This is a genomic window from Chryseobacterium sp. AG363, assembly GCF_003610675.1.
In the GTDB taxonomy this organism is placed as follows: Bacteria; Bacteroidota; Bacteroidia; order Flavobacteriales; family Weeksellaceae; genus Chryseobacterium; species Chryseobacterium cucumeris.
The window spans coordinates 1954972-1998458 of sequence record NZ_RAQF01000002.1 but is presented as its reverse complement, the minus strand read 5'-3'; the positions used below and the strand labels follow the sequence as shown (position 1 = coordinate 1998458).

The window sequence follows — 43487 nt, the reverse complement described above, 5'->3', positions numbered from 1 at the left end:
ACAGGAAGCATAAAATCAATTAAATAACAATTAAAATTAAAAATAAATTATGAGTACATATCCATTAGTAAAGTTTGCCTTTGAAGTAGATTGGGGTGGAACAAAAGTAGGATTTCAGGAAGTCAGCGGTTTAAATGTTGAAGCAGCTTTAATTGAATACAGACATGGCGCAAGTCCTGATTTCAGTAAGATTAAGATGCCTGGAATGAAAACTTTCAGTAACATCACTTTAAAAAGAGGAACTTTTAAAACTGATAACGAATATTTCGATTGGTTCCAAAGTATTCAGCTAAGTACAGTAGAGCGTAGATCTATCACGATCTCCCTTCTGGATGAAACAGGAGCTCCTGCAGTAACGTGGAAAGTGAAAAATGCATTCCCGCTTAAATTGCAATCAACAGATCTGAAAGCTGAAGGGAATGAGGTGGCTATCGAAACCTTAGAAATTGCACACGAAGGATTAACTATTGAAAATAACTAATCATGGCAGTTTTATATCCTCCAACCAGTTTCTCTTTTATTGTTAACGGGATTTCAACAACAGAGGGTATTGACTCCAGATTTCAATCTATATCTGGTTTATCAACAGAAATTGGAACTGAAGAATATGCCGAAGGAGGCGAAAACAGGTTTACACACCAGCTTCCTTTGAGACCCAAATATCCTAATTTAGTTCTTAAGCGTGGGTTAATCGTAAGTTCCGGATTGATAAGCTGGTGTAGAAATGCGATGGAAAACTTCCAGTTTGAACCCAGAGACCTGATCATTACTCTTTCAGGCGGGATTCAGTCTACAGCACCCCTAATGGTTTGGAATGTAGTGGGAGCATACCCCGTAAGATGGGAAGTATCCGAATTCAACGCAGAAGAAAGCAAACTTGCTATTGAAACAATAGAACTGAAATATAGATATTTCACAATACCCTCATCGTTAGCAAGCTTAGGCTTGTAATTTCTAAATCAAATCTAAGCACTTGAACGTGTGTTAGTTTAAAGATAAATTTTACCCAAATCTTTTTTCATAAAAAAACAACAGATTGGTCTATAACAGAGACTGAACACACCCTTCATGTGCTTGGATTTTTTTAAATAAACATGTTAAATCATTGGTTATTAGTGTTTTGAATATTAATGATCATTAAAAAACAAACGAAATGCCAATAGAAATAAAAGAGCTTCACATTAAAATAAATGTGGACGAAAAAGCAGAAGCAGCTACAACTGCCACCTCGGTAGATGAAGCACAGCTCATGCGCGCCATCAGCGAAAGTGTAGAACAGGCAGCAAAGATAGAACACCGTAAAAAAGAAAGATAATGAGAGGAGCAATTCAAAAACTGACAATCGGAACCTACGAAAACTCTGATTATGATAAAAGAATTCAGAGCGGTGCTTTTAAAGCTTTTATCAATCCGACAGGGTATTCTGTAACTTATAAAACAGAACTTGAACCCGGTCAGGCACCAGGAACAGCTAAAACTGATTTAAAATATGTAGCATCACCTTCCACTGATCTGCAATTAGAATTTCTATTTGATGGGACAGGAGTTACAGAAGCAAATTCCGGTATTAAACTGATCAATAAAATTAAGGGAAAGGCTTTTAAAAAGACATCTGTAAAAGATCAGGTTGATGCTTTTTATAAGGCTACAGGCCAGGTTTCCGGTCCCATACATAAACCTTATAACGTTATTCTTAATTGGGGAGACTTTGAGTTTAAAGGAGTACTGGCAGAATTTACTGTAGAATATAAATTGTTTGACAATGAAGGACAGCCTTTGAGAGCTATAGGAAAAGCTAAGTTTAGCGAATCTATCAGCCCTAAGCTGGAAGCTGCAGAGAAAAAAAATGAGTCTCCGGACGTTACCCACAAAAGAACAGTACAAGCCGGGGATACATTGCCCTTAATGACCGAAAGAATTTACGGAGATTCCAAATACTATCTGGAGGTAGCTAAAATAAACAATCTTGTCAATTTCAGACAGCTAAAACCAGGGCAGGAATTATTCTTTCCGCCGTTAGAAAAAGTTTCATAATATGAATAATAGCGGATACATACAAACAGCAAAAAATCCGGATTTAGTTACCTATAAGGTGATGTCTGGAGGCACAGAACTGCCGGGGAAGTACGGAGTGAAAAACATTATCGTGGAAAAAGAATTCAACAGAATTCCTTATGCCCGCATTGTTATTTTAGACGGAAGTGTACCGGAGCAGGATTTCAAGCTCAGTAATGAAGATCTGTTAATTCCCGGAAAAGAAATCGAGATCACCGCTGGATACCATTCTGAAGAAGAAACCATTTTTAAAGGAGTTGTCGTAAAGCACAATATCAAAATCAGAAACGGTTCTTCTTATCTGATTGTAGAATGCAGAGATAAGGCTGTAAAAATGACCTTAGGAAGAAAAAGCAAATATTTCTACGAAAGTACAGACAGTGATGTTATTGAAGAATTGGTTGGTAATAACGGACTTACTGCCGATGTTGAAACGACTTCGAATTCACATAAGGAATTGGTTCAGTACCAGGCTTCCGATTGGGATTTTATGCTCACCAGAGCACAGGTCAACGGTAAACTTTGCTCCGTTGAAGACGGAACCATCAAAATCGCTAAACCTGATTTTAGTGGTGAAGCCGTAGAAACAGTGGTTTATGGATCATCTGTACATGAATTTGACGGAGAAATTGATGCCAGAGACCAGTTCAACAAGATTACAGCCAAAACATGGAGCTATACCGATCAGGAACTGACTGAAGTGGAAGCTCAGGATCCTGCTGTCAACCTCAACGGAAATCTTTCATCAGGTGATTTAGCGGATGTTTTCGGAATCGAAGACCTGCAGCTTAAACATGGTGGAAACCTCACTCAGGGAGAACTGCAGGAATGGGGTGATGCCAAAGCAACCTTCCAGCAATTAGCCAAAACAAGAGGAAGAGTAAAATTCCAGGGAATTCCATCTGTGAAACCGGGAGTTACTTTGACACTGCAAGGCGTTGGAAACCGATTCAACGGAAAAATATACGTAACCGGTGTCCGTCATGAAATTGCTGAAGGAAACTGGTTGGTGGACGCTCAGTTCGGACTTTCTCCAACATGGTTCTCAGAAACCTATGATGTAAGTGAAATGCCAGGTTCAGGAATTATTCCTGCCATAAGCGGATTGCATGTAGGAGTAGTGTCTCAATTGGAATCAGATCCGGACGGAGAAGATAGAATTTTAGTACAGATTCCTATCATTAATAACGAAGAAGAAGGGATTTGGGCAAGAATAGCCACCCTTGATGCAGGAGAAAACAGAGGATCATTCTTCAGACCGGAAATCGGAGACGAAGTCATTATCGGATTTATTAATGATGATCCCAATGATGCTGTGGTACTTGGAATGCTGAACAGTAGTGCAAAACCTGCTCCCATTGTAGCTTCTGATGATAACCATGAAAAAGGATTTGTGACCCGAAGCAAAATGAAAATGATCTTTAATGATGACAAAATTTCATATACGCTCGAAACCCCAAAAGGCAAAAAAGTGATTGTAGATGAAGATGCAGATGTTATTAAAATAGAAGACGAACATTCTAATATTCTTACCCTTAACAAAGATGGTATTAGTATGGAAAGCGGGAAAGACATCAAGATCAAAGCAAAGGGTGATATCAATATGGAAGGAACGAATATCAATGTAAAAGCAAGCGCTCAGTTCAAAGCAGAAGGAAGTTCTGGTTCAGAGCTTAAATCAGGAGCAGTAACCGTAGTAAAAGGATCTCAAGTTAAAATTAATTAATAATCATGAAACCGGCAGCAAGAATTACAGATATGCATACCTGTCCTATGGTAACAGGAACAGTTCCCCATGTAGGAGGTCCTATTATTCCGGCAGGAGAACCCACGGTACTTATCGGCGGAATGCCTGCAGCAAGACAAGGAGATAAAGCAGTATGTACAGGGCCACCGGACACCATTGCGTCAGGATCTTCAAGCGTATTGATAGGTGGGAAACCTGCCGCCAGAATGGGAGATTCTACCGCTCATGGAGGGGTAATAACCGCAGGTGACGCTACTGTTTTAATAGGCGGATAATAGGGAAGACAGCTTTAATGCCATCATAAGCTCCCATATACATAGAATCCGACTCAACATAAAAATGTAAAACATCAATAATAAAACGGTTAGAATAACCAAAAACTCTATGCACAGATGCAGGATGTGAACATTCAATATAACAAATAACGTATGAAAATAAATACAGATTTTTTAGGAACAGGCTGGAGTTTTCCGCCTGAGTTTAACGAGACTGAAGGAAAACTGGTCATGACCACAGATGTAGAAGACATCAATAACAGCCTTAAGATTTTATTGTCAACACGCCCTGGTGAACGTGTCATGTTCCCAAATTATGGGTGTGACTTGCAGGAAATGCTCTTTAAACCTCTGGACTTAACGCTGATTACCCAAATGAAAGGAATCGTTGAGCGTGCTATTTTATATCATGAGCCCAGAATCAATATTCTAAGTATTGAAATTGATACTCAGGAAGAACTTCAGGGTGAAGTTTTAATACAAGTTGACTACGAAGTAAGAAATACTAATACAAGAAGCAATATGGTTTTCCCTTTTTACAAAGGAGAAGCTACCGAAATATAATGAATTACGGGATGTCTGTAGCCATTTTGAATACTACCAAACACTACAATAAGTATTGCATCTGACCATAGAAAGATAAATATAAACAAATGAAAAAAACAGATACATTTTCACATTATCGTGAAGGAAAATCACAAATGCAGCGCTTTTTAGCAGAACTAGATCCTGGGAATCTTGAGTTACACGATTTCGATTTGTTTGACTGGCTATTATTCGCAAACAATTTTGCTCAACATGTAAACTATTTTGACAAAGATGATAATACAAAACCCAAAGGAAAGTGGGGAAACTTCTTCTTGGGTGATGATGCCGATCCTATCCCGCGTAGAGAAAGCGTTGAGTATAAAAGTATGAAAAAACAGGTTACAGATCTTATGTCCCAGTTTGAACAGGATAGCAGCCTGACACCTCACCTGACTTTATTTGTTTGCTTTTTAAAATTATTGGATTTCTCAAAAAAAGCCTTCAATAATCTGACGAAAAGGCACCTGGATTTCTATTATAATGAAATTCTTCAAATTGAGAAAAATGATGCCAAATCAGACAAAGTTTATGTGATTTTTGAACTCGCCAAAAAAGCGATTCAGGAAAAAATTCCAGCCGGTACATTACTGGATGGGAATAAAGATGCTAATGGCAAAAAACGAATTTACAAAACAGGTGATGAACTTATAGCCAATCAGGCAAAAGTAGTTGAGATCAAAAGTTTTTTAAATGACGTGGAAAACAGAGAACTGAAAATGGCTCCCGTAGCCAACTCTGCTGACGGATTGGGTGATAAATTGCCGGAAAACAACAATTATTGGTGGCCGTTTGGATATAATTCTGATGAAACCGTTTCCAATAAATCTATTTATAAGGAACTTCCAAAAGCCAAACTGGGTTTTTCCATAGCATCCTCATTACTTGATTTAAAAGAAGGAGAGCGTACCATTACTCTTAAGATTGATTTTAATAAGAACTCAACCCAGAAATTACAAAGTCTTTCAAAAACAGAGATTAAAAATAATATCAAAGTGCTTTGCAGCGGAGAGAAAGAATGGTTATCAGGTGCTGATTTAACATGTATTAAAAACGAAGAAGAAAGATTAGAACTTTCTATTACATTACAAAAAGAGTTCCCGGCTGTTGTTAAATACAATAAAGAAGTGCTGGCAGAAACATTTCAAACCAGCTTTCCTGTAGTAAGATTGATGATTGAAGGAGAAAAATACTATGATGTGTATGAAGCTCTTTCAGAAAAATCAATAAAGAACATCGAAATAGCAGTTGATGTAAAGGGAGTAAAATCTATTCAGCTAGAAAATGACAATGGGGCGTTAAATTCAGAAAAGCCTTATTATCCTTTCACCGCACAACCTGTTAAAGGATCTAATTTCTATATCAAATGTCCTGAACTGTTTTCCAAAAAATGGCAAAATGCAGACATCACGATCAATTGGAAGAATGCTCCGGACTCTATAAAAGATTTATACAGCGGATATGTTATTCAGCCAAATCAAAATATCAGCTTAACTGATTTTGAGGCCTTAAAAAGCTCCTCAATCGTAGGTTCTGACGCTTATTTTAAAGCAGATGTTGCCTTGCTGGATAAGGAAATCTGGTATGAAAAGGCTAACGATATTGATGTATTCACGAAAGTAAAAGACGCTTATAAAATCCAGTTTTCCGTAAATAATGCAAGTAATAAAGCCGGAACAAGTGAGACGATCAGAGTAACGCTGAACCAGTCGTCATTACAGGATGTATACCCTAAACTGTATACATTGGCATTATCAAGTAATCCGAGCTTTAAAAAACTTATTCCTAACGAGCCATATATTCCTTTTGCTGAAGATATAGAGCTGAATTACAGCGCGAAAGAAAATGTGTATTCGTATCTGGAAAAAGAATCTGCCGGAGAAGCTTCAAAAAATAAAGAAGTACAGCTGTATCACGAAGACGTGTTCGGTCAATACGAAAAGGAAGTCGAAACCAAAAGCATTGTACCGGTACACCAAAACGGAGGTGAATTGTACATCGGTCTGGAAGCAATGCCTCAGACTACCGTGTCTCTATTAATTCAAATGCTGGAAGGAAGTGAAAACCCTCTGGTGGATACTTTCCTTGAAAAAGAATTTATAGAATGGAATATCCTTTCAAACAATACATGGAAAAGTTTGTCGGATTATATGCTGCAAAACGAGCCCAGAAAGTTCCTGGAATCAGGGATTGTCAAGTTTAAAGTACCTAAAGATATCGATAAAAGCCATACAAGATTTACCGATGGATTAGTCTGGATCAGAGCCAGATCACAAAGAAGTTATGATGCCGTATGCAAAATCCAGGGAATCTACACTCAGGCTGCTTTAGCAACCTTCGAGAATCAGGATAATGACCTGTCTCATCTCAATAACGGACTGGAAGCGAAAACCATTACTAAGCTTATCACCAGAGTTCCTCAGGTAAAATCTGTCAGCCAGCCTTATAACTCGTTTGATGGTAAATACAAGGAAACAGATACGGAGTTTTACAGACGGGTAAGTGAACGATTAAGACATAAGCACAGAGCCATTACCCAATGGGATTACGAACATTTGGTATTGCAGGAATTCCCGGAAGTCTTTAAGGTAAAATGTTTAAATCATACTTCCGAAGATTCATATATGGCGCCGGGCCATGTGACCCTGATGGTGGTTCCGAATATTAAAAATAAAAATGCTTTTGATGTCTATCAGCCGAGAGTAAGCCGTGCTTCATTGAATAAAATTCAAAATTATGTAAATGAATTAAATACAATGCACGTGAAAGCTCAGGTCATTAATCCCAATTATAAAGAAGCAAAAGTAGAAACAAAGGTCAGGTTCTTTGAGCAGTATGATGAAGCATTTTACATCAAACAGCTGGACGAAGATATTAAAAAATATATATCGCCATGGGCTTTTACAGACTCTGAAAATATTGATTTTAATGTAGAACTGAATATTAATCAGTTGGTTAATTATCTGGAGCAGTTGTATTATGTGGATTACATTGATGAGATTAAAATATTTGTGAATAATGTCCTGCAAAGACAATCTTTAATTGAAGTAGATCCGAAATCAATTCTGGTATCTGCCAAGCAGCACAATGTCACTATTACAGAACAGGTATGTATTTAATAATAAACAAGAAGAAACATAATCATGTCAGAAAATAAACATATTAGTATATCAAAAAATATAGAAACCGGGGATCAGACAGATTTTCATTTTCTACGCAAAACAGGAATTGAATACATAGAAAAGTTAGGAGGAAAACTCTGGACCGATTATAACTCTCATGATCCTGGTATCACCACTCTGGAAGTTTTAAGTTATGCCATAACGGATCTTGGGATGAGGATGAACCTGAACATGGAAGATATCTTAGCATCTGATGATGCAAATAAAGACATTCATACCCAGTTTTTAAAGGCTGCAGAAATTTTACCTTCAAGACCTTTAAACGAACTGGACTACAGAAAGTTGTTTATCGATATCAGCACGGCTGGAAGTCTTAAAAGACCAATCCGTAACTGTTGGCTGGTTCCTAAAAATGAAAAATTATATGTCGATTGTAAAACCGGGGATTTAGACTTTAAACCTATCGGAGAAAAGACAAAAAGTTTTAACATAAAAGGATTGTACGACCTTTATGTAGATTACGCTGAAGATATTGATGCGGATGGTATCGGATGTGAAAAATCCAATGTCAATATCAAAATATTAGACAGCTATCATGCTAATAGAGGGCTTTGTGAAGACCTGGCAGAAATTAAAGAAGTTGAAATACAGAAAGTTGCAGTGTGTGCCCGTATCGGACTTGTCAGCAAAGCAGATGAAGAACTGGTGCATGCTAAAGTCATCAGAACAATCAATAATTATCTGTCTCCGGAGGTTCATTTTTATTCGCTGAAACAAATGCTGGACAAAGGTCTGACTACAGATCAGATTTTTGAAGGTCCGCTTCTTGAGAATGGCTTTATCGATACGGAAGAGCTTAAAAACAGCCAGTTAAGAACAGAAGTTCGTCTTTCCGATATCATCAGTGAAATCATGAAAATTGATGGGGTTAAAGAAATTCATGACGTGTCTATTGCAGGTTGTGACAATGTGATCAAACAAAATAATGATTGGCTGATCTGTATTGAAAAAGGCAGAAAACCGGAACTGTGTGAACTGAGTTCATTCAGTTACAGCAAAGGATCTCTTCCGTTAAATATCAATGACAAAAAAGTTCAGGATTACTTAGAAACCCTTAAAAGAGAAGAAGAAGTACTTAGAGAAGATGCAAGGCAGAATAAAGAATTGATATTGCCACAAGGAACTTCATATGATATTGCGAACTACGCTACTATTCTGAATGAATTCCCGGATACCTATGGAGTAGGAGAATCTGGAATTATTGGAAATCCATCCCCGGAGAGAGAAGCCCTGGCCAAACAAATGAAAGGGTATTTGTTATTTTTTGATCAGATCCTTGCCGGCTATTTCAAACACCTGGAAAAAGTAAAAGAAGTGTTAAGCATTAATGGTAAGTTAAAAAGAACCTTTTTTACCCAGGCTCTTAAGAATATTAAAGGCTTTGATGAACTGGTTTCTGACTATGATACTGAGAGTGATGATCAACTTACAGATTTGTTATATGAAGAGCTGGATAACAGCGTGGAACGCCGTAACGAAGTTTTGGATCATCTGATCTCCCGTTTTGCTGAAACATTCAGCGACTATACTTTCTTAATGAAATCATTGTATGGGAAATCTACCGATGAAATTGTCTTAAACAACAAAGAAAATTTCCTGAAAGAATATTCATCATTAAGTAAATACAGAGGGTTGGGATATAATTATACCTTAATTGGAGATTCAGATCTTTGGAATACCAGTAATATTTCAGGTGTTCAGAAAAGAATTGCCCGCTTGCTGGGGATTAAAGATTATACTCAGAGAAACTTATCTCAAACGCCGGTATCCATTATTGAAACAACAGATAATGCTGGTAAAAATACTTATACATGGAAAATAAAAGATGCCGGCAGTAATATTATCTTATCATCTGTAAATAGCTATACGACTGAGCATATTGCTATAAAAAACCTGAATGATGCCATTTATCAAACCATTCAGATTGATGAGGAAGATCTTCAGAATGCATTAGACATCTTAGATGAGAAACATCCTGAAGTTACATTGGAAAAATTAAAAGCATGTGAAAAGGGATACTGTTTCATTGAAAATATAAAAATCCGTGTTTCATCGGGAGGTAACTATTATTTTGAAATTGTAGATGATACTGATGAACAAAATGTAATTGCTGTCCACAAAAAAACCAACCCTTATTCAGATTTGAAAGAATTGAAAGACGGAATTAAGGCAACGGTGAAGTATTTCAAGTATGAATTTACAGAAGAGGGTATTTTCCTTGTTGAGCACTTGTTATTAAAGCCAACCACTAAGGATTATAAACTCATGGGAGGTATTGGCTGTATGTCTATCGGAGGTACTTTCAGAATCATGTATGATCTGGAGGAAGAAAACCCTGCAACAGATCCGATAGAATATTCGGAAGCCTTTATGTCTTCTTGTGAAGGTTGTGAAACAGATGTGGATGTGTTTGATCCTTATTCTTACAGGGTAAGTGTTGTCCTTCCGGGGTTTGCTTACCGTTTCCAGGATCCGGATTTCAGACGTTATGCGGAAACCGTGATCAGGCAGGAGATCCCTGCTCATGTTTTAGCAAAAATCTGCTGGGTGGGAGACCGTTTGAGTGAAAAACAAACAGCTCAGAACGATTTGGCCGAATTTGAAGTAGCATTTAAAAAATACCTCTCAGATAAATCGAGAAATAATATTACGAATCTTGGAAACAGCATTACGGATTTACTGAATGCTCTCAGCCATTTAAACAATATTTATCGACCAGGAAGACTTTTAGACTGTGATGCCAATGATAACGACACGCTGGACGGAAAGATCATATTAGGACAATCGAACTTATCAAAAAAAATGAAAAATAATGAACACTAAATTAGACAATGTAACAACCCAATATAGAAAGTTCAACGACAATCAGGCGTTAACAGAAGGGCAATTAAATGAATTTATAGACTATTTTGAAGATCAGGACAGATTATCAAGAACCCGACTGAGCGGCGTAGGAGTGGTATGCGGTTTTCAATCAAAATATGTGGAACTTGAAATCTTACCTACTTTAACAGAAAAAACATCCAGACCCGGAGATATGGATCTTGAGATTCCTCTTGATACTATTATGATTACACAGGGAGCCGGGGTTACTACTGACGGAGACTTGATAACACTGCGTCAGGCAGCAAGCAAAAAATCAGAGGCTGTTATAGATTTCGATGCTAAAAATTACAGATACTATAGAAATTATGTTGATGTTCTGGGGTATGAGCATTTTCGTATCGGAGGACAGCAAATTCCTCTTTTAGAATTGTTTACCACACAAGAGTATACACAGTTAGTGAACGAAGGAGCTAATGCTGCAGATTTTAAACAGGTAAGAGAGATTTACAGTTCATTAAATGATAAAATTGTAATTCTGTATCTGGAAAGTTATTCTAATGATGAAACCCCATGTCAGGATGCAGATTGTGACAACAATGGAGCAGAGCAGGTTGCTAATCTTAAAGTGCTTCTGGCAGATTCTGCATCTGTTTCAGAGCTTATCACGAAAGGTGACGCAAAAGATGCGATCTATAAGCAGCACAATACTTATGAAAAGCTTTTTGACAGTTTACCTCATATAGAGGCGAAAAGAGTTATTCTGGATCCTCTTGTAAAAACCGCGCCGCAGTTAAAAACAAAATTTCAAGGTGCTATCAGTACTGTTGCAGAATTAAGTGATGGTTTTACCTCTATTGCAGGAGCTTTTAACGTAAATATGAATCTGGGTGGGCAGACGCTTTTTGATAAACTGAACCCTTTGCTGACAAGCACTTCTCCAGGCTTAGAAGATTATCAATACCGATATGATTTATTAAAAGACTTGATTGATACCTACAACGAAATAAAAGGGCTGATCCTGCATTTGAATGCTGAATGCTGTCCGGATATTGCTTCATTTCCTAAGCACCTTATGTTAGGGCCAGTCGGAGCAAAGCAGGAATTAGGAAAATATATCCCTTTCCGTCACAGTTTTTATAATTCACCTATTACTACTAATGATGACGAGAATTATGAGAGAGTTGTAATGCTTGCCAATCGTTTTGTGCAGAAGGTTAATGGATTTCAAACCTATATCGGACGAATTAAAATTACACCTTCAAATATGAATGTGAGATTGGGTAATAAGGCAATACCATATTACTATAACGTAGACAAATCCTTGTTAGCCCAATGGAACTTTGAAAAAACAAAAACCGATAGGGCAGCTTACAATTTAAGCTATCATACAGCCAATTTAGCAGGAGAAGATTTTATCCAGAATCCACTGAATTATAACATTGACAATAATGATTTTTATAGAATTGAAGGCCACCTGGGAATGCCTTATAAAACAGCATTGCAAAACATCAATGATCTTAAAACACAATACGGATTAGCTTTTGATGTCATTGCATTGGTTTTGGAAAAAGGAGGAAAGCCTGGTAGCGAGCCGCCAATCCGTGAAAAAACAATATCTATTGATGAACTCAGAAAGCAGCTGATATCCATTTCCAGCGATGTCAGCAATAGAACACTTAATTCACAGAGTACTTTACTGAACATTTCTAAACTGGATGAACAGCTGAGATTGCTGAACCAGGCTGAATTCTCAAAAGAAGGATCTTCAGATGGCGTTACAGTAGTAAAACAGGATCCTAAAAAAGACGATGTGGTAAGTGAGCTTTTAAGCGAATTCTTAGAAAGAAAATCGGGCCTTGAACATAAGGCAGGAGTAGAGCCGGGCGGAACTTTCGCATTGATTTATTACTCAGAAGATGAAAATCAGGTTCTTGCGGACTTTTCACTGCCTTATCTGTGTTGTTCTAAAAAGGATCCTGCATTCCTGTCCTTACCGGCAAACAAACTATGTCAGAAAGATGCTCCGGTGTTGATGACCATTGTTCCGTTAGACGGACAAGTAAAAGCATTTGTGAATGGTGCTCCGATTCCTGCAGTTACACAATCCGGAGGTCAAAGCTTCTTCGATCCTGGTCTGGTTAACGCAGCTTATTTTGGACAAACCATTACGTTTACCGTTAATGATGATCATGTTGAAGCACAGATGGTAGTGTACGCACAGCCAAACGTATCTGTTACTACCGGTACTGTGAGTTATGATGCTCCTACGATGGACGAAAATGCAAACAATCCGGATGCTACGGTTGAATTTAATGTTACCGGAGACTTTACAGGGGTTACATTTACCTGGAATTTTGATGATGGTACTCCAATCATCCATAATGAGGCACCTGCTAACAAAAAACTCCATGTATATAAACTTGTTGCAGGACAAGAAAAAACTTTCAATCCAACACTTACAGTAACCAATGCTAACGGCTGTAGTACGGTCTATAAATTAGCTCCGCTAAAATTAAAAGGTCAATCCACTATTGCATGTTTAAGTGGGATGAGAGTGGTTATTCAGTACAGAGATGATGTAGACCAAGGCCACGTTTGTAATGATGCTACTTTCAACTTAAAAGGAAATGATATTGTAATAGGAGGGGTCAATCCATACCCTGGCTTTATTGGAAATATCCATTTAAGTAATACAGGAGGTAATCAGGATAGAGGTAACCATAAACCAGGTACTCCTGCATTGAGCAGATATAATGAAATTATCATTACTCAGGCTGAAGCTAAGCAAATGGCATCACAATCATCAGATGGTTTTGTAGAGTTTTCACTGGAATGTGCTTTACCAGTTAATAACAGACCACCTACTGGTTGCCACCAGGATGTTGCTTATACGGAAATCTACTTGGCAAACGCTACAGTTCCTATTTATAAAGGATATCCAAACGGGAATTTCCTGAAAATAAACCCTTGTACAGGAGTGACAAAATAATAGTCAGATAATAACTTCATAGGCAGTCTCAATTGTCTATGAAGTTTATTAAAAGACCTTAATAAATCATTAAAAATGAACAATAATGAAGAATCAATTAAGTAATATAGCAGTCCAATACCGTAAATTCAGTAAAGGGCAGTATATAGAAGATCCTGATCAGTTCAATGAGTTCCTGGATTTTTTCGAAGATCAGGACCGTTTGTCCAGAGTATTGCTGCAGGGAGTGGGTATTGTATGTGGTCTCAAACCGAAACTTATTTATAAAAACAGGCTGCTCAGCAGCATACAGCTTTCTCAGGGAGTAGCACTTACCACCGACGGCGATTTATTAACCCTGAACAATACGAGTAAGAAGAGTGAAGATCTGTACATGAGTGATCTGAAGACGGTTGATCTGGCAAATAAAGACTTCACCCATTTTAAAATATATGATAATTTTAAAATAAAATACCCGTCATTTTACGAGGGAAGCGAGCAGATTGAACTATGGGAATTGGCAACAGCTCAGGAAGCAATATCAGATTTTCAACCCGTTAATAATCTTACAAATTTAGAAGATAAATACCTATTGCTGTATTTGGAAGATTATGAAAAAGAAATTAAACCTTGTAGAGGAGTTGATTGTGATAACCATGGAATACAACAAATCAGAAACCTTAAAGTATTAGTTACTACAGCAAGTGGCATCACTCATATTCTTGGAGAAGATGGGTTTACTCCACCTGACCCCATAACAGGTGAGGTTCATCTGAAAAGAAAAGATCATCTTCAACCTCATCCTTTGTTTATCGAAGATATCATGGAACCTGTGAAACAAAACCGGGTTATTTTAGAGCGGTTTGTTTCAGAAAAAAAGTTGAGTACCTCTGATTTAAAGAATATATATATCAAAGCCCTGGATAAAACAGATTTTGGGAAGATTGTTTTTGAAAGAATGGAAGCAATCGGTAAAATAGTAGGGGTTTCAACCGCCAACCATGATACATTTAAAGCATCATTTGCAAGAATTTTTAATCAGGATTCAGGTTTTCAGTATGCTTATGATGTCGTAAAGGATTTAATGGATACCTATTCTGAAATTATAGAATTGCTTCCCAAAGCATTCACCAAATGTCTTCCGGATTTTGTTTCTTTTCCTAAACACATCATGCTTGGGAAATTACGATCAGATCTCCAATTGGATTTCTCAAGGCATCAGTTTTATAACTCGCCTGCTTTGGACGATGATAAAGCAACCCAAAAAGTTAAAACCCTGATTAATCGCTTTAATCAGCAAGTAGGATATTTTAACCCTGATAATATTATTAAAAATAAGGAAAAGGTAAAAATTACTCCATCACAAAAATTAAATCCTCTGAGTAATAAAGCAATTCCTTTTTATTACACGGTTACAGAAGATTTCTTAAAAGCGTGGAATTTTGATAAAACAAGCAACAGGTCATCTAACAGCAATCTGACATTTGATACGGATTGGGTGTTAATAGGGAAATTTGAAAAAGAAAGTCCTTTAAATCTTAATATAGATCACTATTCGTTTTATAATATAGAAGGTCATCAGGGAATGGATTATCAGATTGCTTTTGAACAGATAAAAGAAATCAAGGATAAGCAGCAGCTGGGATTTGATATTATGCTCCTGTCTTTGGAAGAGTTAAAAGGAAATAAAGACCTTTCAAAAGCCTATTTCAATGAGTATGTAGAAAAAAATTCGGGATTGGAACATAAGCGGGGAGTAAAACGTGGAGGTACTTTTATCCTGGTTTATGATTCCATAAAAAATCCAAAAGTTATTGCAGACTTTTCGCTTCCATACATCTGCTGCACTCCAAAAGCGATTGTTAAATTAAGTTTGTCAACTTCTATGATCTGTGCTGAATCCAATCCTGTACCTTTTACAGTATCGCCTATGAGTGGAGTTGTGAAAGCAAGTATCAGTAATGGCGTGAAATTTATCAATGGACAATATGTCTTTGATCCGAAGGCTGTGGAAGAACAGTTCTATGGTCAGGAAATTACTTTTACTGTCAATGGGAAACCTACTGACTGCAGTATTAAAGTGATTTCGGAACCGGATATAAAAGTAGAAGTCGTTGAACCTGTTATTTATCCTGGAGGAGATTCAACTTCAACCATAGTAAACTTTAAAGTTTCCGGAGCAAACTTTGCAGACTATACGTACAGCTGGGATTTCCTGGGGACTGATATTTGGACTCCTGTCAATCCGGATGAAAATGGATATCTGAGTTATAAGTATTACAATCTGGATCCTTCAAGGATTCCAACAGTAAGAGTGAAGATAATTGGTAATGGCTGTACCCAGGCGGTAGCCGTAAATTTACCACTGACCAAAGAGTGTCCCGTGATTTCAAATATTAAATATTCCGTTGTTGATAATGGTGATGGTACCCAGACATTCACATTTGATTGGGATTTGCCTAAAGACCTGACTGGAGTAACAGGTTTGAATATTTATGATTCAAATGACCTTGGAAATGGCTGGCATTATGAATCCGGATCATACAATCCGCGAAGATCAATCAAATTGCCGTTAGGTAAATATGATATTAGATTCGGATTGGTTGGCTCATGTAGAGAAGCAGCAAATACTGTAAATCTTCCGGGATTTGATGATATTGGAATTGAAAAAGATCAGAATAATCACCCACCTGCTGCATTGATCAGATGGAAAGATAATTCAGGAATTGAGGACAGGTTATGCAGACAGTCGGTTTGTAGTTTTACCATTGACGTTTATGCAACGGATCAGGATGAAGATATTGCAACTATTCAGATTTTTAAAAGTACTGATAATGGAGCTGCATGGAGTTTGTTTATTGGTAATCTTACTGGAACTTCATTTACCGATACCATAAACAGAGCTGGTACACAGTTGTATAAAGCAATTGTTACAGATAGAAAGAACAATGCAACAACTTCAAATATTCTGTCTTATAAAAAAGAAAATCATCCACCTGTTGTATCAATCAAATGGACTGATACAGACGGAATTGAAGACAGGGTATGTACACAGTCTGCTTGTAGTTACACAGTTAGTGTCAATGCAAGTGATCCTGATGGTGATATTACCAATATTCAGATTCATAAAAGCACCAATAACGGGGCTACATGGAATGTGTTTATTGGCAATCTTACGGTGGCTACATTTACAGATTCTATAAACGGGGTTGGTACAAATCTATATAAAGCGGTTGTAGTAGATGGAGAAAATAATTCAGTGACTTCAAACATTCTTTCCTATAAAAATGAATATCGTCCAACGGTTGTAATCAATAGCATTAGCTTTCCTAATAAAAATTGCTGTATTGTTGAGCTGCCCACTATTTTAGCCAGTGCCGGTGGTAATCAGAATATTCTTTTGTCTAATTTACGTTTTAGAGAATTGGGACTGAAAGGATGGGGTAGAGGAGCAGATGTGCTTCTGTATTTCTGGAGCAAATTAGAAGGTCCGGATGTAATCCTTGAAAATGTTAATGAACCGACTCTTACCATCAAAGATTTACAGGTTGGGAAATATAAATTCCAGCTTTTAGTCAAAGATGCTAATAGTGATGCATTTGAAGTTGATGTAGCAGAAATAAGAGTGGATTAAGGAACATATTCTTTGTGCTATATCTGATATAAAGGGGTGTTTTTTTATTTTTTTGAATAATTACAACATCCCTTACACACTAGAAAAATAAATAACAACAATAAACATAATATAATGGAAAAATGTGATGTTTCATTTAAAATACAATATCAATCTTCCGAGACAATAACAGATGCTTCTGTGAAATACAATTATCCACCGGGATCCACAAATGTAGAAACTGTTGATATAAGGAATGCAGTGCTTCAGGATAGTAATTCAATAAAACTGCCTGGTATACAGGAGGTGGGTACTTACAATCTGGATGTTGAACTGGGAGTAAATGGAGTTGTGGCTAAAAGCAATGCTACAGTGAACGTTGGAGGGTGCAGCTCTTCCTGTGAAACTCCGAAGGTTCTTGATGTAAAAGTACTGGAGGATGGGCAGTTGGTAATGAACTACGTGGTTTTTAATACCAGTAATCTTGCGGCATTGGAGTACCAGATAGCGAAAGATCCTGCTTTTAAAGATGAAGATATTATTTATTCAAAGGTGGGCTTTAGTGATGTAAATTATACCCAATTTGAAAATATTGACATGAGAAATGGAAATATTCCGGATAAAACTCCTTTATACATAAGAATAAGAAAATATTGCAGACCCAATGGAATTTCGGAATGGTCGGATTTTGTGAAATTTGACTCAGGAATATGGGGAGTAGAAGCTTACTGCTTGTCTGAGGTAGATGATCTGAACCGGGATTCTCTTTGTTTCGGAACATCTCCTGCCTGGAAAATGAAAGTAACTTTAAGTCCCTTTAGACCAGGTATAGGAAGTTTGATCTACCTGACTAATGGTATGCTCGCAATACCGGATAATATAAGAGAGTTTGAGCAAAATGCACCTGAGAATTTCAAAAAAAGCGGAATAAGATGGATACGATTCCTAAGGTCTGATTCAGAATTTAACCCAGGTTTAATTTATTGGGTAGATCCGCAATCAGCTGAAATACAGAGAATCGATGAAGAGCAGTGTTATTAGAATATCTTACACTATAATGATCTGAGATGCCCCAATAAAATCCTCAAGAAATTGAGGATTTTATTTCCCTAGGCAGTTATCTTCTGTTGTTTTTACGTCTTGTACTTATAATATTGAAAAGTTTCGCAACATCCTTCAAATGGATCTCGAAATCTTCATAATACTCATTCAGAGAATGAAGGGTAATAATCCCTCTCTCCACATCATGGTTAATGATTCGCTTTACCAAAATCCCTTTCTCTTTGTGAACGATTACAAAATCCCACTTGTCATAATGGAGTTTACTCATCCAGTAATCCTGTCTGATGTTTCTGCATAAGATAATATCACCTTCCAGATAGCTTTCGTATGATCCGTTATCCATACTGTCTCCTTTTACTTCAAAACACATGTATTCACCTCGGTGCTCTACATCGTCTGTAAAAGGAATTGTGGGTAAGCTTTCTATATATTCCTCATCAGCAAAATTACTCAGATAGCCAGCTTGTGCGTATTGATTCGCCAATGGAACGTGCATGATTTTTAAATCTGAAAAAACAACCGGAGACGCACTGTCATCATTGAGTTCCTGTTGTTTTAACAGTAAATTCGTAACAAAGTAAGCCGTCGTTTCCGGTATTTTTCGTTCGCCTTTTTCCCAATATTGCACGGCTCTGGTGCCCACTCCTATAGATTTTGCTATATCAGCCTGCTTCATGTTTAGTTTCTTTCTGATTTCTTTGAATTCTAAATAGTTCATTTTGATATGTTTATAGTTATTTGTAAAAAAAAATGAATAATTTGTTCGTTTTTGTTTTGAAAAACGAACAATGTTCGTATATTTGTTTCGTCGTTAAGATGGAACAGTACAAATGTACAAAATTATATTTAAAATTTAATTTTTTTTTAATATTTTAAAATATTGCTTTTTGCTTTTAATTAAATGTAAATAAATAAGTTAAGTGTTTGTTTTTTTTGTGTGGTATTTAAAATCAAGATATTTTAATTTTTTGTTTTATCCCGAGCTAGTAGGGATAGAGAAAATTTTAAATACTCTGTAAGGTGCAAAAAGTGCGTTTTATTGTGTGGTTTTATTTGTTTTTTGTTCGTTTTTAATTTGTTCCATTAATGATAAAAATGCGTTTATTTTTGATAAATATCTGAATAAAGCAATCATTTTGCTCTTTGTTTTTTCCTAAAAATAAAAAAACAAGCCCAACATGTAGAATAATACTCTGCTCAACATATAAAATATCGATTAATTATAGTTGTCAGTAAAGTTGCTAATACATTCTTAGAGGGCAAATGAAATTTAAAATAAAGAAGTCAGGGTAAGATTTTTATTGAGAAATACCTGGTACCGGCTTCTAAAAAAACAAAAATTAATTGAATTAGACATCTTTTTAGAAGGCGGAACGTTCGTCTTTAGGGATTTTTATGACTTAATGAAACGGTCAACAGGCAAGAGAAGAAAGCCTGTCTGATTAAAAAAAACTTTTTAACCAAAAAAACTTTTAACCATAGAATATGAAACGTAGTAAAGAATTAGTCGAAAAAAGAAAAGATTTTGTCATTGATTATGTAAAACGTAATCAGGATAAACAGATGAAAGTGATTGTTAACGAGCTGATGGAAATGTTGTTCCTGTCTGAGAGAACAATATATAACATCATTCTTCAGCCATAGTATAAGGTCGCGGAAGAAAGCTCAATCCTTACCATTTAATATTGTAATGTGAATATCAGTAAGATAATGTTTGTAGATAGTGTGTATTCATAATTCATTTCTTGAAATTATTCATTCTAAAAAGATAAAAAAGGATTCAAAGCTATTGCTAAATCCTCAACAGCCTCATCCATCGGATTAAAAGGCTGCTCTGATATCTTTCTCAAATTTAAATTATAGGTAAAATATTAAGGTGAAAAACGGTTTTTGCTTTGTTGTTCTGTTTTTTTAATTGAAACATGAATTGTAAAAGTAAACCGTTTGGCCTTAGTGTATTGGAGGAGAAATTTATTTTAAAAAACTAAAAAAGCAATTATTCATTTAACAAAATTCTAGTAACCATGAAAAAAAAGGAAAAGAAAAAAAAGAAAAAAGATAAGGAAAAACTGAAGAAACCAGGTAGAGATATCAGTGATATTATTGACGAGTTAGCGTATGCAGATGAGAGCGAAAATATCATGAAAATCAGAAAATTTTTAGATGATATGTACATCCTGTCTCAGGAATAATCAAACATCTGAAAGTAGTTTGAAAATTAAACATTTTAATAAATAATAGAGAAGAAAAAGAATGAATCTGGATAGTATAAAAGCCCTTTTGATCGGAACTGCAATAGCTTTTTCAGGAGGATTACTGAGGGTACTGGTCTCCATACAAAATAAAGAGAAAAAACAACCATGGGAACATTTTATCACATTGGTAATCGTAGTCATCGTAGGCTTTACGATGAGCTACTTAATGAACAGAGCTGAGTTGCATGACAAATGGTATTCAACCGGGATATTATTTGTGCTTGGCTACGGTTATGATAAATTTCTGAAAATGATCACTACAAACCTTCCTAACTGGATTGATAAAGCAGTGAATCTTTTTATTGATAACCGATATGGAGTGAAGACAGACAGACAGTCTGACGAGGAACAAGAAAAGAAAGATGAGATGAAATCATAAAAAGATTTTCAGACAGTCTTTATCATAATAACAGAATCAGTCACTCTGCAGGAGATATTATCCTGAAAAAGAGTGGAATTAAAACTTAAAAACCTGAAAATTCAAAAACAAGAGAACAAACAAGGAAATGGTTCAGTGTTGCCTGTTTCTCAAAGTCAAATACCATTTCTATTTACTTACATTCTTAAAGAATCTACCGCACCCGGTATGATTTTTTCCAACCCGGCAGGCACCCTATAAGGCACAATATTTTAGTTGTGCCTATAGGTCTTTTAAACAATATGAAATTAAAAAACTAAGTCAATGAAAGCAGCAAAACCTGTAGAAAAAGACAATAAGGCCCATAAAAACCAGAGCAAAAAGCAAAAGCCGAAAAATCCGGTAGTTGTACCTCTGTCCGAGGTAGATGTGGTCAGTATACAAACACAAAAATCCGGAAATAGGAGCGTTACTGCCGGATTAGCAAACCCCAATGACAGCCTGCTCAACCTCAATGGTACTATTGCGGGGGTTCATGATTCACGAGACATTTATGGCCAGGGATCAGAAAAAAAATATGGAAAACTCCAGGAGAGTCTGGCGAAAACCGGAGATATCAACCATCCTGACACTAGGAAAATTGAAAAAGGCTATATGTCTACTTTGAATGACAATCAAATACAAGATTATCATAAACTCAAATCGGGAACCTATTTGCCCAAAACAGTACAGGAACAAGCTGTCGTTTATCAGGAAAGCAAGAGCATTCAGGAAGCAAAAGCGGATACAAAGACGTCAGGAAAAGCTGTTTCCAGGAAACCGGAAGTTGCTGCTGTAGAAAAACCTCAGTCAGGCACTGCAGATAAAGCGGTAGAGGCTGATGTTGAAACAAAAACGTCTGCAAATGCCACAGACAATCCTGGATTTATAGAATTGAGCGGACGGATCAATACCACAGCTAAACTGCAAAAACAACACGAACCATCAATCAAAGCGACAAATGATGCACAAGCTGCAGCATCATCACCTGCCAACGAACGTCAGAGTATGGCGCAAGCCAGCCAGGTGAACACCATGGATGAGCAAAAACCAGGGCTGTTCAAGAAAGAAGATTTTAAAGCTTTACTGAGTGAAAAAATACATAACATCAGGCTTCCGAAAAATGAAGAGCAGGCAGATGAGTTTGAGAAACACAACAATATACAGGAAGTCAATCAAAAGGCAGTAGGCGATGTTAAAAAAGAAAAGAATCTGGCATCTAATGATATTGCTTCTGCAACAGCTGCACAACCTGATACCGCTGCACAGCCTGTTCGTGCTGTTGCGAAAATGCCAACACAAAATGTAGGTATTGCTCCGGGAACACCTAATGTAGCGAAAGCGATGCCAGTGAAAAGAAATGCAGAAAGCGTAGAACAACCTATTAAGGAACAAACAGCAAGCATCGACAGTGAAATGAAAGCCAATGGAGTCACCGATAAGATGTTGGCAAAATCTAATGAGCCTACGTTTACAGATGCTTTGGCACAAAAGAATAAAGCCAAAACCCAAAGTGCCGCCGCCACTCAACAGTTCAGAACCAACGAAAATAAAGAGCTGTCTAAAACCCGTAATGAAGCCCAAACACAGGCGGCACATCACATTAGTGGCATGCATGGTGCAAGAAAAGGCGGATTAGGTAATGTACATGGTGAACAAAAGCAAACCTCAGGCAAAGACAGTCAAAAACGAAAAGAAATTGCCGATCACATTAATGCTATTTATCATACTTCTAAAACCGATGTGGATGGTATTTTAAATAATCTGGACAATTCGGTGGCCGAAAAATTTGATAATGGCAGCAGAGAAGCTAAAAAAGCATTTGAAGCCCATGTCGATAAAGAAATGAAGGCTTATAAAAAGAAGCGTTATGGAGATGCCTATGCAAAATACGGAGCTTTAGTTGCCGCTGGGAAATGGTTGTGGGACAAAGCTACAGGACTACCTAAAGAAGTCAATAAATTTTTTGACAGTGGTAAGGACCTGTACATTAAAGTTATGGATAAATTTATTGACCAAATCGCAACCCATGTTACCACTCAGCTTAATGCAGCCAAAACCAGAATTGCTAAAGGTAAAAAAGAGGTACAGACTTATGTCAACAGCTTATCACCAAGTTTAAGAAAAATTGGAAAAGATGCTATTGCAGAGATCCAAAGCAAATTCAATGCATTGGAAGACAGTGTAAACAGTAAAAAGGATGCATTAATTGATGTGTTGGCTAAAAAATACGCAGACAATATAACCAGTATTGATGCCAGAATTTCAGACTTAAAAACACAAAATAGCGGATGGGTTAATCAGGCTCTTGAGGTACTTAAAACCAGCGTGTTTGCTATTATTATTGAAATTAAAAATACGCTTACCAATTTATTATCCGGGGTTATCAGTGCTATTCAGGCGATCATCATGGATCCGATAGGGTTTTTCAAAAATCTTATTGCCGGAGTTTCGCAAGGGTTTACCAATTTCGGGAACAACATCTGGACTCACCTTAAAACCGGTTTCTTCGGATGGTTAACCGGAGCAATGAAAGGTATTTCTATTACGATGCCGGAAGATGTATTCTCATTAAAAGGAATTTTCTCCATCACAACGCAGGTGCTTGGTTTAACATGGAGTGGTATTAGAGCCATCGGTTCTAAAGTGATAGGAGAACCTGTAATGAAAGTTCTTGAAACAAGCTTTGAAATGGTACAGATTGTTCGTAAAGAAGGTGTTGCCGGACTTTGGGAGCATTTGAAAGATCAGTTTGCAGACCTTAAAGCTACGGTAATGGATGCTATTATGGACATTATCCAGACACAGGTAATTCAAGCGGGTATTAAATGGGTGATGGGATTATTGACTCCCGTAGGAGCATTTATAAAAGCAGCAATGGCGATTATAGATGTTGTGAAATTCTTTATCCAGCGGGCTGCACAAATTATGGAACTGGTAAAAGCCTTTACCGATAGTATAAAAGCAATTGCCAGTGGAAATGTAGGTGCCGTAGCTAAATCGATAGAAAATGCATTAGGAAGAGCTGTTCCTGTACTGATTGGCTTTTTGGCTTCATTACTGGGAATTGGCGGTTTAGCAGATAAAGTTGTTGGAGTAATACGTAAAATACGTGAGCGTATTGTGAAAGCGATTACTAAGTTCTGGACTTTTGTGAAAATAAAAGGAGGTAAACTGTTAAACAAACTGGGCATTGGTAAGAAAGGAAAAGATGGCGAAAAGGATAAGAAAGGGATGACCAAAAATGATAAAAAACTTGAAGATAGTGAAGTTGGAGAAACCATTTATTTTTCTGCTGAGGGAGAGAATCATAGACTCTGGATTAGTACAAAAGGTAATAATGTTGAAGTAATGGTAGCGAGTACGCCTATGAGTGTAGGTGACAGACTAAAGAAATGGGAGGATGAGCTTCATAATTTACCAAAAGAAGAACAAGTAAAAGCTAAAACTCTATTGTCTCAGGCTAAAGGTCAATATCTTGAAACCCATAAAGGTGCAAAAGAAACAGATAAAGCATTGGATAAAGCTAAAATACAAGGCGCATCAAGCGATGAAATTAAAAGAGCAGAAAAATTAGATAATAATGTAGAGAATAAAGAAGAGCAACTTTCTAATACGCTACAGCAATTATTTAATATATTTGGAGAAGGCAATGCACTGAATTATAGCATACAAAAAGTTGCTTTTATCAAAAACGAAGAGTTCGTGAAAAATGAAGAGGCAAACTTAAAAGAAGGCAAATATCCGGAAAGAGTAAGAGAACAAATGCTAGAGTTTATTAAGCATATACCAGGGTTAAGAAAAGGTGGAAATACTAAATTAAGAAGAGAGATGGTATCTAGTGAGTCAACAGCAATTCGTAAATGGGAGATCGCACAAGGAGCAATATATTCTCCATTTGTAGAAGAATACCATGAGGCATTACAAGAGATGCGAAAAGAGCTAGATGGACAAGAATATATTATAACTACAGAAACAGGTGGGTCCTTTTTGGGAGATGCTGTAACTAAAGGTACATCTATCAAAAATGAAAAAATAGAAAAAATGCCAAGAGATAGAGTAACAGGTAAAACTCATAATACTCAGCAACCTGAAGATATAGTAAAGTATGTAAAAGAAGCGATGCAAGGAAGAGAAAATCAATCTGTTATATTTACTATTGTAGAACCAGTATTTTCCGGTAGTGCTTTAGGCTCATTAATAAGAAAAGCTACAGGGGAATTATTATCTACTTATCCTAATGTTTATTTTAAATTTGTAACCATGCAAGAAACTTTAGGATTTGATAAAGATGAGGCACATAAAAAGATAGAAGCAAGTAAAGGAAAAATGAGAAGGGCAGCTAAAATTACAGAAGCACAAGCTAATAGAGTACAAGTACATTATGCGCAAACTACTTACGTATTAGGAGAAGATGTACCTACACACACCGATTATAGAGCTAAAGATCCTGTAATCGTTTTTAATGCTACTGATAAAGTAATGACAGTATATCAAATAAAGCCATCTGATCACACTACTACTAGAGACATTGTAATTGCTATAGGGAATGGTGAATTTAAAGGCAAACTCAAAGATGTTTTATAAGAATATAGTATATTGAACTTAACAATTTTAACAATAAAAATAATAATATGGCAATAGGTATAATACAAGTAGATTTACATAATCCTAGATCAGGATCTTATTATGATGAAATACAAGAATTAGTTAATAAATATTTGTCGGGAGATCATTCTTTAGAAACAGTTAATGCATTGATCGTAGAACTTATAGACGATGAACTTATGTTTTTTGCAGAAGAAGAGTTTCCTTATGCAGAATTATCTAGATGTAAATATAGTGTAATTTCTCAAGATACTTTTATTAAGTTGCAACAAAACAAAATGTTACCTTCTAAGTTAGAATACTCTTCAGATATGTATGGGAATTTTAAATATGAAAATAATGAGTTTATACATCCAGAAGGAGAAAAGAATTATTTATATTTAAATATGCCATGTATGGTTTTTTTTCAAAATAACATAGTTACATTTTTTATTCTTTATGAATATGGAGATAAATTTGTTTCTTATTCTTTAAGTTATGATGATTTAAAATAAGAAAATCTTGATAAAAAAGGTATTTGAAATGGACAATATACCTAGTAAATAAAAGTATTAATATCAAAGACTTCGCATATATATCCTAGTTTTGCGGAGTCTTTTTAATTTAGCAAAGTTTATACTGTGATAAAAATCAATGCTTTATGATGGGAATTGTAATTATATGTGGAATGTAAAAGCTTATTTTTATTGTAGCTTTTTATAATTTTTCAGGGAAATTCAATTTCATTATATTTTTATCTAAGTGAATTGGAAAAACTTGGTATCTTGTAAAAAAATATAAAAGCTTGGATTATATGTAATCCCAATTAATAATAAGGAATTAATAACCATTAAAATCTTCAAACCATGAAAAAAATACTATTCTTTTGTTCCCTTCTCTTCGGTCTTTCTGTAGGTGCCCAAACTATAGAATCCGGAAGCCACAGCACCACTGGTTATATCAAAAGTGATGGGACCATAGAAAACAGCAGTCATTCCACTGTGGGATACATTAAAAATGATGGGACTATCGAAAATAAAAGTCGAAGCACTATTGGGTACATCAAAAGTGACGGAACTATTGAAAATAAGAGCCGTTCTACGGTAGGTTATGTAAAAAAAGATGGTACTGTAGAAAACAGCAGTCATTCCACCATTGGCTACATCAAAGATGATGGAACGGTTGAAAACAGCAGCCATAGTACGATTGGTTATGCGAGAGGAGTTAAAAAAGAGTGGGCGGCGGTAGTATATTTCTTCTTTAAGCTGGATTAATCATCAACTCTGCGAAAAAAATTAACGTTAAGCATAGAAGCTAAAATGGCTCGGATTATAAGATCCGGGCCTTTTTTATTCCTGAAAAGTAGAGGGTACTGCAACTACAGAATAGCGGGGCCAAAAAACTTTCACAGGAACAAAAAAAGTATGAATTTTGGGCAATGAAACATAAGAAGTCATCATCCTGCTTCTTATAACAAAACGGTGCTGTAACTACAGCGTAACGAGACTAAAACCCTTTTCCAGGGATAAAAAAGGATGAGTTCAGAACTTTAAAACATAACATAAATTATCATTGAAACCAAAGTGTAATAATGCCCGGAAGCATAAATTATAAAGAAGTATTATGGAGGAAAATAAACTAACAACCAGAGACCAGTTAAAAAACTATTTTGAAACAGGAAAATATCCCACACAAAGCCAGTTTGAAGATCTGATAGATTCCTTAAGACTTAGAGAAGATGTTCTTACCAAAAGAGAACTGGCCATTTTTGCCAATAGTTTGGCAGCTATTGATAACTCATACGTTAATTTTTCAACAAATAATGTCGGAAATCTAAAATTTTCAATCGTGGTAAGCACCAATGATGAACCGGATCAGGTGATCTCATCTGCTGATTTCAAAAGCTTTTTAGACAAACGTTATTTTGTAGGGAGTGCACCTTATACGATAAAAGTAAAAGAAATCTTTGAAGGTGATTTGAAGGAAACGGAATATTATAGTTTGGCGTATCAATTAGATCAAACCTACACTGTTTACAGATTTTTCGGGAATAATCTGAAGACAGTCCCCGTTGGATTTGACTTTGGAGAGCTGGAAGGTATTGGGTTACCTATACAACTTTCGAAAGGAGGTTTTGGAAGAAAAATAAACATTTTAAACACCAGTGTTAAGTTCGTTAATAAAACTGAAGTGCCTATCCAGTATAGAATAGAAAGCGCGGGATGGAATAATCGATATAGAGCTGAAGATACAGTTACGGATCATTATGACCTGGAAGATTCTTTGAGTTTCTATTATAGAGCAGACCTTACAAAAGCCAGTCAATCCATTAAATGTGAAATCTTTAATGCTGAAAATGACACCCTTTTGGCCACAGGTTATTTACCAGCAGGACAAAACCAGGTTTCTTTGAATGGCGGCCAGGTTAATGGAATCAGAAATATAAGAATCGAATGCAGCTATTCTGAAAATGTAAAATAGTGAAAGCTAAAAAGGTGAGTTTTTGAACTCCAGACTGAAAATATGTAGAAAAGAAAACCAAAGAACAATAAAATATAATGGAAGAAAATAAATTGACCCCAAGAGAAGAATTAAAAACCTATTTTAAAACCGGTGAATATCCCACACAAAATCAATTTTCTGATTTGATAGATTCATACTGGCATAAAGATGAAGTGATGGATTTGGAAGCTATAAAAGGCTTACAAGCTTCTTTAGATAATAAATTGGATAAAGAAGTTGAACAAACTCTTTTAAAAGCTGTAAATGATGCAGTAGCCAGTACAAAATCAATTGTTAAAGGAGAAGCATTTCCAAACAGTTCACCAACAGTATGGATGCCGGGTGAACCTGACCTTTACGAAAAATGGGAAGCCAGGACAATAGGTACTTATATCAATTTTAAAAATATTTCCGGTGTACCTATTGAAGTTACAACTGCAGATTTGGATGAACAATTAGTATTTCTGAATGTTAGTAATGGAGTGACGAAAAAAGACTTTGTAGCTGTTCCGGGAATAAATGTAGCATTAGAATTTGACTCTGATAATAATACTGACGCTCAGGGAGGTAAACAAATCAATAGTTGGCTGGTTAATAAAGTAAAAGGTGGAGAATCTGACGAGGTAAGAAAATCAGTAGAAGAAGTAGGTAGTTTTTATAAAAAAATAGGAGTTGAATTGGCAGGGACTTCTCCTGATGGGATACAAGCTGGTTTATACAATATTAAATCAAATACGACAGCAGTTTCAGATTCAAATAAATTTTTAACAAAAGCAAATATAAGACTTGCAGTAGCAGGTAATTTAAAGTTTTGTATCGGACGCTATGATGGTACAAAATTTATTATGCGTTGGGAAAGTGAAGAAAAATCGGGAGTTGCCGGTTGGAACAATTTTGATTTTACGAGCCAGAAAATTAAAATTAATACCGGAGAAATGGCTGCTGTTGTCTGTTTACCAACTACATCAGCTCAAATATTTTATGGAGATCCGGGTGCTGCAGGAAATAGATTTGTTCAATATAGCACCACTTCAGGAGGAGTACAGGCAGGTGTAGGAAGTTATTATGCTCTGTGGTTTGAGCTTTCGGATATTAATGAAACTACTCTGCAAAGTGAATCCGTTTTCAATCTTTCCAAATCAGTTAGTAAAATTGTAGAAAATTATTCTCAGAATGGCTATACAGGTGTTGAGGTTGGAAAAGGAGAATCTAGTGTTTCTGCAGATTCTGATGGTATAGAAGGATACGCAATTAATAAATTAGAGCTTGAAAATTCTCATATATTAGAAAAAATTGAAATCAGAACAGTTACTGCAGGGGCTTATCAAATAGTAACAGGATTTTTAGATCAGGCCGGGAAGTTTATTGAAACAAATGTAATAAAGAAAACTTTAAATGCCGGGTTAAATGTTGTTACAATTGATCCGATAATACTTGCGAAAGGAGAGTATGTGGGGCTAAAATTCCCTTCAAAATTTCCTGTCAATAATATACCTGCAATAGCAAATCTGTGGGCTGCTGACAATTACACCGGAGTGCTGACGCAAGTGTCAGGGAAATCACTTCCAATGAAGTTATACCTTAAAGAATATATTGAAAGCCCTATATCTACAAAATCAGATTTATCTTCTATCAATTCATCAATTGCAGGATTACAACAGAATTTTACTTTTAACGGGAAAAAAGTATCCTTATTATTTAATCCGGATGGTTCTGTGACATGGGATTATATAGTAGGCTATTCAAATATACTTCATTTAGGAAATTCGATCGCCAGGCATCCGGTTCTTTCTTATTGGTGGGGAAGCTGGGGAATGGCTGCATCTGAGAAAAGTAAGGATTATGTACATCGTTTTTTAGAAAAAATGAAGGTTTTTAAACCTGCTGCAACCACTGATGTATTAAATATTGCCGGATGGGAAACTTCTCCATCTACCTGGGATAAATCTCAATTAGATACTTATTTGTCCGGAAAAGATTTGATTTGTATAAGACTGGGTGAGAACGCCATTTTTTCTGGAACATTTAAATCAGAATATGCAGCATTGATTAATTACATAAAAATAAAAAATCCAACAGCTAAAATCATTATTGGAGGTGTATTCTGGGCAGATGTTAATAAAGACTCAGCAATGTCTCAGGTAGCCACAGAGAATAACTTAACCTTTGTTAAAATATCTCATCTTGATATTCCTGCAAACAGATCCTATATGGGAGCACAAGTTAAAGGTGACGATGGTCAGTGGCATACCGTTAATAATTCAGGTGTAGCAATTCATCCCGGTGATTTGGGAATGGAGGCTATTGCATCCGAAATGTTCAACGCTCTGAGGCTTTAAAAAAACACTTACTGCAACTACAGAACAGAGAGCTCAAAAAACTTTCCCGGAAACAGAAAAAAGATGAACTTCGGCCTTGAAATCAAGTAGGCCATCATCCGATTATTAAAACCAAGCGGTACTGCAGAATAGAGAAACTTAAAAATTTTTGAAGGAATTAAAAAGACTGAATCCTGAATTTTAAAACATAACAAAAATAATCATTGAGCCAAAGGCAATTCAATTATAAAGAATAATAAAATATAATGGAAGAAAATAAATTAACCCCAAGAGAAGAATTAAAAACCTATTTTGAAACAGGTAAACATCCAACGCAAGGTCAGTTTTCGGAATTGATAGATTCTTTAAGGCATAAGAAAGATGTCCTGACCAATAAAGAAATGGTAATCCTTGCCAACAGTCTGGCACTTATTGATAATGCATTCATTTACTATTCTACAAATGAAGTTGGAAACTTAAAATTCCGGATTGGTATTAGCTCACAGGATGAAGAAGATCAGATAGTCACTGTAAGACAAACTGACAATGCTGTGGAAAAACAATTCTTATTAGGCAGAGCACCTTATACCTTTAAAGTAAAAGAAATATCGGAAGAAACATTAAAAGAAACTGAATATTATCTTTTGAGGTATGAAATAAGCCAGAGCTATACAATTTTTAGAATGTTTGGAAATGGTCTGAATACAATTCCTGAAGGTTTTGATTTAGGAGCACTGGAGGGTAAAAGGTTACCCGTATTTATTTATAAACAAAATTTTGGAAGAAAGATAAACGTTCTGAATACAAATATTAAGTTTATTAATAAAACAGAAGTGCCTATACAGTACAGAGTAAGTGCAAGTAACTGGAGTGACAGATTCAGAGCTGAAGATATGGTTACTGATCATTATGATATAAGTGATCATTTAAGCTTTAATTATAAAGCAGACCTTACGGGATTGAGTGAGTCTGTACGATGCGATATCTTTGATGAAGATACAAATAATCTTTTAACTACAGGCTTTTTATATGCCGGACAAAGTCAGGATGCCTGGTATGGCGGTGATATCAATGAAATCAGAAATGTAAGAATCGAATGTAGTTATTCTATTAATGAAAAATAGTCTGGCTGGGATTGCTTGACAGCAATCAGTAGTACAAATTATTCATACTTCTGAAGTTACAGTACTGCTATAAACCATCATTTGATTTAAAAAAAAATTAAGAGTTACTGCAACTACAGTACAGATAGGGCAGAAAACTTTTATAAGAACAAAAAAGGGATTAATTTTGAACTGTACACAACAACATAGTAATTGCTATTATGTAATACAACAAGCCGCATCCTATCCCTATAAAATATATTAAGATCATAAGGCGGCAGAGAAGTAATCCATTACATTCTCATTACTAAAAATACCACCTCAATCGGAGAGACTTTCACTGGCACACCTTTTAGCATCTGAAGTTCCGGAATTTTTTAATGTATAAGCATTAGGCAGAATGGCAGGTCTTCGGATCTCTTCTTCTCTTTTAAATGCAGATTTATTCTTTTAAAAGAAGGGTTCCAATGAAGGAACTACTTTCCAAAAACAGCAGTGTGTCAACTGTAGAGAGATACTCGAATGTGAGCAACTTTCCGGTTGAGGTTTCTTGAAATCAACGACAGGATCAGTGGAAGCATCTTAAAAGTGAAATGGATGCAGAGCACAGGATCTTAAAAAAGATAAAAACCAATGGAGTCAGAACAATTACAAAAATTATTTACTCATTTAGAAAAGGTTATTACATGGCGTATCAACAATCCTTCAGAGGATTTTAATGTAGGAGCTCCTGAATTTAATACTAATAACCATGAAAATTTTCAATTAGGTGATTATATTTCAGAGAAAGAGCTTGCCCATCAGGAAGTTGTGATTCTTTTAATGGCTTTATTGCCACGATTGGATCCCGCATTTCTGAAACGCATTTATCTGGAGTTTCCGGGGAGTGCACTGTTTGACTTCTGTTCAACCAACGATAGCGGCAGGCTCTTTTATCCTACAATTCAGGCAGTCCAGTACGTTTTGGGAGGGGATAGTATTTCAGAAAGATTAAAATCACTGGATTATTTCGGCCCGGATTCAGTGTTGAATCAGGAAGAGCTCATTGTTTTTTCAGGTTCAGCCCATGAACATGCATCAATGAACAGTCAGATTAATATTCATGAAGAAGCTTTTAAAAAGATCATGTTTGGCCTGGAATTATTACCAAAAATGAGCAATGAGTTTCCTGCAGAACAAATACTCACCCATCGATCATGGACAGATTTGATTCTTCCTCAAACTACTTTACAGGAGCTTAAAAGTATTGAAGCCTGGTACAATAGCAGCCGGACTTTGATGGAAGATTGGAATATGCAGACCAAACTTAAACCAGGGTTCAGAGTGTTGTTTCATGGAGAACCGGGAACAGGAAAAACTCTTGCGGCCAGCCTTTTAGGGAAATATACTCAACGTCCTGTTTTCAGAGTGGATGTTTCTATGCTGGTCTCAAAATACATCGGAGAAACAGAAAAACAATTAGCTAAACTATTCAACAAAGCAGAAAATAAAAACTGGATTTTATTTTTTGATGAAGCAGATGCTATTTTCGGAAAACGAACCTCTGTAAAAGATGCCCATGACAAATATGCCAATCAGGAAGTTTCTTATTTGCTGCAACGCATAGAAACATTTTCAGGCCTTATTATTCTGGCATCCAACTTTAAAAATAATATGGATAAAGCCTTTACGCGACGCTTTCATAGCTGCATACAATTTAATAATCCAAAGCATGAAGAGCGTCTGCGTATCTGGCAGCAAAATTTACCCGGACAATTACAACTTGAAGATATTGATCTGGAGCAAATTGCTCAAAGATATGAGTTAACCGGCTCTAATATTATGAATATCATACAGGATGTAAGTTTAAAAACAATTGCGTTAAAAGAACCTGGTTTCAAAGTAAGCTTAGACATGTTGCTGGATAGCATTAAAAAAGAATACGTAAAAGAAGATAAAATCTTTATGTAAGAATTTGAATATCATTTGGATTTTCTGGGATTGAAGAATTCAAGATAAGCCTTTTCAATTTTTAAAACTAAAACTCATGAAAACAAAAATTCTGTTATTGCTCATATTGAGCAGTCTCATGTTGGGCTGCCGGAGTAAACACAAAATTACAGCCACTTATAAAGAAAATACAAAAAAGACAGAAGAAATAAAAGCTGATTCTTTAATCCTTCAAAGCTCACAGTCAGCTCACAGTATATCGGATGAGGTGTCGCTGAAGGAAGAGAGAAATGAAATATCCGGAGAGCTATTGATTAAAGGAAAATCGGATGCATCTAATCCCTTTGTTTTCCATAATGTAGTGGGACGTGATACGCTTCAACGTATTTCTATTGTGGGAAATGCAGAATATTCCATCAGCAGCTCTTACGCAAAGGGCAACCATGAAAAATCAGAGCTTAGAAAAGGAGAAACTACTCATGTTATCCAGGATTTAACCCAGAAAACAAGTTTAAAAGAAACAGTCAAAGAAGTGGCTTCAAAAGTCTCTGAAGAAACCAGGAAAATTCAAACAGATGGATTGGAGATCCTGGCCTGGATTTTCATTACAATTATTGGAATCACTTTAATACTCATCTTTTTCACCTACAAATATTTTAAAACATGAAAACATCACAAAAGGGAATCAATCTGATTGTATCATTTGAAGGTTTCAGTTCAAAGCCTTATCTGGATTCTGCAGGAATTCCGACAATTGGATATGGCAACACGTACTATCCCGGAGGGAAAAAAGTAACCATGAAAGATCCTGCCATCACTAAAGAGAAAGGAATAGAGCTATTTTCATCAGTTTTACCAACTTATGAAAAAATCGTCAACAGTAAAATTAGACTGAATCTTACTCAGAATCAATTTGATGCTCTTGTTTCACACACTTACAATACCGGTGGATCAGACGGACTATTTTCTTTGATTAATAAAAAAGCAGAAGAGCAGGCAATCAGAAATTGGTTTACCACAAAATACATTACGGCTGCCGGAAAAACATTAAACGGACTCATCCGAAGAAGAAAGGCTGAAGCTGATCTGTTCTTTTCTAAATAAACGATTTCCAGCTAATACTGGGAACTTTAAACCATCTGTTATCATTGGAAATAAATCTCCAAATTCATGTGCAGCCTACTTTGTTCCGCCTTCAAACAGCTCATACAGTTCAGGTTTCAGGCAAAGATGTTATAGTATCATTGTAATATTTTGAGATCGCAAAGTGGAATCCGCTTCATTGATTCTTTCTGAGTGAATGCAATGTGGTATAGCATCATCTGCAGATATATGGACTTCTTCGCTCGCTTAAAATATCACACGATAGAAATCATCTTTAAGCCTTTCCCAATTAACAATTTTATCAAAACTAATTATCAATTATCAAATGAGTACACCATTACATACAATTTTAAGTTGGTTTGAAACTGGAGATTTTCCAACAGAAACCCAGTTTAAAGACACGTTTTTATCTTTTTATCACAAAGATGACTTAATCCCTGTGACAGGTATTGAAGGATTTGAAGAAATCTTTCAATTATTTGCCAGTGCGGAAGCATTTCAGGAACACTTAAAAGACCCAAAAGCTCATTCGGAATATCTGGCTTTATTGAATGCCGGTAATCTGACCTCGGCTCATGTTGACAGCTGGAAAAGCAAACTTGGAATAAGCAATGTTGCTACAATTGACAGTTCTGATCAATTGGGGAATGTGTACACTAAAATACAGGTAAATAGCTTTGTAGATGCACTGAAAGATGCTGATAAAGACTTAGCCCTGAAGATAGAAAATATTAGAAAAATCCTCTTGTCTAATGATCTGTCTTTAGATGAACTTCAGGAAATAGTAAACTTCATTAAAAAAAACCGTGATGATATTGAAGCTTTAAAAGCTCTTCCTATCGGAGAATCAAGTGAAGATAAAGTAAAGCTGGTATTGGACTACGATTGGCTAAGCAGCCCGAAAAATCAACAGGAATTTAATAAGCAGATCTATGATAAGGTTTTGCTGATCTCACAGACAGCTGAAAGTGCAGTAGTGCAGATTACCGGAAGTGCAGTATTTCCCAATACCCTTGAAACGGAAAATGTAATCATTCAGGCCCGGGATAGTGTTACCGGAAAAAAAATAAATATTGACGATTATGCAACCAATCAAACCATCGAGATCAAGATGCTGGGCGACCTTGCTAATCCTATTAACATTCTCATTTTAAAAGTTAAACCATAAAAAATAAAAAACTATGAATAACAATGCAGTAATCAGTAACAACGCAAATCAGGATAATTTTTTCGGGGAACTACAACGTACCCGTTTTCAACAATTTACTTCATTTCCCAGTACGGATGGTGTTCCTGCAGGCTGGGTAATTGATTATAACGGCCAGTTGCATCAATGGAACGGAACCGAATGGATTAATTTGGCCGAAAATTATGTACATCCGGATTATCCGCTGACTAATAATCCATTTCAGACCAATCAGACAAGCGGGCTTCTATTGCTAAGTCAGATACTGACCAATAGTTCAGGACATGTTATTAAAGTAGCAGGCCGAAATCTTACCAATGCAGATATTGTTTCTATTGTTGTGAATGACGCTATTCAGTCAGGTACCTTTACATGGTCATCCTATAAGATTAAAACTTATGTTGAAAACTTCATAGGACAAAGCCTTACAGGAGCACTGATCTATCAGCCGGGAGGTTATATTCCTTCTACTGTTGAAGGTTCAATGACGATGCCATCACCTGCTACAGCAGCTGTAATTAAAACAGGAATGGTATGGGTAATTACAGCCAATGGATGGGTGGGCAATGAACCTGTATCTGTGGGTGACCATCTTATTGCCAATACCGATGATGCTTACAATATCCCTAAAAATTATCAGATTATAGAAAAAGGTATTCCTGATATTGTAGACGCTACAGATTCGGTAAAAGGTCTGATCCAGATCGCTACAGATGTTGAAGCTATTGAAGGAGTCAATATTACTAAAGCAATGACTCCAAAATCTACCAAAGCTGTTTTGGATGCAAAAATTAAATCCCAAACATGGCACATCGGAGACGGATCGTCCGTTACTTTCCCCATCACCCATGGCTGGAATACCATCAATGTTGACTATATCTGTTATCGTAATGCTGATAATAGAAAAATAAATGTAAGCTGTACGGTTATATCAGAAAATGACGTACAAATAGATGTTTTGGCACCTCTTACCCCGAATGAATATAGAATTACTTTAACTGCTAGATTAGACTAATGATTGCTCCTGAATATTTTAACAATCATATCGCTGTAGAAGGCGAAATAATTGTGAAAAGTGTTCCAAACGATGCAGGTTCTGTAATGGTTTGGAATTCTGTAACGAAAAAAATTAGCACACGAACCCATGCGGAAATAGTTTCTGATTTAAATTTAGTAACAACCAATACATACCAGGATATACCGGTAAGAAAATCCTTTTCAGGAGCTACAGGTAATGCTTATAATGCAGTTGCTTTAGAAGTAAGAGGTAATGGTGTGTCTGATACAATTTACCCTGCAATTTCTTTTCATCAGCCGGGGCTTTACGCTGCTACACTACAGTATAGGCCAAATGGGTATCACTTTATGAATATCAATGGCAATGCTTTTGATTACGTGAGATCGGCCGGGTATTATAAAGATGGATCAGATAATGAAAAATTTCTGACGGGAGGCGGTGGAGATTATGATTCCCGAAGAAAAGAAGACTCCTGGTATCATTCGGGAAGAAACTTCCCACAGGGTACCTTAATTGAAACTGATGTAGATTATTCTGTAGACTATGGAGATCAGTTTCTTTTAGAGATTAAAGGTAATATGTATGGCAATGATCAGCCTTTAGATTGTAAGATCCAGGGCCATATCTATAATGGTACTATTATTTCTCATAGCGGCTATTCTACATTATATTACTGGAATGGAATTACGGCCTTAAACTTAAATGGTAAACTTTGTTTTTGGTTTACCCAATTATCTTACTGGCAGGGGTTTGATGTCAAAGTAACGGTTGGATATGGAGGTTTAGACCAGGGGAATAACAGAGTTACTTCAGTATCGGATCACCCGGATCCGGGAGGTACAAAAAGGGTTCAGATAAATCTTAAACATTTGCTCACTAAAGAAGAGTTAGTTTCTGGTAATACATTTTGGGAGAAGAAAGATACAGGTAGCTATTGGGCATTAGATTCAGATAAACCTATAGCGGGTTTAAACGGTAATAATTCTCAAGTTATTTTATCTGGTGGTTTATTGGCCTCTTCTTCTTATACCGACTCCCAGTTTATTCCTCCTTATGGTATCCATTCAAGAGGTTTTGTGCAAACAGATGAAGGATTTCAAAACAGGTTCTACAAAACCGATGAAAGAAATAGAATCTGGTCATTTGCTAATGCAGATGCTTATGGACTTTCTTATTATCAGGGAAGTGCCAATAGTTTGAATGAAGGTATTGGTTTCCATTTTGGAGATCCGGATCATCCTACCCATTATCTGGGACGGTCAGGTCAGATTTATTCTAAACAAGGTATTTATTCTACTTCATTTACTTCAGGTAATAACCAGGTGTTAAATTATAGTGGTTCCTCCACATTATACATAGGAAACCCAACGATTAATACTATTATAGAATCTAATAACAATGATATAATACACTCTAAAAACGGAGTAAATGGAGTGGTTTGGGATGCTCATAATTTAAACCCGTCAACTTTTGTTAATACATCAACTTTAAATAATTATGTTCCTTATACTGGCGCATCACAGGATGTTAATCTTGGTACAAAGGATTTAGAATTTGAAGATGGGGGATCTATTAATAAAAGCCAAAATAAAGTAAGAATATTTAATAAAGTTTATCAGGGCTATTATGATGTTGGAGGACATACGGGTATTTTAGCGATTAAAATGCCACAAGCTTCACCGGAGCATGCAATGTTTAGTATTGATATTAATATTTATGGATATGAAAGCCAGTACTTAGGTAAAGTGAATGTCGCTTTCTATAAATATGTATCAGGAACTCTGGTTACTAATGGTTCAAAAGCGATATGGGAAGTAACAGATAATTTTCCTACCACTACTGCAAGGATTGGGATTGGGACTGATGGATATGTAAGTATTTTATTAGGAGAATCAGAGACTTTTTGGAATGGGTATTTCTCATTTGAAGTGGCTAGAGTGGAAGTTAAATACGGAAACTATTATCAGGATTGGAATCTGGGATGGTCTCATGCATTAGAACCTAATCTTGACTTATATCCTACCCATATCATTACTTTACCGTCTGATGTAGTCGCTACAAGAAGTTGGTTAACTAATTTTGCAGACAGCAGCTATATTCCAAAAGCAGTTCAGTTTAATGATAACTTCAATAGTCTTGGAGGGTATTCCAGTTCCGGAGTTTACAGAGCAAACAATAACGCAGGAGGAGTTCAGCATCTATATAGTCCTATGTTGCACATGGGTGCTCAGGATACTACAGCACAGTTGCAGATAAAATATAATGATACTAATGCAGATGCAGGAGAACTGGTGTATAGAAGTGGGCATAATGGAAATTGGACACTATGGAGAAAAGCCTGGGATAATGTAAATTTCAAACCGAGCGATTACCAGACGAGAAATACGGATGAAATTATATCGGCAGCAAAATCCTATTATAACAGAATACCTTTCAAACTAAAAAACAGTTCATATAAATCCTGGTCAATTCAGAAACCTACCAATAACAATTTGATATTGGCGCCCTCTGTTACCAATAATGCAGAAGATTGGGATTTAAATAATGGTATAACATTCACTGATGCCGGTCAGGTTTCCTCAAGAGGTTTCAATAAAGTTGGGTATAATGATAACTATATCTTAACAGCGGGTGGTGGCCAGAGATTAGCCTCAGATTTTGTGTCATCTTCAGATTTAGGAAACTATCTCAGAAAAGATGGTGGTACTATGACAGGTGCTTTCAATATAGAAACTCCAGCTATGTTAGGGAGATGGAAAAGTACAGCACAAACAGGGAATTATCTGACCTGGCAAAAGTATGATGGATCTAAAGATATAGCCTATATTGGAGCTGATGGAAATTCTGCCGTATGGAGTGGAGCAGGAGATAGCTTTGCAATGAGAGCTGTAAATGGTGGTGACTTATTATTAAGTTCAGATAGTGGTGCAGTTAAAATTCAGGGAGGCATTCCGTGGACTACGAACAATTTAAATCCCGGAGAATATCTTGCGAAAAGAGGGAACCATCAGGATGCAACTGCAGTAAAAACTGATTATCCTTTAAGTGTTACAGATTGGGCGACAGGTAACGGATTCCCGTCTACTTATGGTAACTCTTTACACATAGCAGGAAATAATACATGGTATCACAGGATAGATTTTCCTTTATTCAGCAATCACTTAGAATATTGGCAGGCGATAAATACAACAACGATGACGAAAAAAGGGAATATTCCTTTACTGTCAGATGGAGAATCGCTTTGGACCAATAATAATTTTAATCCTGATGCTAAAGTTAATTCTGCGGAAAATGCCCAAACACTAGGATTCTCAAGTGGTTTGTCAGCAGGTGCACCTTACATCTATCATAGAACAGATGGTTATGTATTTCTGGCTACTCAATCTTGGGTTTCATCTAATTTTACGAGCCAGACTCTGTCAATTCAACCTGAAGAGGAAGGTGGTCAATGGATAAATCTAACTAATTCAAACGGAGTCTTTGCTACAAATTACTTTGTTACTTCAAGAGATGGTTCAAGAAACCCGGATACAGTTGTTGCACCTAATGGTAATAGTCGTAGAGTTAGATTTGATTTTATTCAGGCCGGACATGTCGGAGGAACTGGAAATTATGCAGGTGTAATGACTTATGCTCCTTGGGATGGTACCTCTGCATCCACTGGGGATTCTTCATACCAATTAGCTTTTGCCAATCAAACTGAGATCAATGGAGCAGGAATACCTATGCTTAAAATAAGAAAGGGAATTGATGATAAATGGTCCAGTAAGTGGTTTAAATTGTGGAGTGATGCAGATTTCTCTCAGGGTAATATCAATAGCTGGAATTATATGTCTAATAACGGTGTTATTGTAAACCAGCAATTTACTAGTCATACAGGTAATGGATTAATGGTTGCTGATGAATATAATGGCGGAGAATCTGGTATATATAATGAACAGGATGGGTTCTATTTAACTGTATTGGAAGGTGAGTATTATAAATATTCAAGTAAATATAAGAGTTGGGAAGGTATTAACTTCCATAGAAAGAGCCATAATATTGGTATAGGTGCACCGGCTAATGATTCGCATAAAGTTAATATTGCCGGTCCAGTATATGTTGAGGGCTCTGTAAAGGCTACTGAAAACTTTAAATCAAAAGATGAAAAGCCTAATACTTTATTTATTCCTGACGGAAGTCTTTCCTACCTTGATGATGAGATTATCAATGAGGACTCTAGAATGAGATTGTCTCATGGAATGATTGAGCAGCAGCCAGGAATTCAGTATTATGATTCTGATAATAGAATGCTGGTCATCAGATGTATGTATGGTGAGCAATTTACATTAGGAAAAGTTTTCCGAGGTCAGAGAATACTCGTATTAAATGCCAGTGATAGTTATGGGCAGGGCTTCGATATAAAAAGCGCAGGGTATTCATACAAAATACCACCGTATAGCTCTATTCAATTATTTGTTTGGGATGAAAAGACAGTTTATAAATATGCAGAAAATAAGATGTATTAAAACTTGAAAATTCAAAATAAGGAATATACAACCCATATAAAATGGCGTCACTTTTTTTAAGTGGCGCCATTTATATTTTATTATTAAAATGGAATGTTTAAAGAGTAATTTTATCAGGGAGAAGTTCCTTAAGCATTACAATACTGTTAACTTGATCAATTATTCTTACGATACCTATGCTGATTCCATGATTTTCGGCGAAAAATCTACATTCACTCACATTAGAGTGAAAAAGCTTTGGTGATGTCATATATTGTTATTAGATTTATAATGAATTCAGAATGATAATATTATTACACCTCACTAAAATTTATTAATCATGAAAAAGCAAATTTTTATCATTGCGCTATCTTTGGGAGCAATCGCCTTAGGAACCAACCAGATTATGGCACAAAGTTCAGAGCAGGTGAGTACATCAGTAAATATTATTTTATCGGACGTTATTGCCATGGACATTGGCTCTGTTGCTTCAGAAGGTACTGTAGATTTTAATTATGGGAGCACAAAAGACTATAATTCATCAAAAAATGTGACTGTTCCCAACAGTTTAGTCATTATTTCCTCTAAAAATTTTGATGTAAAAGTAAAATCTGAAGGGGCACACTTTGTAAGTGGTGCAAATGTAATTCCTGTAGATATATTAAAGGTCAAGGCAATACCGGGCGGAAGTTTGGTGGGAACCCTGAATGAGGTCACTTTATCTACAACTGATCAGGTGCTGGTGAGTAATGCAAGTTTAGGAACCAAACAGTCTTTAAATATTGCCTACTCCATTTCGGCGGAAAATGCATCTAAGGTCCTTCTGGGAAAACCACAGGGAACTTACACACAAAAAATAACTTATACCGCCACTGCATTGTAAGTAAATAACAATTCTAAATAGAAAAGCCCTCAATACTTTGACAGTATTGAGGGCTTTTCTATTTAAGTCCAAATGATAAACCGTGTAGTGATTTTACTACACGAACTTCCTTTTTCCACTACAAGGAAACTTTTAGCACCACTATAAATTTGCAGTATACAAAAGATAACAATTAAGTAAAAAATAACAATTAAATAATACAGCCATGACAAAACAAATCGTAATCACAGCCTTAACTTTCGGAGCCATGATATTAGGAACTAATAATGTTCAGGCTCAAAATACAACCGCAACCACCACGGTAAACATTACCCTGAACGATGTGATCTCTATCGATGCAGGAAGTACTGCCATTGGTAATACAGTTGATTTTAACTATGTTACTGCAGCAGACTACAACTCTGATCAGACCGTTACTAAAGCCAACTCTTTGAAAGTTACTTCCACAAAGAACTTTAATGTTAAAGTAAAAGCAGGAGGCGCTAATTTTATGAATGGAACGAACTTAATCCCTGTCAATGTTTTGACTATTAAAGCAGCTACAGCTGCCGGAACAATGGGCGGGACAAAAAATACTGTAGTTTTATCTGCAACAGATCAGAATTTAGTTACAAATGCTCCTCTTGGAAGTGCGTTAACACTGAATCTGGATTACACTATTCCAGCAGCGAAATCATCATCTTCTGATATTTTAGGTAAACCAGCGGGAACTTATACGCAAACAGTAACTTATACTGCAACAGCTTTATAAGCTAATTTTTTCATATTAATATTTTGTGATTTGGTGTTTCGAAGGCTTCCTCAGGAGGCCTTTGATTTTTTATGTATTGTACCAATATAGATAAAATTCAAAATCCGGCAATAACGATCAGTCAGCTGCAAGGTAGAATCTATGTTTTTGGACATTGAAATCTAATTAATACATCAAACCAAACATTCAGTAAATTCATTAACCGTTTCATATCTATTTAAAGTTATCAAAAGCGATTAATGTTTGCCTGTACTCTTATGAAAGTAGATTGCTGAATGCTTGGTGCACTATTGCCATTACAATAACAAATTAATTATATTAGTTATTTGCTTTATATTACCATAATACTCTTAAATAACAATGATAATAAAGTTACCAATCTATAAATATTTTTTTGTGAAAACCTAAAGAAAAATTATACACAAACGGTAATTTATATTACGACAGCTTTATAATAGAAATAACAGCAATTTATATAGGCCCTCAATACTTAGAAAATGTTGAGGGCTTTCCTATTTAAGTCCAAATGATAAACCGTGTAGTGATTTTACTACACGAACTTCCTTTTTCCACTACAAAGAAACTTTTAGCACCACTATAAATTTGCAGTATACAAAAGATAACAATTAAGTAAAAAATAACAATAAAATATTA

31 protein-coding genes are annotated in these 43487 nt (G+C 36.0%); 30 read left to right on the top strand and 1 reads right to left on the bottom strand.

From position 1 onward, the window contains the following. The first annotated feature begins 49 nt into the window (after nucleotides 1-49). From DEU39_RS09130 to DEU39_RS09080, 12 genes are all read left to right on the top strand, one after another. On the top strand, nucleotides 50-481 hold the full coding sequence (locus DEU39_RS09130; protein WP_034699490.1) for a phage tail protein: 432 nt from the start codon (nucleotides 50-52) through the stop codon (nucleotides 479-481). A 2-nt stretch (nucleotides 482-483) separates the two neighbouring features. Continuing rightward, nucleotides 484-951, top strand: a complete 468-nt coding sequence (locus DEU39_RS09125) for a phage tail protein (RefSeq protein WP_047388278.1) — start codon at nucleotides 484-486, stop codon at nucleotides 949-951. A gap of 202 nt (nucleotides 952-1153) precedes the next feature. After that, a complete protein-coding gene (locus DEU39_RS24360; RefSeq protein ID WP_183037396.1) occupies nucleotides 1154-1315 on the top strand; it encodes a DUF5908 family protein in 162 nt (53 codons plus the stop codon). Next, nucleotides 1315-2034: a CIS tube protein gene (locus DEU39_RS09120; protein ID WP_120231702.1), complete on the top strand. Its 720-nt coding sequence runs from the start codon at nucleotides 1315-1317 to the stop codon at nucleotides 2032-2034. Before DEU39_RS24360 ends, DEU39_RS09120 begins: the two co-directional genes overlap by 1 nt. Before the next feature lies 1 nt (nucleotide 2035). Next, the gene (gene vgrG, locus DEU39_RS09115) at nucleotides 2036-3781 is read left to right on the top strand and encodes a type VI secretion system tip protein VgrG (RefSeq protein ID WP_120231701.1); all 1746 of its coding nucleotides are present in this window, start codon (nucleotides 2036-2038) and stop codon (nucleotides 3779-3781) included. A 5-nt stretch (nucleotides 3782-3786) separates the two neighbouring features. After that, on the top strand, nucleotides 3787-4077 hold the full coding sequence (locus DEU39_RS09110) for a PAAR domain-containing protein (RefSeq protein WP_034699500.1): 291 nt from the start codon (nucleotides 3787-3789) through the stop codon (nucleotides 4075-4077). A 153-nt stretch (nucleotides 4078-4230) separates the two neighbouring features. Then, the gene (locus DEU39_RS09105) at nucleotides 4231-4641 is read left to right on the top strand and encodes a GPW/gp25 family protein (RefSeq protein ID WP_034699502.1); all 411 of its coding nucleotides are present in this window, start codon (nucleotides 4231-4233) and stop codon (nucleotides 4639-4641) included. Nucleotides 4642-4730: 89 nt separating this feature from the next. Then, nucleotides 4731-7781 (top strand): baseplate J/gp47 family protein, encoded by a 3051-nt coding sequence (locus tag DEU39_RS09100; protein WP_120231700.1) that lies wholly within the window; start codon nucleotides 4731-4733, stop codon nucleotides 7779-7781. 24 nt (nucleotides 7782-7805) lie between these two features. After that, complete coding sequence (locus DEU39_RS09095) at nucleotides 7806-10667, top strand: hypothetical protein (RefSeq protein ID WP_120231699.1); 2862 nt, start codon at nucleotides 7806-7808, stop codon at nucleotides 10665-10667. Further along, nucleotides 10657-13659: a PKD domain-containing protein gene (locus tag DEU39_RS09090; RefSeq protein WP_120231698.1), complete on the top strand. Its 3003-nt coding sequence runs from the start codon at nucleotides 10657-10659 to the stop codon at nucleotides 13657-13659. The genes DEU39_RS09095 and DEU39_RS09090 overlap by 11 nt, the downstream gene beginning before the upstream one ends. An 85-nt stretch (nucleotides 13660-13744) precedes the next feature. Continuing rightward, the gene (locus tag DEU39_RS09085) at nucleotides 13745-17272 is read left to right on the top strand and encodes a PKD domain-containing protein (protein WP_120231697.1); all 3528 of its coding nucleotides are present in this window, start codon (nucleotides 13745-13747) and stop codon (nucleotides 17270-17272) included. A 114-nt stretch (nucleotides 17273-17386) separates the two neighbouring features. Beyond that, nucleotides 17387-18292 carry a hypothetical protein gene (locus DEU39_RS09080; protein WP_120231696.1) on the top strand — a complete coding sequence of 302 codons (906 nt, stop codon included), beginning with the start codon at nucleotides 17387-17389 and terminating at the stop codon, nucleotides 18290-18292. Between the two features lie 76 nt (nucleotides 18293-18368). Here the strand turns inward: DEU39_RS09080 and DEU39_RS09075 are convergent, their stop codons facing one another. Next, on the bottom strand, nucleotides 18369-19031 hold the full coding sequence (locus tag DEU39_RS09075; protein WP_047378128.1) for a S24 family peptidase: 663 nt from the start codon (nucleotides 19029-19031) through the stop codon (nucleotides 18369-18371). Nucleotides 19032-19798: 767 nt separating this feature from the next. Here DEU39_RS09075 and DEU39_RS24355 point away from each other — a divergent pair. From DEU39_RS24355 to DEU39_RS09000, 18 genes are all read left to right on the top strand, one after another. Next, nucleotides 19799-19957: a hypothetical protein gene (locus DEU39_RS24355; protein WP_156106583.1), complete on the top strand. Its 159-nt coding sequence runs from the start codon at nucleotides 19799-19801 to the stop codon at nucleotides 19955-19957. A gap of 380 nt (nucleotides 19958-20337) precedes the next feature. Beyond that, nucleotides 20338-20505 (top strand): hypothetical protein, encoded by a 168-nt coding sequence (locus DEU39_RS24350; RefSeq protein WP_156106585.1) that lies wholly within the window; start codon nucleotides 20338-20340, stop codon nucleotides 20503-20505. Between the two features lie 61 nt (nucleotides 20506-20566). Further along, a complete protein-coding gene (locus tag DEU39_RS09070; protein WP_120231695.1) occupies nucleotides 20567-20947 on the top strand; it encodes a hypothetical protein in 381 nt (126 codons plus the stop codon). A 72-nt stretch (nucleotides 20948-21019) separates the two neighbouring features. Beyond that, nucleotides 21020-21187, top strand: a complete 168-nt coding sequence (locus tag DEU39_RS24690; protein WP_228436718.1) for a hypothetical protein — start codon at nucleotides 21020-21022, stop codon at nucleotides 21185-21187. 63 nt (nucleotides 21188-21250) lie between these two features. After that, entirely contained in the window at nucleotides 21251-25552 is a 4302-nt protein-coding gene (locus DEU39_RS09065) for a hypothetical protein (RefSeq protein WP_120231694.1), read from the top strand. Nucleotides 25553-25599: 47 nt separating this feature from the next. Then, complete coding sequence (locus tag DEU39_RS09060) at nucleotides 25600-26067, top strand: hypothetical protein (RefSeq protein ID WP_120231693.1); 468 nt, start codon at nucleotides 25600-25602, stop codon at nucleotides 26065-26067. A gap of 351 nt (nucleotides 26068-26418) precedes the next feature. Next, nucleotides 26419-26826: a 5-fold beta-flower protein gene (locus DEU39_RS09055; protein WP_120231692.1), complete on the top strand. Its 408-nt coding sequence runs from the start codon at nucleotides 26419-26421 to the stop codon at nucleotides 26824-26826. A 349-nt stretch (nucleotides 26827-27175) separates the two neighbouring features. Then, on the top strand, nucleotides 27176-28033 hold the full coding sequence (locus DEU39_RS09050) for a hypothetical protein (protein ID WP_120231691.1): 858 nt from the start codon (nucleotides 27176-27178) through the stop codon (nucleotides 28031-28033). A gap of 77 nt (nucleotides 28034-28110) precedes the next feature. After that, nucleotides 28111-30393: an SGNH/GDSL hydrolase family protein gene (locus DEU39_RS09045; RefSeq protein WP_120231690.1), complete on the top strand. Its 2283-nt coding sequence runs from the start codon at nucleotides 28111-28113 to the stop codon at nucleotides 30391-30393. Between the two features lie 245 nt (nucleotides 30394-30638). Next, nucleotides 30639-31496: a hypothetical protein gene (locus tag DEU39_RS09040; RefSeq protein ID WP_120231689.1), complete on the top strand. Its 858-nt coding sequence runs from the start codon at nucleotides 30639-30641 to the stop codon at nucleotides 31494-31496. 612 nt (nucleotides 31497-32108) lie between these two features. After that, entirely contained in the window at nucleotides 32109-33425 is a 1317-nt protein-coding gene (locus DEU39_RS09035; protein ID WP_120231688.1) for an ATP-binding protein, read from the top strand. Nucleotides 33426-33501: 76 nt separating this feature from the next. Then, nucleotides 33502-34071, top strand: a complete 570-nt coding sequence (locus DEU39_RS09030; RefSeq protein WP_147367575.1) for a hypothetical protein — start codon at nucleotides 33502-33504, stop codon at nucleotides 34069-34071. Beyond that, the gene (locus DEU39_RS09025; protein WP_120231686.1) at nucleotides 34068-34508 is read left to right on the top strand and encodes a lysozyme; all 441 of its coding nucleotides are present in this window, start codon (nucleotides 34068-34070) and stop codon (nucleotides 34506-34508) included. The genes DEU39_RS09030 and DEU39_RS09025 overlap by 4 nt, the downstream gene beginning before the upstream one ends. 325 nt (nucleotides 34509-34833) lie before the next feature. Further along, nucleotides 34834-35676 (top strand): hypothetical protein, encoded by an 843-nt coding sequence (locus DEU39_RS09020; RefSeq protein ID WP_120231685.1) that lies wholly within the window; start codon nucleotides 34834-34836, stop codon nucleotides 35674-35676. A 13-nt stretch (nucleotides 35677-35689) separates the two neighbouring features. Further along, nucleotides 35690-36709: a hypothetical protein gene (locus DEU39_RS09015; RefSeq protein ID WP_062671693.1), complete on the top strand. Its 1020-nt coding sequence runs from the start codon at nucleotides 35690-35692 to the stop codon at nucleotides 36707-36709. After that, on the top strand, nucleotides 36709-41220 hold the full coding sequence (locus DEU39_RS09010) for a head decoration protein (RefSeq protein WP_120231684.1): 4512 nt from the start codon (nucleotides 36709-36711) through the stop codon (nucleotides 41218-41220). Before DEU39_RS09015 ends, DEU39_RS09010 begins: the two co-directional genes overlap by 1 nt. A 319-nt stretch (nucleotides 41221-41539) precedes the next feature. Then, the gene (locus DEU39_RS09005; protein WP_120231683.1) at nucleotides 41540-42082 is read left to right on the top strand and encodes a peptidoglycan-binding protein LysM; all 543 of its coding nucleotides are present in this window, start codon (nucleotides 41540-41542) and stop codon (nucleotides 42080-42082) included. 205 nt (nucleotides 42083-42287) lie between these two features. Beyond that, nucleotides 42288-42833, top strand: a complete 546-nt coding sequence (locus DEU39_RS09000; RefSeq protein WP_062671699.1) for a hypothetical protein — start codon at nucleotides 42288-42290, stop codon at nucleotides 42831-42833. Nucleotides 42834-43487: the final 654 nt, after the last annotated feature.

Excerpts from the sequence above, each read along its gene's own strand:
- DEU39_RS09070 (WP_120231695.1), top strand. The coding sequence starts at position 20,567 with ATGAATCTGGATAGTATAAAAGCCCTTTTGATCGGAACTGCAATAGCT.
- DEU39_RS09040 (WP_120231689.1), top strand. The coding sequence starts at position 30,639 with ATGGAAGAAAATAAATTAACCCCAAGAGAAGAATTAAAAACCTATTTT.
- DEU39_RS09030 (WP_147367575.1), top strand. The coding sequence starts at position 33,502 with ATGAAAACAAAAATTCTGTTATTGCTCATATTGAGCAGTCTCATGTTG.
- DEU39_RS09090 (WP_120231698.1), top strand. The coding sequence starts at position 10,657 with ATGAACACTAAATTAGACAATGTAACAACCCAATATAGAAAGTTCAAC.
- DEU39_RS24355 (WP_156106583.1), top strand. The coding sequence starts at position 19,799 with ATGAAACGTAGTAAAGAATTAGTCGAAAAAAGAAAAGATTTTGTCATT.
- DEU39_RS09080 (WP_120231696.1), top strand. The coding sequence starts at position 17,387 with ATGGAAAAATGTGATGTTTCATTTAAAATACAATATCAATCTTCCGAG.
- DEU39_RS09105 (WP_034699502.1), top strand. The coding sequence starts at position 4,231 with ATGAAAATAAATACAGATTTTTTAGGAACAGGCTGGAGTTTTCCGCCT.
- DEU39_RS09065 (WP_120231694.1), top strand. The coding sequence starts at position 21,251 with ATGAAAGCAGCAAAACCTGTAGAAAAAGACAATAAGGCCCATAAAAAC.
- DEU39_RS09075 (WP_047378128.1), bottom strand. The coding sequence starts at position 19,031 with ATGAACTATTTAGAATTCAAAGAAATCAGAAAGAAACTAAACATGAAG.
- DEU39_RS09015 (WP_062671693.1), top strand. The coding sequence starts at position 35,690 with ATGAATAACAATGCAGTAATCAGTAACAACGCAAATCAGGATAATTTT.
- DEU39_RS09100 (WP_120231700.1), top strand. The coding sequence starts at position 4,731 with ATGAAAAAAACAGATACATTTTCACATTATCGTGAAGGAAAATCACAA.
- DEU39_RS09020 (WP_120231685.1), top strand. The coding sequence starts at position 34,834 with ATGAGTACACCATTACATACAATTTTAAGTTGGTTTGAAACTGGAGAT.
- DEU39_RS09025 (WP_120231686.1), top strand. The coding sequence starts at position 34,068 with ATGAAAACATCACAAAAGGGAATCAATCTGATTGTATCATTTGAAGGT.
- DEU39_RS09095 (WP_120231699.1), top strand. The coding sequence starts at position 7,806 with ATGTCAGAAAATAAACATATTAGTATATCAAAAAATATAGAAACCGGG.
- DEU39_RS24350 (WP_156106585.1), top strand. The coding sequence starts at position 20,338 with ATGAAAAAAAAGGAAAAGAAAAAAAAGAAAAAAGATAAGGAAAAACTG.
- DEU39_RS09130 (WP_034699490.1), top strand. The coding sequence starts at position 50 with ATGAGTACATATCCATTAGTAAAGTTTGCCTTTGAAGTAGATTGGGGT.
- DEU39_RS09000 (WP_062671699.1), top strand. The coding sequence starts at position 42,288 with ATGACAAAACAAATCGTAATCACAGCCTTAACTTTCGGAGCCATGATA.
- DEU39_RS09010 (WP_120231684.1), top strand. The coding sequence starts at position 36,709 with ATGATTGCTCCTGAATATTTTAACAATCATATCGCTGTAGAAGGCGAA.
- DEU39_RS09125 (WP_047388278.1), top strand. The coding sequence starts at position 484 with ATGGCAGTTTTATATCCTCCAACCAGTTTCTCTTTTATTGTTAACGGG.
- DEU39_RS24360 (WP_183037396.1), top strand. The coding sequence starts at position 1,154 with ATGCCAATAGAAATAAAAGAGCTTCACATTAAAATAAATGTGGACGAA.
- DEU39_RS09060 (WP_120231693.1), top strand. The coding sequence starts at position 25,600 with ATGGCAATAGGTATAATACAAGTAGATTTACATAATCCTAGATCAGGA.
- DEU39_RS09120 (WP_120231702.1), top strand. The coding sequence starts at position 1,315 with ATGAGAGGAGCAATTCAAAAACTGACAATCGGAACCTACGAAAACTCT.
- DEU39_RS09005 (WP_120231683.1), top strand. The coding sequence starts at position 41,540 with ATGAAAAAGCAAATTTTTATCATTGCGCTATCTTTGGGAGCAATCGCC.
- DEU39_RS09050 (WP_120231691.1), top strand. The coding sequence starts at position 27,176 with ATGGAGGAAAATAAACTAACAACCAGAGACCAGTTAAAAAACTATTTT.
- DEU39_RS09110 (WP_034699500.1), top strand. The coding sequence starts at position 3,787 with ATGAAACCGGCAGCAAGAATTACAGATATGCATACCTGTCCTATGGTA.
- DEU39_RS09085 (WP_120231697.1), top strand. The coding sequence starts at position 13,745 with ATGAAGAATCAATTAAGTAATATAGCAGTCCAATACCGTAAATTCAGT.
- DEU39_RS09055 (WP_120231692.1), top strand. The coding sequence starts at position 26,419 with ATGAAAAAAATACTATTCTTTTGTTCCCTTCTCTTCGGTCTTTCTGTA.
- vgrG (WP_120231701.1), top strand. The coding sequence starts at position 2,036 with ATGAATAATAGCGGATACATACAAACAGCAAAAAATCCGGATTTAGTT.
- DEU39_RS09045 (WP_120231690.1), top strand. The coding sequence starts at position 28,111 with ATGGAAGAAAATAAATTGACCCCAAGAGAAGAATTAAAAACCTATTTT.
- DEU39_RS09035 (WP_120231688.1), top strand. The coding sequence starts at position 32,109 with ATGGAGTCAGAACAATTACAAAAATTATTTACTCATTTAGAAAAGGTT.